Origin of the sequence: Paenibacillus sp. FSL W8-1187 (genome assembly GCF_037965485.1) — a bacterium.
GTDB lineage: Bacteria > Bacillota > Bacilli > Paenibacillales > Paenibacillaceae > Paenibacillus_O > Paenibacillus_O pasadenensis.
The window spans coordinates 71,559-120,000 of record NZ_CP150181.1 but is presented as its reverse complement, the minus strand read 5'-3'; the positions used below and the strand labels follow the sequence as shown (position 1 = coordinate 120,000).

The following is a 48,442-nucleotide window of genomic DNA, read 5'->3' as shown; positions in this document are numbered from 1 at the left end:
GGCAAATGCCGCCTTGCCCATGCCGCGCTTCTGCATGATGCGGCCCGCCAAGCTCACCTGAATCGCCTTCTCCTCCAGCTCCTCCTTGCTCAGATCGCCGTAGGCGGAGGCGATTCCGCCCGCGGTCGCGCTGCGCTCGAACTTCGCGCCGAACGGATCGACCCCCAGATCGCGCAGCTCGTCGAGCTTCGCGCGCCGAATGCGCAGCAGCTCGCTGAGGTCCTGCTCCTGTGTTTCCACCGTGCCGTTTTCCTGATTCAATTCCATTCATCTCCTTGTCGTTGCCCTTATCCATAAAAAAGCTCCCTAACATTTAGGAAGCTTGTGCTTGCCGATCGGTTGTAGGAGCCGCTTATTTCTTGATGTCTACGATACGGTACTGAATGGCGCCAGCAGGAACGCTTACTTCCACGGTCGTACCCTTCTTCTTGCCGAGAATCGCCCTGCCGAGCGGGCTCTCGTTGGAGATCTTGTTCTGAAGCGGATCGGACTCGGCCGTGCCGACGATCGTGTACTCCATCGTGTCGCCGAGCTCCAGGTCCTCGACCGTCACGATCGAGCCGACGCTCACCGTGTCGACGCCGATATCCTCATTGTTGATGATGCGCGCGTTGCGAAGCATCTTTTCCAGCGTAATAATGCGGCCTTCAATGAAAGCTTGCTCGTTTTTGGCATCTTCATACTCGGAGTTCTCGCTGATATCGCCATATCCAATCGCGACTTTGATCCGCTCGGCCACTTCACGGCGTTTGACCGATTTGAGATTCTCCAGTTCCTCTTCAAGCCTCTTGAGTCCGTCCTGAGTCAGAATCACTTCTTTGTCGCTCATTGCCGATTCTCCTGTCGTGGCGTATTTGCTTGGCACCCTGCTGATGGATCACGCAGATCATGAAAGAGGTAGCCGGGCCGCAAACGCGCGCCGGACGGCCCCAAGAACAGTCGGTGCAGGATTATATTGCAAGATTATATGCAATTGCTCCCGGCGTGTCAATGCGAGCGCATGGCGTCCTTGCCCTGCGCCTGTCCAAGCAAAAAGCACCCGTGGCGCCTCTGAAGCTCGGAGGACTGGCGGATGCCGGAACGGACTCCGAGTCCGAAGCGGCGGCGCTAGACCGCCGCCGCCGCTTCTTCCTGACGGAGAGATTCGATATAGCTCTCGAGGATCCGGACCATGACGTCCCGGCTCGTTTCTTCCATGATGTGGTCCTTGATGCGGGCCGCGCCCTTGAGACCCTTGAGGTACCAGGCCAGATGCTTGCGCATCTCGCGGACGGCGACCGCTTCGCCCTTGAGCGCAATGAGCCTGTCCATATGAAGAATGGCGATCTCCATCTTCTCCTGGGCGTTGGGCTCTGGAAGCAGCTCGTCATGCGTGAGGTAATGGATCGTACGATACAGCATCCACGGGTTGCCGAGCGCCGCGCGTCCGATCATGACGCCGTCGCAGCCGGTCTCGGCGATCATGCGCTTGGCATCCTCCGGCGAGTTCACGTCGCCGTTGCCGATGACCGGGATGCCGACCGCTTCCTTGACCTGGCGGATATAGCTCCAGTCCGCATGTCCGGTGTAGAGCTGCTCGCGCGTCCGGCCGTGAACGCTGACCGCCTTGCCGCCTGCACGCTCGACCGCGAGCGCGTTGTCCACGACGAAGATATGCTCGCTGTCCCAGCCGATGCGCATCTTGACCGTGACCGGCTTCTGGACGGCGTCGACGACGGCGCTGACCATGTCGTAGATCTTGTTCGGATCGAGCAGCCAGCGCGCGCCGGCGTCGCATTTGGTCACTTTAGGGACCGGGCAGCCCATGTTGATGTCGATGATGTCGGCGTTGGTCTCCTTGTCGACGACTTTGGCTGCTTGCACGAGCGAGTCGCGGTCGCCTCCGAAAATCTGCAGGCTGAGCGGCTTTTCGCGCTCATCCACGAACAGCATCTCGCGCGTGCGCTTGTTGCCGTGCACGATCGCCTTGTCGCTCACCATCTCCGCGCAGACGAGCCCGGTTCCGAACTCCTTGGCGATCAGGCGGAACGCCGGATTGCAGACGCCGGCCATCGGCGCGAGCACGACATTGTTCTTCATTTGGATATCGCCTATCTTAAGCATGTTGCCTACCTCTTTTCTATCGCAGACCGCCGCTGGCCGCGGCCGTCAACTCTTCATAATCGATGCCGAGCGTGTCGGCGATGCGCGCCAGCAGCTTCGGCTCCGGCCTGCGCGTGCCGCGCTCGAGCGAGCCGAGCACGGCGACCGAGACGTCCAGCTTGTCGGCGAGCTCCTGCTGCGTGTAGCCTTTCAGCTTCCGGAAGGCGCGGACCCGCTGCGCCAGTTGATCGTGTTCCATCGGGCAATGCCTTCCTTTCCTTCCCGTAATGCCGCCTCGGCCATCGCCTCGGCCCGTTCCAGAAGGGGATGATCCTTCTCCAGCACGTCCGCCAGCGGCGTCATCACGAACGCCCGCTCCAGCATCCGCGGATGAGGCAGCTCGAGCTCCGGCGTATCGATGCGGGCATCGGCGTGCAGCAGCAGGTCGAGGTCGATGACGCGCGGGCCGTTGCGGAACTCCCGCACCCGTCCGAGCGCCAGCTCCAGCTCCAGCATCCGCCGCAGCAGCGCCAGCGGATCGAGCGTCGTCGACAGGCGGGCCGCCATGTTGAGAAACGCCGGCTGATCGGCATATCCGACCGGGTCGGTCTCGTAGGCGCAGGAAACGTCGGCGACGGAAATGCCGTCCGAGGCGTCGAGCAGCTGCAGCGCGCGCGCCAGCATCCCGCTACGGTCTCCGAGATTGGAGCCGAGCGCGATGTAGGCGGAGCAAGCCGCTGCGCGCGGAGCTTCGGCGGCCGGCCCGCTAGGCGGGAACGATTTGTCCATGCTCATCCCGCTTTCGGACCAGTTCGACGACGACTCCGTCGAAGAAGATCTCGAACGGAGGATTAGGCTTGGTGACGCGAACGGTCAATTCGTTAATGCCAGTATAAGTGTCCAGCAGCACCGTTGCAATACGCCCGGCCAGCGCCTCGATCAGCTTGAACGGCGGCCCTTCCACGATCTGCTTGGTCCGCGCATGCAGCTCGGCGTAGTTGATCGAGTGCTCCAGCTCGTCGGTGCGGGCGGCCATTTCCAGGTCCAGCTTGAGGCTGAGATCGACGCGGAACTGCTGGCCGAGCTTGTTCTCCTCCGGGAAAACGCCGTGATAGCCGTAGAAGCGCATGCCAGTAAGTGTCATTGTATCCATTCGATTACCGTCCCATCCTTTCGTAGACCATGGCGTCCATCATTGCGGCCGTGCGCTTGATCGCGCCGACATCATGCACGCGCATGATCTGGCAGCCCTGGGCGATGCCGAGCGCGACCGTCGCCGCCGTGCCTTCGGCAAGCTCGTCCACAGGCAGGCCGAGCGTATCGCGGATGAACCGCTTGCGCGACGTGCCGAGCAGCACCGGATAGCCGAGCTCCGACAGCTCCGACAGCCGGCCCATAAGCTCGAGGTTGTCTTCATGCGTCTTGGCGAAGCCGATGCCCGGATCGAGCCAGATGTCCCGCTCCCGCACGCCTGCGGCCAGCGCGATCTCCACGCTGCGCTGCAGATCGGCGATGACGTCCGGCACCAGGTCGCGGTAGTCGCGCGCCGCGCGGTTGTGGCTGAGGATGACCGGACAGCCGAACTCGGCCGCCACCCGCGCCATTTCGGGATCGTCGCGCAGCCCCCAGATGTCGTTGATGATATGGGCGCCGGCCTCGAGCGCGGCGCGCGCCGTCGCCGGCTTGTACGTATCGATCGAGAGGGGCAGCTCCGGCAGCTCCGTCCGCAGGCGCCGGATGAGCGGCACGACGCGGCGGATCTCCTCCTCGAGCGGCACCGGCGTGAAGCCCGGCCGCGTCGACTCGCCGCCGACGTCGATTAGGTCCGCGCCCTGCTCCGCCATGAGCCGGGCATGCTCCAGCGCCGCGTCTCCCTCGTGATGCCGGCCGCCGTCCGAGAACGAATCCGGCGTCGCGTTGAGGATGCCCATGACGAGCGTCCGCCTCCCGACGGCAAGCTTCGTCCCGTCCGCCCATTCGTAGCTCCGTTCAGGAACGGCATGCTCCGGTTGTCTTCTATACATAGGCTTGCCTCCTCGCCGCCGACGGCGGCTTCATTTGCAGCTCTTTCAGGTGTCCGCAGAGGGCCGCGAGCCGGCGTCCTCCCGATACTGCGCCAGCAGCTCGCGGACGACCGGACCGGCGGCGCGGCCGGCGCGCGGATGTGCGGGCTCTCCGTCCAATCCGGCCAGCGTCGTGACCGGCACGAGCTCCTGCACCGAGTTCGTCGTCCACACCTCGTCGGCTTCCAGCAGCGCCTCCCAGCTCCAGCGTCCCTCGCGGACGGGATGACCGGCGGCTTGCGCCAGCTCGAGCACCCGCTCCCGCGTGATGCCGGGCAGGATGCCCGTGTCGAGCGATGGCGTGCGGACTTCGCCGTCTGCGACAAAAAACAGATTGCTGACGATTCCTTCCGCGAGCCGGCCGTCCGCGGTCAGCATCAGGCCCTCGGCTCCCGGAGCCGCATCCGTATCCGCCAGCTCCCGCTTGGCGGCGATGCAATTCATATAATGAAGCGACTTCAGCCGCGTGGCGAGCTCCGGCGTATTGCGCGGAGTCCGCAGCAGGCGCAGCTCCCGGCCCCGCTCGTACAAGCCGGGAGCGGCCGCCGGCAGCGGCTTGACCATAACGAGCTCCTGCGGCTCCTCGTAATCCCCCGCCGGCAGGCCGAGGCCGCCGTCTCCGGCGGAGACGGTCAGCCGCACGTACGCGTCGCCTGGCAGCCCGTTCGCCTCCGCCGTCCGGCGGATCAGCGCCTCCAGCCGCTCCGCGTCCGGCTCGTACCGGATGCGCAGCTCCCGGCAGCCTTCGGCGAGCCGCCGCAGATGCCGCTCCAGCAAATACGGCCTGCCGCCGTAGGTGCGGAACGTCTCGAACAGGCCCATGCCATACAAAAAGCCGTGGTCGAATGCCGAGATGCGGGCATCTCCGGCGCTCACCACGGCTCCGTTATAGGCGATCTTCATTTCGAAGCCGGGGCCTTTTCCGCCAGGAAGCTACGCAGCATGGAGAGGCCGTTCTCGGTGATGATCGACTCGGGATGGAACTGCACGCCCTCCACCGGGTAGCGCTTGTGGCGCAGCCCCATGATCTCTCCCTCGGCCGTCTCGGCCGTAATCTCCAGCTCGTCCGGCAGCGTCTCGCGGCGCACGATGAGGGAGTGGTAGCGGGTCGCCGTGAACGGGGACGGCAGGCCTTGGAACACGCCCCGGCCCGTATGGTGGATCGGAGAGGTCTTGCCGTGCATGAGCCGCTCCGCGCGCACGACCTCGCCGCCGAATGCCTGTCCGATCGCCTGATGGCCGAGGCAGACGCCGAGGATCGGAATCTCGCCCTTGAAGCGCTCGATCAGCGCGAGGCTGATGCCCGCCTCGTTGGGAGAGCACGGCCCCGGAGAGATGAGGATGTGGTCCGGAGCGAGCTGGGCGATCTCGTCCAGCGTGATCTCGTCGTTGCGCTTGACGAGGATGTCTTGCTTGAGCTCTCCCAGATACTGCACCAGATTGTACGTAAAGGAGTCGTAGTTGTCGATGACCAGGATCATGCGTCCATCCCCCTGTCGATTGATGCCGAGCCGTGCAGCCCGGCGTAGTGGAAGGCGCGCCAGAGCGCCCTTGCCTTGCTGATCGATTCGCGGTATTCCCGCTCGGGATCGGAATCGATCACGATGCCGGCGCCCGCCTGGATGTGCGCGACGCGGTCCTTGACCGCCATCGTGCGGATAATAATATTAAATTCCATATCCCCGCTATAGTCAATCCAGCCCATCGAGCCCGTATACGGCCCCCGGCGCACCGGCTCGAGCTCCTCGATGATCTCCATCGTGCGGATTTTGGGCGCTCCGGTGATCGTGCCCCCGGGGAAGACGGCGCGCATGACGTCGAACGCGTCCCGGCCCGGCATGAGCTCCCCGTTCACCTGCGAGACGAGATGCATCACATGCGAGTAGCGCTCCACGACCATCAGCTCCTCGACGCGCACGGTGCCGTAGCGGGACACCCGGCCGAGATCGTTGCGCTCCAGGTCGACCAGCATGATATGCTCGGCCGTCTCCTTTTCGTTCGTGCGCAGCTCGAGCTCCAGCTCGGCGTCCTCCTCCGGCGTGCGGCCGCGGCGGCGGGTGCCGGCGATCGGCCGCGTGTACAGCTTCCCGTCCGCGAGCTCGACGAGCAGCTCCGGCGAAGCGGAGACGAGCTGGAATTCCGGCGTCCGCAGCAGGCCCATGTACGGCGACGGATTGATGAGGCGCAGCCATTCGTACAGTTCCTCCGGCGAGGCTTCCATGGCTTTTTGCTGCCGCAGCGAAAGGTTCACCTGGAATACGTCGCCTGCCGCGATGTAGCGCTGGATGGCGCGCACGGCGTCCTTGTACCGCTCGCGGGGAAAAGGACTGGTCGCATCCGCGGGAACGTCCGGGAAAGGAAGCTCGGCGCCCGCTTCCGTCCGCTCCAGCAGCTCCCGGCGGGAGCCGGCATGATGCAGCGAAGCCGGCGACGAAGCCCAGGCGGCCCATTGCTCCAGCAACTCGAGCGCGCGGGCGGCAGCCGCGTCGTAGGCTAATCTGAGGGCCGCCTCGCCGGCGGCGGCCTCCGAGCCTTCGCCCGCCAGGGCGGCCAGGGGAGCCTGCACGGCGGCATAAACGCAGCGCTGCTCGCGGTCATGGATCCACAGCTCGTCCAGCTGCAGGAACAGCGCCTCGGGCAGCTCCAGGTCATCGGCCGCCAGATCCGGCAGCCGCTCGATGGCGCGCGCCACGTCGTAGCTCCAGTAGCCGGCGATGCCGCCTGCGAACTTCGGACCGCCCGGCAGGCGCGGCGCCTTGCGCCCGTCCATCCAGCGGCGCACCGCCTCGAGCGGATCGGCGGCGATGGCCTGCGACGGCTCGTAGCCGCCGGCAGCGCTGCGCGTCCATACCTGCGCCTCGCCGCCCTTGGCCCGCAGCACGGCCGCCGGTTGCCGGCCCAGATACGTATAGCGGCCCGTCTTGCCGCTTTCGAGCAGGATCGAATACGGCTCCTGCTCGTGCCATGCCGCCTCCCATGAAGCCGGCAGCGCTTCTCCGTACGGCAGGTCCATTCGCGCCAGCACCGGCAGCGACGCGTAGCTCGTTCCGTCTCGCAGCCATTCCTGCCACTGCTCCCATGAGATGCAGATGTTCCCCTTCATTCGTTGCGCCTACCTCGCCTTCCGTGCTCGCTCTCTGTCTATCGCCTGATCGTATCGTGTCGTCGGTGCAAAATCAAGAGTAGAACACAACCGATTCCCGCTTCGCGGACGGGAACTCGTTCCGATCTCCCTGGAGCCCAGATTCCTGTGAATGTATTCTCCCAGAAAGGAAGGAATCCGGCCTCCAAGGGAACCGCTGCCGCTTCTCCACGAGCCCCCGTCCGCTTCGCTCTTCGGTTTCAACTATTGCCTATGGGCTGGCTTCCAGAAGGATCGGAGAAAGGCTCGGCTTGCGCAGCGAAATGGCTTGTCTGCAGGACGTCTTCTTTTCAATGAAAAAACCGCCGGTCCCCTCCCGAAGGAAAGGCCGGCGGCCGGAAATGAAGGATTAGTTCTCGAAGTTGAACAGCGCGGTGCTCAGGTAGCGCTCGCCGTTGGAAGGAACGACCGCGATGACGCGCTTGCCCGGTCCGAGCTTGGCTGCGACCTGCAGCGCGGCGGAGATGGCGGCGCCGGAGCTGATGCCGACGAGCAGGCCCTCTTCCTTGGCGGCGCGGCGAGCGTAGTCGAACGCTTCTTCATTTTCGACGGTGATGACTTCGTCGTAGATGTCGCGGTTCAGGATATCCGGGATGAAGTTGGCGCCGATGCCCTGGATCTTGTGGCCGCCCGGCTTGCCGCCCGACAGCAGCGGAGATGCCGAAGGCTCGACCGCGACGATCTTGATGTCCGGGAAGCTCTGGCGGAGCACTTCGCCGGTGCCGCTGATCGTGCCGCCCGTGCCGATGCCGGCGACGAACGCATCGAGCTTGCCGTCCAGCGAGTTGATCGCTTCCACGATCTCAGGTCCTGTCGTCTCGCGGTGAATTTTGACGTTCGCCGGGTTTTTGAACTGCTGCGGCAGGAAGTAGTCTTCGTTCTCGGCCGCGAGCTGCTCGGCCTTCTTGACCGCGCCGTTCATGCCCTCGGCTCCCGGCGTCAGCACGAGCTCCGCGCCATAGGCGCGCAGCAGGTTGCGCCGCTCAAGGCTCATCGTCTCCGGCATGACGAGGACGGCACGATAGCCCTTGGCCGCTGCGACCATGGCCAGGCCGATGCCCGTGTTGCCGCTCGTCGGCTCGACGATCGTCGAGACGCCCGGCTTGATCAGGCCTTGCTCCTCGGCGACGTTGATCATGCTGATTGCGATGCGGTCCTTGACGCTGGATCCCGGATTCTGATACTCAAGCTTCACATATACTTCCGCGCTGCCTTCCGGCACCAAGCGGTTCAAGCGGACAAGCGGAGTATCTCCGATCAGTTCGGTCACATTCTGCACAATTCTGGCCATCGTCCAACTGCCTCCTCATCTATATTCCGACTAAAATAGTAGGTTATTAGCTGTTTCTATCTTAACAAGGCCTTTCGGCCCTTGTCAAGCCTGCGATGAAGAGACCTTTGGCCAATGTCAAAGTCTAACGCAAAACCGCTATCCGCTGGCCGATGGGGCCGGCTGCGGGGAGGCGTCGGCGCCCGTCCGAGCGCCGTATTGACGCAGCAGCCGCTGCTCGCCTTCCTTCAGCGAGCCCGCCTCGTCGAGAGCGATGAGGCGCCGCACCTTGGAGCGCAGCACCTGCTCGTCCAGCGCCGGCGGCGACTCGCGCTCCAGCAGCTGCACGAGGGCGAATCCGCCCTCTACCTCCGCCGGCCCGCCGAGCTCGCCCTCCGCCAGCTCCGCCGCCGCGGCCGCCGCGCCCGGATCGAGGAACGGGTCGCCTTCCTCGACGACGCCGAGATCGCCGCCGAGCTCCGCCGTCGCTTCGTCGAGCGAGTGCCGGCGGGCCAGCTCGGCGAAATCCTCGCCGGCCTCCAGCCGGCCGAGCAGCGCCTCGGCTTCCGCGCGGGAAGCGCTGACGATCCAGCGCAGATGGGCGCGCGGAGCCGGCCGCAGCTCCGCTTCATGCTCCTGCAGATACGCATCGACCTGCGCGTCGCTGACGACGATGCCTTGGGTCATCCACTTTTCCATCAGGAGGCGGTACATCGCTTCCTCATATACCTCGTCCCGGTCCAGGCCGAACTGGCTCTCCATCTCGCGGTAGAAGCCCTCTTCGTCGCCGTAGCCTTCCATCTGCGCCTGCAGCTCCGCCTCGATCTCGGCTTCCGTCACGGCCAGGCCGGCCTTGGCGCTCTCCTGATCGAGCGCGGAGCGGATCATCATCGTCTGCAGCACGCTCTCCCCGTACTGATCGCGCAGCCGCGCCGCCAGCTCCGACTCCGCGATCACATCGCTGCCGACGACAGCGGCCGTACCGTCGCCTCCGTCCTCTCCGTTCTCCCCGACCTGCGCTCCGACAGGCACGAGGACCGGCTCGCCGCGCAGCTGCCCCGCCAGCACGAACGCGGCCAGCACGATCATGCAGGCCGCCTGAAGGCCGATGATCGTTTTCAACGCCTTGTCTCTGCCCATGCTCCGCTTCCCTCTATTTCCCGCTTTCCGAAGTCGCTTCCTGCAGCAGCCTCTCCAGCTTGGTGCGATCGAACACATACGCTTCATTGCAGAAATGACACTGAACCTCCGCCTCGCCGTCCTCCTCGATCAGCTGGCGCAGCTCGGCCTCGCCGAGGCTGACGAGCGTCTGCTCCACGCGCTCCTCGCTGCACGGGCAGGCAAAGCCGACCGGCAGCGTCTCATGCACCGTCAGCTCGTCGCCGACGACCCAGCGCAAAATCTCTTCCGGCGTCTCGCCCTGGTCCAGCAGCGCCGTCACATGCGGCAGATGGCCGAGCGCATGCTCGAGACGGGTGATCTCCGCGTCGCTGAGGCCCGGCAGCAGCTGGATGATGAAGCCGCCGGCATGCAGCACGCTGCCGTCCACGTCCACGAGCACGCCGACGCCGACCGCCGAGGGCGTCTGCTCCGAGGAGGCGAAGTAATAGGTGAAATCCTCGCCGAGCTCCCCCGAGATGATCGGCACGCTGCCGCGGTACGGCTCCTTGAGCCCGAGATCCTTGGTCACATGCACATAGCCGGTCGTGCCGACGACGCCGGCGACATCCAGCTTGCCCTGCGCGTTCGGAGGCAGATGCGCCTGCGGGTTGTCGACGTAGCCGCGAACTTCGCCGCGGGCGTTGGCGTCGACGACGATCGCGCCGATCGGTCCGTCGCCCTTGACCTGCAGCGTCAGCTTCTCCTCGCCTTTGAGCATGATGCCCATCATCGCGCCGATGGCCGCCGTGCGGCCGAGCGCGGCCGATGCGGTCGGAAGCGTGCCGTGGCGGCGCTGCAGCTCGCGCGTAAGCTCCGTCGTGCGCGCGGCGAAGACGCGGATCTTGCCGCCCCACGCCGTCCCGCGCACCAGATAGTCCTTCGTCGTGTCGCTCATGCGATCCCTCCTGTCCGGATTCGTCCCGGTAAAATGAATCGGCGCCCCGTCCAAGCCGGACAGGGGCGTCGATGGATGAAGTCAGTCCTGATTGCGCTCGTAGATGAGGCGCAGCCCCTCGAGCGTCAGCAAATGGTCGACCCGCTCGATCGTCTCCGACTCCGCGGCGATCAGATCGGCGAGCCCGCCGGTTGCGACGACGCGGGGATGGTTGTCGAACTCCTTGCGGATGCGCCGCACGATGCCGTCGACCTGGCCCGCATAGCCGAAAATGATGCCCGCCTGCATCGAGGTGACCGGATTGCGGCCGATGACGCTGCGCGGCTTGACGAGCTCGATGCGCGGCAGCTTCGCCGCCTTTTGGTACAGCGCCTCGGTCGAGATGCCGATGCCGGGGACGATCGCTCCGCCAAGGTACGCTCCGCTCTCGTCGATGTAGTCGAACGTCGTCGCCGTACCGAAGTCGACGACGATGAGCGGGGCGCCGTACTTCTCTATGCCGGCGACGGAATTGACGATGCGGTCGGCGCCGACCTCGCGCGGATTCTCGTAGCGGATGTTCAGCCCGGTCTTGATGCCGGGGCCGATGACGAGCGGCGCATGCTTGAGATAGGTCGTGGACAGCTGCTCGAGCGTCCGCATGAGCGGCGGCACGACCGACGAGACGACGACGCCGCGGATCTCGTCCAGCGAGATGCCCGCATAGTGGAACAGGTTGTACACCATCATTCCGTATTCGTCGCTCGTCGCCGAGCGGTTCGTGCTCATCCGCCAGTGATGGAGCAGTTCGCTGCCGCGATAGATGCCGAGCACGATGTTCGTGTTGCCTACGTCAATGACGACGATCACCGCTTACGCCCTCCCTTTTTTGCCGCCGAGGTCGAGGCTGATGTCGAGCGAGCGGAACGAGTAGGTGAGCCCGCCGACGGAAATGACGTCCACGCCCGTCTCCGCGATGCCTCGCACCGTCTCCAGCGAGACCCCGCCGGACGCCTCGACGATGACATGAGGGGCGCGGCCGCGAATAAGGGCGACCGCCTCGCGCATGAGCTCCGGCTCCATATTGTCGAGCATGATGATGTCCGCTCCGCTGTCGAGCGCCTGGCCGACCTCGCCCAGCGATTCGGTCTCGACCTCGATCTTCATCGTATGGGGAATCGCCGCCCGCGCGGCCGCCACGGCCGCCTCGATGCCTCCGGCTCCCTTGATATGGTTGTCCTTGATCATGACGGCGTCGTACAGGCCGAACCGGTGGTTCGAGCCGCCCCCGACGCGCACCGCGTACTTCTCCAGGCGGCGATGGCCCGGCGTCGTCTTGCGCGTGTCGACGAGGCGCGTCGGAAGGCCGCCGAGCGCATCGATGAACTGCCTCGTCTTCGTCGCGATGCCGGACAGCCGCTGCATCAGGTTGAGCGCCAGGCGCTCACCCGTCAGGATGCTGTGCGTGCGGCCCGAGACCTCGGCGATGACCGTGCCCTTGGCTACGGCATCGCCGTCGCGTACGAGCGCGGTGAAGACGAGCTCCGGATCGACGACGCCGAACACCGCCTGCGCGACCGGCAGTCCGGCGACGATGCCGTCTTCCTTGACGTGGATGACAGCCTTCATCACGCTGTCCGCCGGAATCGTCGAGCGCGTCGTGATGTCGCCGGTGCCGATGTCCTCGGCCAGCCAGGCGCGGATGCTCTCGCGCAGTCCCGTATCGTATCCTTCCAAGCCGAGTCCGTGCTCAGCGGATCGCTGCATCATCGATCTTCTCCTCCGTCTGGCCCTGCACTCGATGCAGCACCGTATGCTTGCGCCAACGCCCGTCGTCCCGCTGCGGGAAGTCCACGCGGTAGTGCGCGCCGCGGCTTTCCTCGCGCGCCGCGGCGGATTCCGCCGTCAGCAAGGCGTTCGTCAGCAGATTGGCAAACTCGAAATCTTCGCGCTTCGTCATCTCCGTCGTGAAAAACGGCAGCTGCCGCTTCAGCTCGCCCAGTCCTTTGGCGAGACTGTCCGCGCTGCGGCGCAGGCCGATGTAGCGGACCATCACCTTCTGCAGCTTGAGCCGCTTCTCGACGACGGCCTGCCGCGACACGGCGTCATGGCCCGCGCGCTCCTCGCGCACGCGAACCTCGCCCTCCAGCGGAGGCAGCTCGTGGATGCGGTGGATGATGCGGCGGCCGAACACGATCGCCTCGGACAGCGAGTTGCTGGCCAGCCGGTTCGCGCCGTGCACGCCGGTCGAAGACACCTCGCCGCAGGCGAACAGGCGGCGGATGTTCGTTTCCCCGTTCAGATCGGTGCGTACGCCGCCCATCGTATAATGCGCGGCCGGAGCGACCGGGATCCAGTCCGTCGTCAGGTCGAGCCCGTACTGCAGGCAGGTCTCGTAGATCGTCGGGAAGCGATGGCGCACCATCTCCTCGGATTCATGCGTGACGTCGAGATAGACAAATGTCGCGCCGGTCTGCTCCAGCTCGCTGACGATCGCGTTGGCGACGACGTCGCGCGGCGCGAGCTCCAGCTGCGGGTGGTACCGCTCCATGAAGCGCTCTCCGTGGATGTTGCGCAGCACCGCTCCCTCGCCGCGCACCGCCTCGGAGATGAGGAAGCGCGGCGCGCCCGGATAACAGAGCGTCGTCGGGTGGAACTGGATGAACTCCATGTCCCGGATGTAGGCGCCGGCCCGGTAGGCCATCGCCACGCCGTCGCCGGTCGCCACCTCGGGATTGGTCGTATAGCGGTACATCTGCCCGGTGCCGCCGGTGCAAAGGATCGTCGCCTTGCCGCGCACGAACACCCGGCTTCCGTCCGGCTTCTGCACGAGCGCGCCGCAGCATTCGCCGTCCCGCGTGATGAGGTCGATCGCGAAATGGTCGTCCCATACCTCGATGTCCTCGTTCGCCAGCGCGCGCTCGGACAGCGCGCGCACGATCTCGTAGCCGGTCGCGTCGCCGTTGGCGTGCAGGATGCGGCGCTGGCTGTGCGCGCCTTCCTTGGTCAGGGCGAACTCGCCGTTCTCGCGGTCGAACTGCGTGCCCATGTTGATGAGCGTGCGGATGCCTTTCGGCCCTTCATGGACGAGCACCCCGACGGCGTCCTCGTCGCATAGCCCGGCTCCGGCGACGAGCGTATCCTGAAGATGGAACTCCGGCTTGTCCTCGTCGGAGATGACGGCCGCGATGCCGCCCTGGGCGTAGCGGGTATTGCTGTCGAGGAGCGATTTTTTGGTGATCATGAGCACCGAGCCGCGCTCGCTCGCCCGCAGGGCGGTGAAAAGGCCGGCGATGCCGGCCCCGATGACGATGACGTCCTTCTCGACGACAGGCAGGGCGTCCAGGTCGAGCTCCACCAGATATCTAGGAATCATAGGTCGGTTCTCCTCCGAACATGGGAGTAGCGCATGGCTACTTGACCAGCAGCATGCGCTCCAGGGACAGACGGGCTTTGTCGGCAACCTGCGGCGGCACGTAGATCTGCGGAGACATGTTCTCCAGGCAGCGCACGAGCTTCTTCAGGTTGTTGACCTTCATGTTCGGGCAGACGAGATACTTCGTGGCGAAATGGAACGTCTTGTCCGGGCTGTCCAGGCGAAGCTGGTAGCCGGTGCCGTCCTCGGTGCCGACGATGAATTCCTTGTTCGGCGATTCCTTGCAGTATTTGATGATCGCAGTCGTGCTGCCGACAAAATCTCCGAGCGCGACGACTTCCGGACGGCATTCGGGATGGACGACAAACTCCGCGTTCGGATATTTGGCCTTCATCTCCTCGACGTCCTTGACAGTCAGCATGTCATGCGTATTGCAGTAGCCTTCCCAGATGATCATCTTTTTGTCCGTCTTCTGCTGGACGTAGTGGCCGAGGTTTTTGTCCGGCACCCAGATGATCTCGTCGCCTTCGACCGAGTTGACGACCTTGACGGCGTTCGCCGACGTGCAGCAGATGTCGGTCTCCGCCTTGATTTCGGCCGAGGAGTTGATGTACGTGACGACCTTGGCGTTCGGATGCTGGGCCTTCAGTTTGCGGAGCCCGTCGACGTTGACCATGTCGGCCATCGGGCAGCCGGCGCGCTCGTCGGGAATGATGACCGTCTTGTTCGGAGCGAGAATCTTGGCGCTCTCCCCCATGAAGTGCACGCCGCAGAATACGATCGTGTCCGCATCCGTCTCAGCGGCCTTTTGGGCGAGCAAAAAGGAATCCCCCCGGAAATCGGCCACTTCCTGAATTTCGTCCCGCTGGTAATAGTGGGCGAGAATGATCGCGTTGCGCTCCTTCTTGAGCTGCAGCAGCCTCTCCCGCAATTCCCGGTTTTGCTCTGCCTTGCGTTCCAGAGCCAGTGCTTCCACGGCGCTTCCTCTCCTTCGGTCCATCGAGTCGCCAGCCGATTGTCACGCCGAGCCGACCCGTATAGTATGCGGCATTCGTCCCCGTCTCAATAGGGAACGGAAGCCGTTTCAAGCAAGTGAAATGATTCACATGTTACAAAGAAGTGACGAATCAGTACACCTAATTTACACTTCGCCGGGTACACTGTCAACCGACGGTTCAAGCGATTTCAAGACCATTTCCCAGGAAATTGAAACGGAAAGAAAAAAGCTCCCCGCAAGTGCGGGAAGCTGGGGAAAATCAGCGCTTGCTGGGATCGTAAGGCTCGCCGACTGCGGCCGGAGCCCGGCTCTTGCCTGCGGCGATCGCCAGCACGAGCAAAGTCAGCACGTACGGCAGCATGTACAGGAACTCGTTCGGAATCGACTTCGACCAGTCGAACAGGCCCGCCTGGAAGCGGAGCGCTTGCGTGAACCCGAAGAACAGCGCCGCTGCGGCCGCGCCGATCGGATGCCAGCGGCCGAAGATGACCGCCGCAATCGCGATGAAGCCTTGGCCGCTGATCGTCGTGTGCGAGAAGTCGTACGTCGTCGTCAGCGAGATCGTCGCGCCGCCGAGGCCGGAGAGCGCGCCGCTCAGCAGGACGCCGATGTAGCGGTACTTGGTGACGCTGATGCCGACCGTGTCGGCCGCGCCCGGATGCTCGCCGACCGAGCGCAGGCGCAGGCCGAAGCGCGTGCGGTAAAGCGCGTACCAGCTGACGAAGACGAGCAGGTAGCACAGGTACGTCGTCGGGTACGCCTTGAACAGCGCGTCGCCGATCAGCGGGATGTCCGACAGGAACGGCACGTTGTACTTGGTGAACGCGATGCCGGACAGGTTCTCCGTCTGGCCCGAGCCATTGAACAAGCTCTTGACGAGGTAGACCGTCAGGCCGAGCGCCAGGATGTTGATGACGACGCCGATGATGACCTGATTGGCCTTGAACGTGATCGTCGCGACCGCATGCAGCAGCGAGAACGCCGCTCCGAGCACGATCGACATCAGCACGCCGAACCAGGCCGACGCGCCGCCGAGGCCCCACTCATGGCCGTAATAGGTGAAGACGGCGGAGCTGAAGGCGCCGATGATCATGAGGCCCTCGAGGCCGATGTTGACGACGCCCGAGCGCTCCGAGAAGATGCCGCCGAGCGCGACCAGAATGAGAGCGGTCGAGAAGACCAGCGTCGTATTGAGCAGAAGACCGATTGTATCCATCTAGGCCGCCTCCTTCCTTTCTTCGCGCCGTTTGCGGAAGAACGGCTTGAGGAACCATTTGACGATGCCGTGGCTGGCGACGAAGAAGATGACCGCCCCGATGACGATGCGGATGATCTCGTTCGGCACGTCGGCCTCGAAGCTCATGCCGGTGGAGCCGTAGCTGAGGAAGCCGAACAGCAAGCCGCCAAAGATGATTCCGAACGGATTGTTGCCGCCGAGCAGCGAGACGGCGATGCCGTCGAAGCCGTAGCCTGGCAAGGCGTTCATGACCGCCATCGACTTGAACACGCCGAGCGATTCGAACGCGCCGCCCAGGCCGGCGAGCGCGCCGGAGATCATCATCGCCTTGACGATGCTGCCCTTGACGTTGATGCCGGCATAGTGGGCCGCGTCCGGATTGAAGCCGGAGGCGCGCAGCTCATAGCCTTGGCGGGTGCGCCACAGGATATAGTAGAAGACGAACGCGCACAGCACCGCGACCAGCGTGCCCCAATGGACGCGGGCGTTGTCGAGGATGCTGACGAGCCAGTCCATCGAGGCCGAGGCCGTCTCCTGGATGTCCTTGGAGCGGTTCTGTCCCGACTCGACCATGACGACGCGCACCATGTAGTTGGCGAGGTAGTAGGCGATCCAGTTGAGCATGATCGTCGAGATGACCTCGTTGACGCCGCGCGAAGCCTTCAGCCAGCCGGCGATGCCGGCCCAGAGCGCGCCGGCGATGCCGCCGACGATGACGGCGAGCGGCATGTGGATGAACCACGGCAGGTCGAGGTTGATGCCGATCCACGTGGCGGCCGTCATGCCGGTGATGAACTGGCCCTCGGCGCCGATGTTGAACAGGCCGGCACGGAACGCGAAGGCGACCGCGAGACCGGTGAAGATGAGCGGCGTGACCTGGCGGATCGCTTCGCCGAAATCGTACTTCGAGCCGAAGATCTTGTTGAGCATCGCTCCGTACGCTTCCCATGGGTTGTAGCCGCCGAGCCACATGACGATGGCGCCGACGAGCAGGCCGAGCACGATCGCGACGAACGGCACATAGGTCTCCTGCTTGGTGAAGATCTTGTTGAACGCTTGCACTTAGCTTTCCCCCTGTCTAAGGGCGGTATCGGACGCGGCGCTGCCGAGGGCGTTGCCCGCCATCATGAGGCCGATCTGCTCTTCGTTCTTCTCGTCGGCATCCATCTGGCCCATGATGCGGCCCTCGTAGATGACGGCGAGACGGTCGGAGAGGCCGTACAGCTCCTCGAGCTCGAACGAGACGAGCAGCACCGCCTTGCCGGCGTTGCGGGCTTCGATCAGCTGCTTGTGCACGAACTCGATCGCGCCGACATCAAGGCCGCGGGTCGGCTGCACGGCGATGATCAGCTCCGGATCGCGCGTCAGCTCGCGGGCGATGATCGCCTTCTGCTGATTGCCTCCGGACAGCGACCGCGCCTCCGTATGGATGCTCGACATGCGCACGTCGAATTCAGCCGCGAGCTTCGTCGCGTTTTCGTCCATCGCCTTGTAGTTCAAAATGCCGCTGCGCGTGTAGGGAGCCCGGTAATAATTGCCCAGGACCATGTTCTCGCTCACGGAGAAATCGAGCACGAGGCCATGCTTGTGGCGATCCTCCGGGATATGCGAGACGCCTGCCTCGGTCACCTGGCGCACCGACGAGCCGAGCAGCTCCTGCCCGTGGACGCGTACCGAGCCGCCGCTTGCCTGGCGCATGCCGGTGATCGCTTCGACAAGCTGCGTCTGGCCGTTGCCGTCGACGCCTGCGATGCCATAGATCTCGCCGGCGCGGATCTGGAAGCTGACGTTGTCGACGACTGCCTTGCCGTGCTCGCCTTGGACCGTAAGGCCGTTCACCTCGAGAATCGCCTTGCCCGGCTTGGACTTCTCCTTGTTCACTTGGAAGTTGACCGAGCGTCCGACCATCATTTCGGCCAGCTGGCGCTCGCTCGAGTCCTTGACCGCGACCGAGCCGACGACCTTGCCGCGGCGAATGACCGTGCAGGTGTCGGCGATCGCCATGATCTCCTTGAGCTTATGGGTAATAAGGATGATTGACTTGCCCTCGCGAGCGAGGGCGCGCAGAATCTCGATCAGTTCCTCGATCTCCTGCACGGTCAGCACCGCCGTCGGCTCGTCGAAGATCAGGATGTCGGCGCCCCGGTACAGCGTCTTGAGAATCTCGACGCGCTGCTGCATGCCGACGGTGATGTCCTCGATGCGTACGTGCGGATCGACCTTCAGGCCGTACTGGTCCGACAGCTGACGCACGCGTTCGCCCGCGCCCTTGATGTCGACCTTGATGCCCTTGGTCGGCTCGTTGCCGAGGATGATGTTCTCCGCGACCGTGAACGGCTTGACCAGCTTGAAGTGCTGATGGACCATCCCGATGCGCAGCTCGATGGCCTTGCCGGCGCCGTCAATGACGACCGGCTTGCCGTCGATCTCGATATGGCCCTCGTCCGGCTGGTACAGGCCGAACAGGATATTCATCAGCGTCGACTTGCCCGCTCCGTTCTCGCCGAGCAGCGCATGGATTTCCCCTTTGCGCAGCTGGAGGCTGATGTTGTCATTCGCGACGATGCCCGGGAACCGCTTTGTAATCCCTTTCAACTCTGCCACGATAGGCTGCTGTCCCATGCCTCTCTCTCCTTTCCTTGCCCTCAAGCCCTTTACGCGAAAAAGAACAAGGCCGGCTCTGGGGCTGGCCTTGTCTGATTCCATTTGAAGCGTGTCTTATTTCGCAGGAACGGTGATTTCTCCGTTCACGATTTTCGTCTCGTATTCCTTGACTTTAGCCATGATGTCTTCGGATACGTTCGGGTTGTTCTCCGGCAGGCCGACAGCGCCGTCCTTCAGCGTCAGCGTACGTGTCGTGCCGCCTTTGAAGTTGCCGTCGATCAGTTCCTGGGATACGATTTGCACCGCTTGGTCGACGCGCTTGACCATCGACGTCAGCGTGATGTCGTTGCCGAACTCGATCGATTGGTCTTTGTCGACGCCGATGACCCATACTTTTTCGCCTTTGGAGACGCGGTCTTTGGCTTCCGTGAAGACGCCGTTGCCGCTGCCGCCTGCAGCATGGTAGATGATGTCGTTGCCGTCGTTGTAGAGCGTCGCAGCGGATGCTTTGCCAAGGTCAGGCTTGGTGAAGTCGCCGACGTATTGGACCGTTACTTTGGCATCCGGGTTGACGGCTGCGACGCCTGCCACGAAGCCCGCTTCGAACTTCTTGATCAGATCGCCTTCTACGCCGCCGACGAAGCCGACTTTGTTCGTCTTGGTCGTCAGGCCTGCGACGACGCCGACGAGGAAGGAGCCTTCGTTCTCAGCGAACATGACGGACTCGACGTTAGGAGCGCTCACTTCGCTGTCGATGCTCGCCAGCTTTGCTTCCGGGTTTTGCGTCGCGACCGTCGTGATCGCTTTGTTCATCATGAAGCCGATGCCCCACGTCAGGTTATAGCCCGCTTTGACCATCTGGTTCAGGTTCGGTTCGAAATCGCTCTCGCCCTTGCTCTCCAGATACTTGATCTCGGCGCCGGTGTCCTTTTCGAGCTGCTGCAGGCCTTCCCATGCGGATTGGTTGAACGATTTGTCGTTCACGCCGCCGCCGTCGGTAACCATGCCGATCTTGAAGTCCTTGCCGGCATCGCTGCCTGCGCCTGCATTTTCGGTGTTCGCTGCCGCGCCGCCATTGTTTGTCTCGGAGTTGTTGCTCTTCGAGCCGCAGCCGCTAACGACGAGCATCAGTGCCAGAGCGGAAACGCTGAGTACATGGAACGGTTTGCTTGTCCATTTCATCTTTGTCTTTCTCCCCTGTTCTTCACCATAGGTTATTGGTTGGATATAGATAGTATAGCCTATATTCATCAAGAGTCAACGAGAAAATGTAACTAATCCTGACATAATGAAAGCCATTACAAAATAAAATTCCGAATATAATGTCGGTTTATGACAGCAATTCGGATGATCATGCATATTCGAGCATAAATATCTAACATCAACGTTACATATTTGTGCGCAATGCATGGTTTGGCTTCCATCAAGTTGATCTCATTATTCCCTGACCCTCGCTTATTATACCCGAACGCCTTGAACAGAAGCAACAGCCCCCATGCACAAATGTGCATGGGGGCTGCGCCGAATAGTTCGATTGTCACGCCTTGTCTGTCGGGCCCGGCTCGCCGCCGGCGTCCGAATCGGCAGGCGCGGCATCGGAGCCTTCGCGGATGCCTTCGCCGCCTGGGGCATCGCCCGGCTCGCGGCCTTGAATGCGGACCTTGACGCCGCCGATGGAGTCGATCGTCGGCTCGCCGCCTGGCTCGGAGCCTTCGCCGCCCTCGCCGCCTACGCCGTTGCCTTCGACCGATCCGGTCTCCAGCAGGTTGCGGATCTGCTCGAGATCGAGCGTCTCCTGCTGCAGCAGCGTCTGTGCGATGAGGTGGACTTCCTTGCTCCGCTCGGTGAGCAGGTTTTTGGCCCGCTCGTAGCATTCGTTGATGAACGTCTGCATCTCCTGGTCGATCTCATAGGCGATCTTGTCGGAGTAGTTCTGCTCGTGGCCGATGTCGCGGCCGAGGAACACCTGTCCCTGCGAGCTGCCGAACTGCATCGGGCCGAGCTTGTCGCTCATGCCGTATTCCATGACCATGCTGCGCACGATGCTCGTCGCCTGCTTGAAGTCGCTGTAGGCGCCGGTGCCGATCTCGCCGATGAACAGCTCCTCGGCGACGCGGCCGCCGAGCAGGCCGGTAATCTTGTCGAGCATCTCTTGCTTGGTGATCAGCATGCGGTCTTCCTTCGGCAGCATGATGACGTAGCCGCCGGCGCGTCCGCGCGGGATGATCGTCACTTTATGCACCATGTCGGCGTTCTCGAGGAAGTAGCCGATGATCGTATGGCCGGCCTCATGGTAAGCGACGATCCGCTTCTCGCGGTCGCTGATGACGCGGCTTTTCTTCTCTGTGCCGACGATGACGCGGTCGACCGCCTCGTCGATCTCGATCATGGCGATGTCCTTCTTGTTGCGGCGCGCCGCGAGCAGCGCGGCCTCGTTGAGCAGGTTCTCCAGATCGGCGCCGGTGAAGCCGGTCGTCCGCTTGGCGACGACGTCGAGCTTGACGTCCTTGTTGAGCGGCTTGTTGCGGGCATGCACCTTGAGCACGGCCTCGCGGCCCTTGACGTCGGGACGGTCGACCGTGATCTGGCGGTCGAAGCGGCCCGGACGGAGCAGCGCCGGATCGAGGATGTCGGGACGGTTCGTCGCGGCGACGATGATGATGCCCTCGTTGGCGCCGAAGCCGTCCATCTCGACGAGCAGCTGGTTGAGCGTCTGCTCGCGCTCGTCGTGGCCGCCGCCAAGGCCGGCGCCGCGCTGGCGTCCGACGGCGTCGATCTCATCGATGAAGATGATGCACGGCGCGTTTTTCTTGGCGTTCTCGAACAGGTCGCGGACACGGGAAGCGCCGACGCCGACGAACATCTCGACGAAGTCGGAGCCCGAGATGCTGAAGAACGGCACGCCTGCTTCGCCGGCGACCGCGCGGGCAAGCAGCGTCTTGCCTGTGCCCGGAGGTCCGTTCAGCAGGACGCCCTTCGGAATGCGGGCGCCTACGGCGGCGAACTTGCGCGGATCCTTGAGGAACTCGACGACCTCGACGAGCTCCTGCTTCTCCTCGTCGGCGCCGGCGACGTCCTCGAACGTCACGCGCTTTTTCTCTTCATTATACAAACGAGCCTTGCTCTTGCCGAAGTTCATGACTTTCCCGCCGCCGCCTTGAGCCTGATTGATCAGGAAGAAGAACAGGATGAAGATGATCACGAACGGAATGATGGAGGTCAGGAACGTGAGCCAGATGCTTTGACCTTTCATCGGCTTGTAATCGTAGTCGAATCCGTTCTGCTTCGCGGCGTCGTCGATCTCTTTGGCCGCGAACTCCTCGGCACTCGTGTAGGTGTAGAACTTCAGTGATTCGCTTTCAGCCCCCGCTGGCGCTTTTCTGTATTCACCGGTCACCAGATACGTGTAACTGTCGAATTGCACGGTCAGCTTGCTGATGTTGTCCGCCTGGAGCTCCTGGCGGAATTCGCTGTAGAAGATCTTTTCGGTGTTATCGTCCTGACCGCTGATGAACTGCACAATTCCGACGGTTACCAGGAAAATAAGCAGGTAAAATCCAGTGTTCCGGATGATTCGATTCATCCCCTACCTCCTCTCAAGACGCTTCAAATATTTTACCATAGCCGCTCCGGCGATCTCAACAGAACCCAAGCGGGCTCAGAGCCTCGCGGACTCTAGCTTATTTGCGGTAGACTTCCGGCTTGAGGATGCCGATGTACGGTAGGTTGCGGTAGTACTCGGCATAGTCCAGTCCATAGCCTACGACAAAAGCATGAGGAAGGGTGAATCCGGTATAGTCGGCGTTGAGGTCGACCGAGCGTCCGGACGGCTTGTCGAACAGCGTGACGACCGTCACCGACTTCGCGTTGCGGCGCTCCAGCACGTCGATCAGATAGCTGAGCGTCAGGCCGCTGTCGATGATGTCCTCGACGATGAGCACGTCCCGGCCTTCGACGGAGACGTCGAGATCCTTGATGATCTTGACGACGCCGGAGGATTTGGTGGAGGCTCCGTAGCTGGAGACGGCCATGAAGTCCATTTCCAGCGGCACGCGTATTTCTTTAACCAGATCGGCCATGAAAATAAACGCGCCCTTGAGGACGCAGATGACGAGCGGATTGCGGCCCTCGAAGTCCCGGGTCAGAATCTCTCCGAGCTCCTTGACCTTGTCGCGGATCTCCTCTTCGCTGTGCAGAATTTCTTGAATGTCATTATGCAATGATGGTTCCTCCCGAATCGTCTAATCCTATTCTTATGAGCGGAATAAGTCCGGTTATTCGCCGGCGGGCTCACTCGACCCGCCGGCCGGCCGAACCTCGGCGCGCAGCATCAGCCGCGTGCCCTCGTCCGCGAGCGCATGGCTCGAGCGGCGGAGGCCCGGAATCCAAAGGATGCGTCCGCCGCCGTCGCACAGCAGCGGAAGGAAGGGCCTCCTGGAAGGAGGCAGCTTCCCGTCAACGAACATATCTTGCACCTTTTTGGTGCCGTTTAGTCCCAGCGGACGCATCCGGTCGCCGCTGCGCCGAGGACGGAGAAGCAGCGGGAGCTCCAGCTTGTCCCAATCAAAAAAAGCGGTCCGCGCGTCCGCGTCCGAAGCCGCGAAGCGCGCCGTACCGTCCCTCGTGTGGCGATGGGCGCTGAACCGGATCTCCAGCCCCGCCTCCGCGATCGTCCAGACGCCATCCGGCTCCGGGATCTCGACCGCGTAGGGCAGCGGCTCCTCGTCCGCGCGGCGGGTCCAGGCAAGCCGGCCGTATTCCCGTCGGAACCGCAGTCCTCTCGACAGGTCGACCCGCCAGCTCGCAGGCGTGCCGGACAGCGCGCCGACACGGATCCGCTCCACTTCGTCAAAGCTGGAGGGCGCCATTTCCAGAGCAAGATAATCTAATATTAGTTTAATCAATCTTCTTTGTAAAGCGACGTGGAGGGCCGCAAAAGCCGCGCCGGACATCGTCAAACCGCCTCTTTCGGACACGACGCTCGAGGCGAAAACCTCCTTGGTCCTGGCATCGAGGTAGTCCGACTCGGCCGACGCCGATTCGGCCGTCCGGCAGAGCGATTCGGCGAGCCGTCCGTTGAACGTCTCCAGATAGGGCATCGCCTCCAGCCGAATCGCATTGCGCGTGTAGTCGGCCGAGCGATTGCTGGCGTCCTCCTCGTACGGAACGCCATGCCGCTCGCAGTAGGCCAGCAGGTCCGGCTTATGTATACGCAGCAGGGGGCGGATCAGTTCCGCCTTTCCTTCCTGCCGCCGCAGCGGAATGCCGGACAGCCCTGCCGACGAGCTGCCGCGCAGCAGCCGCATGAGCACCGTCTCCGCCTGATCGTCCGCATGATGGGCGAGCGCGATGCGCGTCGCCCCCGCCCGCTCGGCGGCCTCCAGCAGGAAGCGGTAGCGCAGCCTCCGGGCCTCCGCCTGCTTGTTGCCTCCATGCTCTGCCAGATGCGCGGGCACGTCCAGCTCGGCCGTCTCGCAGGGCACGCCGAGCCGGGCGCAGAAGCCGCGCACCGTCTCGGCCTCGCGCGCGGAGGCTTGCGGGCGGAACCCGTGATCGGCATGCGCCGCGGCCACGGACACGCCGAGCTGCGGCGCCGCGGCATGCAGCGCATGCAGCAGCGCCATCGAGTCGGGCCCGCCGCTCACGGCGACGAGCACCGTGTCGCCCGGCTCCCAGAGCCGCTCGTCCGCGCCCATCCGCAGCAGCTCCCGATGCACGCGGTCCGGATCGCCGGCGCTTGCCGGCGGCCTCAGCGGCTCCAGGCGCGTACGGTCCGGCTGGCCGGAATCGGTTGATGCCATGACGCTTCCTCCTTGTCGTCGAATCCTCTCGCTCTAGCCGAGCCCGCCGCCCAGCCAGAACGCCGAAGCCGCCAGCCCTGCGGCGGCGGCAAGAAACAGCGCTTTGGTCCACCAAGGCACCGGCTTCGCGGGACGGGAGACGCGGTGCATGACGGCTTTCCAGGCATGGGACGCCTCCGCCGCGTCGGCGAAGCCGCCCGCGAGCGCGCGCGCCAGCCAGCCGGAGAACGGCCGCAGCTGCGGCGCGTCCTGGGCGAGCTTCAGCACGTCGCCCGCGCTGCGGTTTTGCGGGAGCGTGCCGGAGGCGGCCCGATGCAGCTCCTTTTCGGCGAACAGCTGCACGCACAGCACCGCGAACGAGAACAGGTCGTATCCGGCATCCGAAGCGCGGGTGCCGGCGTTCCAATAGCCGCGATCGTAGATCTCGGTGAACTGGCGGATGCCCTTGCCGAAGGCGGTCACGCCGCCGTAATCGATCAGCTCGACGCGCCCGTACTCGGCCGCGAGCACGTTGTCGATCTTGAGATCGCCGAATGCCCAGCCGGAGGCATGAAGCTCGGCGAGCCGCAGCAGCAGATTGTATCCGGCCAGCGGGAACCATTCGTCGCCGCTCGCGGCCAGAAAAGCCGGCAGCTTGGCCCCGCGCACGTAGCGCATGACGTAGAACGGGTACTCCTTGCCGGAGACGAGCTTCAGGTCGTCCACGTCCAGCAGGTACGGGCTCGCCCCGCCGCCGCGCGGCTGCTGCTTCTCCAGCGCCTTGAGCACGTTGATCTCCGACTGCAGGTCCGCCGTGTCCATCCCGACCTTGAGCGCGAGCAGCCGGCCCTCTTGCTGGACCAGGTACACCTTGCCGTTGGCGCCTTCTCCGAGCATCCGCTCGACGCGGTACCGGCGGCGGCGCCACTTGCCCGTAATGACCATGCCCCGGTCCAGATCAAGCTTAGCCGACGTAGCCACTCCTCATCTCGTCCTCCTCGCCGCCCCTTCGCCGGTCGCCGGCGCTGTCGCGATAGTACTGGATCACCTGGCGAAGCGCCGGTCCCGTCGGCGTCGTGCCCCGCATCTGCAGCTTGGGAAACAGCGCCTGCACGCCGCTCAGGTCGCTCGTCCACTCGCGGTCGAGCGCCGCGTCGTCGCCGTGCCGGTCGCCCGGGAAATGGAATACCGCCAGCTCGCTTTCGCCCTGACGCGACTGCAGGCTCAGCATGAGGTCGCGGATCGCTTCCTCGACGGCGGCGATTTTGGGCTTCATGCTGGCGCTGGCGTCGATCAGCAGGGCGACGCGCAGCCGGCTCGTCTCGCCGAGCTCGTCGATGACGCGCACGACTTCCCCGCGCCGCTCCGGCGGCAGGTCCTCGAGCGCGCCGGTGCCGCCGAGCACCGACTTGAGCTCCTTCTGCACCGCCTGCTGGATCGTCTGCACGACCGTCTTGCGCGTCATCATCTGCACCGTCTGCGACAGCTGCCGCGTGCTGACCATGCGGCTCATGCCGCCGCCCGCATGGGCGATCTCCTGGATCTCCTTGGCCCCGTACTCGCCGAGGTCGCCTCCGTCGAGCACGCCGACCACGTTCACCGTTATTCCTTCCGCAAAGGCTTCCGCCGACGCCACGACCGGATTCAAGCCGACGTTCGAGCAGCCGTCCGTAATGAGCAGAATCTGCTTCATCGCAATCCCTCCCGCTGATAGATTGAACTCTATCATTCAGTGTTGCCCCATCGGGAGAGATCTAGACCTGCGGCGCGGCGGATCGGGGCCAGCGGGAGCGCCCGGGGCGGCCGTCCGGCCGGGCGCTACTTCAGCGGGTAGCCGCGCTTGTAGGCCGGCTGCTCGGTGCGCAGCCCCTCGGTCCTGAGAAGCGCGTCGACCGCCCAGTACGGATTCCGCAGCAGCGCGCGCCCGATTCCGGCAAGATCGGCGTCGCCGCTTTGCACGACCGATTGCGCGAGCTCCGGCTCGTCCAGCATGCCGACCGCGATGACCGGGATGCCGGCCGCCTCGCGCACGGCGCGGGCCATCGGCACCTGGTAGCCCGGATAGTTGCCGGGCTGGCGCTTGCCGTTTGGCGGCGCCTCGCCGCCGCTCGACACATGCAGGATGTCGGCGCCGGCTTCCTTGTAGCGGCGGGCGATTTCCAGGCCGTAGTCGAGCTCGTAGCCGCCTTCGATGTATTCGGTCGCCGAGAAGCGCAGGATGAGCGGCATGTCCGCCGGCATGACCTCGCGCACAGCCGCGATCACCTCGCATCCGAAGCGGAGCTTGTCCTGGCCGTACTCGTCCGTGCGGCGGTTCAGCGACGGCGAATGGAACTGATGGATGAGGTAGCCGTGCGCTCCGTGCAGCTCGATCGTGTCGAATCCGGCCTCGACCGCGCGCCGGGCCGCCTCGCGGAACAGGCCGACCTGACCGCGCACCTCCGCGGTCGTCAGCTCGCGCGGCGTCTTCCAGCCGGTCGGCTCGACCGGGATCGGCGAGCTGCTGACCGGCTGCTCGGCGTCGGTCGCCTTGCGCCCGGCATGGGCGATCTGCACGCCGACGCGCGCGCCGTAGCGCTGGCATTCCCGCACGATCCGGGCATAGGCCGGAATCTGCGCGTCGTCCCACAGGCCGAGGCAGCGGCTGGTGATGCGGCCGTCCGGCTCGACGTTGGTCATTTCCATGATGATGAGGCCGGTGCCGCCGACCGCGCGCGAGACATAATGGACGAAATGCCAGTCGTTCGGCGTGCCGTCCTGCTCCTCGACGGAATATTGGCACATCGGCGCCATGACGATCCGGTTTTTCAGCTCCAGCCCTTTCAGGCGGAACGGTTCCGACAGCTTGGCCATGCTCTTTCGCGCTCCTTCCGGCGGGAGCCTGCGGGCTCCTCGTCGTTTCTTTTCCTCTATTATAAGCGAACCCGGTAGGGAAAAGAAAAACCGGGCTCGCTTATGCTTAGCGAACCCGGTGGAGAAAAGAAAAACCGCTCCCCGAAGGAAGCGGCAAAGGGAGGTCAGGCTCTCGCCGACGAGCGGCGCAGCATGAGCCAGGACAGCGTCGCGAACAGGACGGCCAGCGCGAGCAGCAGCAGGCAGACTCCCTGCAGGCTGATCTGGAGGCCGGAGATCCAGTCGAAGATCGGAACCCACCAGCCGCGCAGCGAGGCGATCGTGGTGAACGCGCCGCCGAGGATGAACGCGCCGCCGTACAAGAGGAAGTTGCCCCGCTTGCCGTAGCGCCGGCTCAAGCTGCCGGACACGAAGCCGCCGTAGCCCGCGAAGAGCAGCGCCGTGAAATAGACCGCGAACGTCTGCCAGAACGGACCGTCCGTCGTGTAGGGAATGACGAAGAAGTGCATGCCGAACCAGCCGCCGATCGCCTGCTCGATCGAGGTCGCGACCGTCAGCAGCGCGCCGTGGAACACTGACATCGCGAGAAAGGCGATGCCGCTCCCCGTAAAGTAGTCGCGCCGGCTGATGCACAGGCTGAGCGCGAAGTTGAAGGTCCAGTAGACGGAAATCATGCCGACGATAAACATGTAGATGATGATCGACAGCAGTCCTCCGGTCGTGAACGACTGCTCGCCGCCGCCGCGGTTTATGGAGAAGGCGACGACCAGATTCACCGTGAAGCTGGAGAGCAGGATGAGCCAAGGCAGCAGCAGCCAGTTGAATTTGTCTCTCCGATACATCGTAAGGATGCTTTTCAGTCCTCGATTCATGCCGATTCCTCCTTGCCGCGGGCCGCATGGGCCGTCAGGTCGACAATCAGCTGCTGCAGCGGCAGCGGCTCCGCCTCCAGCCCGGCCTCACGCGCCCGGCCGATGCCGTTCTCGCCCGGCTCGCCGGCCAGCACCGAGGCGACAGCCGAGCCGCCGATCGTCTCGCGGCGCAGCACTCTCCGGCCCGCCGTGACGGCGTCGACCTTGGCGGCCGAGCCGCTCACCCGGTAGGCGCGGGAACGCAGCGACTCCGCATCCTCGCTCAGGAGCAGCCGGCCGCCGTCGATGACATGGATCGCCTCCAGCAGCCGGCTCACCTCGTCGATCAGATGGGTCGACAGCACGACCGTGCGCGGATGCTCGGCGTAATCCTCGATCAGGCGGTCATAGAACAGCGAGCGCGCGACGGCGTCGAGGCCGAGGTACGGCTCGTCGAACAGCGTCAGCTCCGCCCGGCTCGACAGCCCGACGACGATGCCGACCGAGGAGAGCATGCCGCGCGAGAAGCCTTTGATCTTCTTGCGGCGGGGAAGGCGGAACGACTCCACGAGCTCGCCGGCGAGCGCCTCGTCCCAGTTCGGATACAGCGCGCGGGCCGTCGCCAGCACGTCCTCGACATGGAACATATCCGGGTATCTCTGGCTTTCCTTGATGAAGCAGATCTTGCTGAGCGCCTCGCGGTTCTCGTACGGCTGCTGCCCGAAGATGCGGACCTCGCCGGACGTGGCGAACAGCTGCGCGGTCGCGATGCTCATGAGCGTCGTCTTGCCCGCGCCGTTGCGCCCGAGCAGGCCGTGGATGAGGCCGGCCTCCAGCTTCAGGCTCACGCCGTCCAGCGCCTTCTGGGCGCCGTAGCTCTTGGTCAGCCGGTCGGCCTCCAGCGCGTAGGCGGCCTGCGTCCGGTCCTTGACGGTCATCATATGCTCAGCCCCTCCCTTTCTCCTGAATGATGGCCGCCAGCCGGCCGCTGTCGATGCCGAGCTTCTCCGCCTCGCGCAGCAGCGGCACGACGTACTGCTCGTAGAACTGCTCCCTGCGTCTTTCCATCAAGCGCTCCCGCGCCCCTTCCGCCACGAACATGCCGATCCCTCTCTTCTTGTAGAGAATGCCTTGATCCACCAAAAGATTGACGCCCTTGGCCGCAGTCGCCGGATTGATGCCGTAGAACTGGGCGAAATGCGTCGTCGAAGGCGCCTGCCCTTCCTCCGGGAGCGATCCGTCTACGATGTCGTCCTCGATCTTCTCCGCGATCTGCTGAAAGATCGGCCTCCCGTCATCCTTGAGAAAGCTCAACTTGCCTCACCACCACATTGGTTAATTACTCATGTAACTAACCATATAACCTATGCGGGAGAATGTCAAGGGATGCGGGCGCAACATTCATACAAGGAAATCAAAATCAGATTAGTTTGTAATATTTGGATCTGCATGATATTTTCAATTCACATGCATAGAGGAGGTAAGAGATGACGATTTTAAAGGAAGACGCTCATTGGCATAGCATTTTAAAGGAGAGAATCGCTGATTTAGAACGTACCATTGAAAATATGGGACTAAAACGAGGAAAAATATTTTTGGAATGGATGGAAACTCAAAACAAGTACCTAAAGTGGGAAACAGGTTTTGAACCATCGAAGCTCCGAAAATATAATCGTGGAGAGATCATCTTTGTCAATTTTGGGTTTAATCCAGGATCGGAAATCGGGGGACTTCATTATGCAGTCGTAGTGGATGAAAATGAGAAATCAAATCCGGTCGTAAATGTCGTGCCTCTCGGATCTCTTGAGAATAGCCAACCTAGGAGTATCTTACATAAGCATGAAATATATATAGGAGTTTTGGAAGATCTTAATGGAAAAGAGGCTTTTGCTATTCCAAACCAATTACAACCGATTAGCAAACTACGGATCTACAAGCCAAGAAGAGCTGCTGATAAAGTGTTTAAATTGCCCGCACCATTTTTAGATTTAATCGATAATAAAATTTTGGAACTGTTTACACCCAGATATTCGTCGGCTATCAAACTAATGGAGCAGGCAACTAATACAGCAGCTGCAAGCCGAGAAAATGACTCACAATAAACTATTGCATTTATCTAAAGATATATGCTATAATGTCTGGAGCGCCTTAAACAATGCCCTTTGGACTTTGTCCACTGCGGTCCTAAAAAGATTAAACGTACTTTAAAAGAGAAGACCGTCCCCTAAGGGGACGGTCTTCTTCGTCCTAAATTCCGAAAAGTAGTTCTCATTAACTGTTAATAATTTTACCTGTTGGATAATGGAGTCATCGGGAAGTCCCTTCCTCTAGATTGTCTTCCATCACCTAAAAGATGCAGCTGCCTCCATTTCAGCACATGTGGATCAAAGGAAACTCTCATTGAACGCAATAAAACGAACCGCTCTTCGGAAAAATCCCGAGGAGCGGTTCGTTTTTACAGGGATGTCTATTCGAACGAAGCTTGGGCCAGCAGGCGCTGCAGGAGCGCGGCGCTCTCGGCGCGAGTCGCGCCGGCGAGCGGCTGGAAGCGGCCCTGGTCGTCGCCTTGGATGAGGCCGTAGCGGCTAAGCTCCGCCGCTGCTGCCTGGGCCCACGAGGCGATGCGGCCGCTGTCGGCGAAGGCGACGGCTTCCGCTTGCGGAGCGGAGGCCTGGCGCCCGGCCAGCTGCACGGCGCGCAGCGTCATGACCGCCATCTCTTGGCGGGTGATGCGCTGCTGCGGACGGAAGCTGCCGTCCTCGTAGCCGCCGATCAGGCCCGCCTCGGCAGCGGCGGCGATGCCGTCCGCGTACCAGGCTCCCGCCGCGATGTCGGTGAACGATGCGGCGGAGCCGGCGGTCAGGCCGAGCGTGCGGGCCAGCAGCACCGCGAACTCGGCGCGCGTCACGGCATCGCCCGGAGCGAACGCCGAAGCGGTCTTGCCGGCGACGATGCGCTTGCCGGCCAGCTCTTGCACCGCCGCGGCGGCCCAGTGGCCGCGCATGTCGGCGAAGGCGGCGGCTGCGCCGCCCAGGGCGACATAGCTGCTGTTGCCGCGGCTGAAGAAGACGATCTGGCCGTCCTGCACGATGAACGGGACCGGCACGTAGGCCAGCTGGCCGGAGGCGTCGGAGCTGAGGCGCACGATCGCCGTCACGGCTGCAGTGTCAGCGAGGCTGAGCGAGCGCGGAACGTAGGAGCCGAAGCGGTTCGGCTCGGACGTCTTGCCGTCGACCGTCAGCGCAAGCTCGTACTCGGCAGCGCCGATTGCCGGCAGTCCCGCAGCCTTGGCGAGGTCGAGGCCTGCCTGGCCGCTGCCGATCTTGACGGTCAGCGCGGCGTCGGCGGCACCTTTGGCCAGCGACTCCAGCAGCGCGCGGGTAAGGACGTAGCTGCCCTGCGGCGAGGATACGGCTGCCTCGCGGAAGCTCGGCGCGCCCAGCAGGGCGGCGACCGTGCCGGAAGCGAGCGTCACCTCGGTCCGGTCGAAGGAACCGGCTGCGGATGCAGCGATGGTCAGCTTGCCGTCGGCTGCGGCTTGCAGCGCGGCAAGCGCCTGCTCCGCTCCGACGGTCACGGTTCCGACGGTCAGGCCCGCCTGTTCGCTCAGCTGCAGCGGGGCGGCGATCTCCCCTGGCTTGGCTGTAGGCGCAGGCGTTGTCGAAGCCGTCGGCTGCGGCGTCGCCGTGCCTGTCGGTGTTGCTGTCGGCGTTGGCGTCGGCGTTGTTGTCGATGTCGGCGTTGGCGTCGGATCGACCGGCAGCGGGCTGCCTTTCAGGTCGATGATGCGGCCCGCCGGAGCCGTGCTCTCATCGATCGTTTTCTTTTCCTTCAGATAGGTTTCCATCACTTCATAGTCCGGCAGATAGAGCGGCACGACTCGGCCTTCGTTGTAGGCCTTGGCCAGAGAGTCGTAGAAGTCGCCGCCGCGCGCGGTGAAGGCGTTGGTCGCGAGCTCGTAGGTCGCGTCCTCCTTCATAGCGATGTAGCTGCCGTCCGGCTGCAGCGTCTCAATCTTGACGACGCGCGAGCCGGCAGGCTTGAGCGAGTCGTAGTAGAAGCGCATGCCCGCCACATGCGGGAAGCGTCCATCGGAGGCCGGAAGCTTGGAAACGCCGTTTTCGAGCGCCTCGCGGATTTCCTTGCCGGTCAGCTTAACGGTGACGAGATCGTTGTTGAACGGAAGCACCGTCAGCACCTGGCCGAGCGTAATCGTGCCGGCCTCGATCGAGGCGCGGATGCCGCCGCCGTTCTGCAGCGCGAGCGTCGCGTTCGCGCCCGCTTTGCGGGCTGCGCTCAGCATGCCGTCGGCGATCAGGCGGCCGAGGTTCGTCTCCTTGGTGCGGACGTCATCGCGGACGCCGTTCAGCACGACGGTCGACTTCGCGACTTCCTCGCGTCCGAGCGCGTCGATGCCCGGCTTGTAGTCCTGCTTCAGCAGCGCCTCCGCTTCGGGATCGTTCGCCAGTACATAGGCGCTGCCGTTTTTCTCCTCGATGGAGATGAGCTTGTCGGCGTATTCGGAGATGACCCCTTCCTTGTCGAAGGCGACATCGAGGCGGCCGAGGAACTGGCCCTTCTCTCCCGTCTGCACGATCAGCGTCGGCGCTGCGAACGTGCGGTCCACGACCGCTTGCTCGAGCTTGGTGTGCGAGTGGCCGCCGACGATGACGTCGATGCCTGCCACCGCTTGCGCCAGCTCAATGTCCTCCTCGTAGCCGAGATGGGACAGGGCGATGATCTTGTCGATGCCTTGCTCCTGCAGCTGCTTGACGGCGGCTGCGGCGCTAACGGCCGGATCGGCGAACGTCACCGCTCCCGGAGACGCGATGTTGGCCGTGTCCGGCGTCGTCAGGCCGATCAGGCCGATCTGCTCGCCGCCGATTTCCTTGATCATCGTCGGATAGATCTTGCCTGCTGCCGCTTGTCCGGCTCCCGCCGCCGGGCGGACGAACGCCTGCAGCGCCGCTTCGCCAGAGAAGTCCACGTTGGACGAGACGAACGGGAACGCCGCGCCCTGCACGAAACGGGCCAGCACATCGGCGTTTTTGTCGAACTCATGGTTGCCGAACGTCATGGCGTCGTATTTCATCAGGTTCATGAACGCCAGATCGGCCATGCCTTCGTACTTGTTGAAATACAGCGTGCCGGAGAACACGTCTCCCGCATCGACGAGCAGCGGATTGACCGCGCTCGCGCGCTGCTCCTTGACCGCCGTCACGCGGCGGGCGACGGACGACGGCGCGCTCGTCGTGTCGAGGTTGGCATGCGTATCGTTCGTATGCAGCAGCGTCATGCGGAAGTCCGGCTTCGGCGCCGGCGTCAGATCGATCTGCGCGAGCACCGGATCATGGTCGGAGACGCGTCCTCGCGATTCCGGGAAGTCGGCGTTCAGGTGAACGACGTCGACCTTGGAGCCGACCAGCAGGTTGCGGCTGACGAGGATGTGGTCGAGCACCTGCGAGTTGCCGTCGTACGTGTACGTGTACTGCTGCTCGGCCGGCAGCGTGTCGATCAGGTTCGCCAGCTCGCCGCCTTTGAGGACCTTTGCCGTCTTGGTGAACTGGAAGTCGTTGAGGTCGCCGGTGACGACGACGTTCGCTTCCGGATTCGCCTGGACGATGGTCTTCACAAAGCCGTTCACGACGGCGGCGATTTTGTGGCGCTGGGTCTCGCTGGACAGGATCGGCGGCTGCGCCGCGCCGAACGGCCCCTGGTCGCCGCCCTTGGAGTTGAAATGGTTCGCGATGACAATCACCTTGCGGCCCTGGAACACGAACTGCGCGGCCAATGGCTTGCGCGAGGCTTTGAACGCGTCGTTCGCCGGGTCGACGCGGCCCGGGTTGAGCGTCAGCGAGTCGGAAGCGGCATCGTAGGCCGTCGCTTCCGTTGAGCCGCCTTTGCGGCCCTGCACGCTGTCCGCCAGCTGTACGCGCTCGGCGTTGTACAGGAAGCCGACGCGGATGTTGCCGTGCGGCGCGCCGCCGTCCATGTCGTAGACCGGAGCGACATCGACGTATGTGTACGTCGGTCCGCCCTTGGCAGCGATCGCTTCGATCAGCTTCGTCGCGTCCGCTTCGACGATGTCTCCCTCGCCTTCGCCGTTGCGGTCCTGCATCTCGATGACGGTGATGATGTCAGGCGCCTTGAGGTTATGGGCGATGGAGTCGCCGAGCTTCTCGATCTTCTCCGCCTTGACGCCCGGGTAGAAGTTCTCGATGTTGTAGCTGGCGACGAGCAGCTTGTCGCCCTCCGGCTGCAGCGTCGTCGTCTCCTGGGCAAAGGAGCTCGTCTCGATCGCAGGCAGGCTGCCCGGCGCCGGGATCAGCTTGAAGTTGCCGGCATGGTAGCCGAGCGCGCCTACGACGTCGCCGGCGAAGCGGTCGCCGGTGCCGACCTCGAAGCCCGGATTGGACGAGAGGATCAGGACGCGCTGCGGGTTGTAGTCCTTGTACGCGCCAAGCGCCAGGCCGCCGGCCGGCGTCACGAGATCGGCGCCGCCGTTGTCGATGCGCGTCGCGATCGTGTACAGGCCGCTGCTGATCCAGTACGGGCTCGTGATGACCGGAGCCGGAGCTTGGACGCGCATGCCCTCGAGCGACTCGAAGAAGTCGATCGCATCGTTCTCCGGATCAAAGACGGTCATATTGTCATCGTCGATCGTCGGCGTCGGAATGACGCGCCCTCCGGCGCCGAGCACGACCGGAGCCGGCAGCTCATGGCCGCTCTCCAGCACGGAGATGCTGGCCAGCGCGAGCTGCGTCGTCGTCAGGTTCGCCGGCAGCCCTTCGTTGTACTCGTCGATCTTGCCGCTGACTTCGACGACATCGCCGACAGCCGGCTTTTTGGACGCATCCGTGCTGTATACGAACAGTCCCTCAGAGGTGGCCGGGTCATTGTCCGGCTCCAGCGTCTGGATGTAGAAGCCCTTGTAGGACGGGGTCGCGCTCGCCAGATTGTAGCCGAGCTGCGTGACGACGCCCTTCACGCCCTGGATCGTCTGGCCGACGAACGGGGAAGCGTGGCCCTTGCCTTGAATGTCGCGGATGCCGACCTCTCCCGCCAGCTGGTAGGAGAAGGAAAGCGTCTCGGTGCGCTGCTCGCCGTCCGTGGCGAACGCCCGGATCGTCATCGCCCGGTCGACGAGGATCGACTCCTCGTAAAGGGGGCTGGATGCGGTCGGCTCGGAGCCGTCGGTCGTGTAGCGGATCGGCAGGTCGCCGGCCGGCACGCTCAGAGCCACGCGGGTTCCAGGAGCGACGATGCCGCCGGCTGGGCTCGCGAGCACGGTGAACAGCTGGTCGACCAGCATGCCGTCATGCAGCGGCACGAGCTGGTAGATGCCCTGGTACTGCTTGACGACGCCGATGACGCGGTCAAAGGCTGCATTTTCCTTGACCTTGGCCGAGCTGGAGAAGATGGCGAAGCTGGTGTCGGAGCCGGCCTGCTTGGCCGACCAGGTGCTGCCGGACTTCGCTCCGATCGTCACATTGTCGATGGAGATGAACTGCGCTTCCAGCGCCTCGCCGGCCGGAGCGGCCAGCTGCTCCGGCGTGACGGCGCGGATCGCCGGCACCGGCTGGTCGCGCTCCAGGATCTCGAGGCTCAGTCCGGCTGCAGGCTTCAGCTCCTGCAGGTTGTTGTAGTGGACCATCTCGCCCTGCACGCTGACCCGGTCGCCCGCGCGGAGCTGGTCCGGATAGTCATACAGCACGATGGCGGCGGTATTGTCTTGGAGATAGACTTCCCTGCCGTTAACGGCGGTAACGACGCCCTCCGTCCAGACGTTGCGTCCGACCGGAGCGAGGCGGGCGTCGGCGACCGACTGCTTGGCCAGCACATCATAGGCCAGGTCGCGGGAGATGCTTCCTTCTGCGCCTTCTTTGGCGGCATAGGTGTGGAAGGTGACGGACTCCGTCAGCACGATCGGGCTGGTGAAAGCGCGATACGTGGAATCGGCGGACGTCGAGTAGTAGACGGACGCGCCAGCCGTCGCCGTCGACAGCGTCACCGCCGTGCCGGCCGGCCATGCGTTCGGAGCCGGGCTGCCCGTCACGGGCTGGACCGTCACGACCGACGGCACGTCGGACGGGGAGGCGCTGTTGCGCGGAGCCGGAGATCCGACTTCAAAGTCGGTTGCGTTGTTGTCCGTATCCTGGCCGCGGTCGTTGCCGCCCGCGACGGATGCCTTGCGGATCGCCGCGGTCGTGTTGGACAGATTGCCCGTCGGGCCTGCGCCTTCGAACAGATTCGCCGCCGTGCCGTAACCAACCAGATCGACGACGGCGCCAGTGGCGTTGGACAGGCGGACCTTGCCGCTAGCGGCGGCCAGGTTCAGCGTTCCGGTCGCATCCGGCGTCGGCAGCGCCGCTCCGTTCGCTCCTCCGGAATGCTTGGTCAGGAAGTAGCCTCCGGGAGGAATGGAGCCCGAAAGCGTGAGAACATTGCTGTTCGGGGTGGTCGCGGGGAAAATGCCCGTGGAACTGGCATAGTCGAGCTTCCAGTCCGCAAGGCTCACCGTCTCGCTTGTAGGATTGTACAACTCGATGAAGTCGGCGTTGTACAATGCGCCGCCGTTGCCGCCAGCTCCGAAGATCTGGCTGATGACGACATGGCCGGCCGCCGCGGCGCGGACGGTCGTCGCCATGCCGGCTGGCAGCAGCAGCGTCGCCAGCAAGGCGAGCACCGTGAACAGGCTGATGTTTCGTTTGGAGCGAATCAAGAAGGATACGGGGTGAGAAGGCAAATTCGTCAGCTCCTTGAGGATAATAGAGGATATTGCGTTTATTATAGCGGAAAATTTTAGCTTGCATAGATGAATATTCATCATGAATATCATTAGTTTTTTGTAAATGAGATGCAAATTGATTCAAAGATGAATGAAAATAGATGCAGAATGTTTTCAAATTCATATGAATTCAGGCTTCCGATGGTGAAATGTCAGGTTTTCAGCGGCCACTTCATTTTGAACTAAAATTTTGGCGAGGGCCGGGTTGTTCGCTTCGCGCAAGGGGCAACGGGATGCAAAGGCCGTCTTGTCCTTCGTTGAACCCTAGGTCCCGAACGGCAGCGGACAGCCCGTTTGAGCGCTCGCCGCCCCTCTCCGTCCGACGCCTGACAGGAGAAGGCAATGAAAAAAACCGGCAGCCCGAATGGGGGCTGCCGGTCGGCAAGGTCTGGCGCGTCGCCGCATGAGGCGCCGGCCAGGATGCTGGCTCTATGCGCCTTAAAAGGCGCTCGCTCGATGAGCGCTGGCTCGGGGCGCCGCATAAGGCGCCCGCTCGGTAGGGCGGACTCGGCGCCGGATGAGGCGCCGAGCGAGATATGGAATCGCGGAGCCTTGGCGCGGCGGGCGGACGGCTGACCGCTCCGGACCCGGCGAGGCTCGGCGTCGAATGGATAAGTTCGGGAAGCTATTCGGTTGTCGCTCCCGGCTCCGGCGCCGGGCTCAGCGGGGCTTGCCGCCGCGCGCCTCCTTTCCCGGAGGTCGCCCCGGCCTCACGAGCCGCAGGCGTCCTTCCTCGCCGCCGCATGGGCTGCGCACCGGTCCGCGCCGCCTTCGGAGCGCCTGGGCGGCGCGGCTTCGTCGCCGCCCGCTCCCCGCCGCCGCAAGCACGTCGGCGGCGAGCCGCTCCAGCTGGCCGGCAGACGCCCGGCCCAGCGGCAAGGCTCCCGGCGCGGCATCCCCCTGCCGCGCCTCCGCCGCGCCGCCCGTGCCCGGCGGCGCCATGCCTCCGGCGGCGCGGCCGCGCCCGCCGCCGTGCGGCTGCGCCGGCGGCTTCGCCACGAGCTCCAGCTGCGCGCGGGAGCTCGTCCGCTCCGCCGCCGCCGTCCTCGCGCCGCCCGCTCCGCCCGGGCGGCGCCCGCCGGCTGCGGCTGCCGCGGGCATCCAGCCCTCGGCATAGCCGGAGCGCTCGGCCTCGCGCTCCGCCTGCGCGGCCGCCGCCGTCTCCATGAGCGCCGCGGCGAACGCGCGCTGCGCCATCCGCTCCTCCGCGGTCCACAGCCGCTTGCCGCGCTTCTTGTCCGCCGCGAGCCGCATCCGTTCCATCTCGCGCATCAGCAGCTCCTCGAGGCGCAGCTCCTCGAGCCGGGCCTCCGCCTCGCGGCGCTTTTCCCGCTCCTGCTCCCGGCGGCGGCGCGCCGCCTCCAGCTGCTGCTGCTCCTGCAGACGCAGCTGCTCCTCGAGCCTCTGCTGCTGCTTCTGCTGCAGGCTTTCGCGCTTCTTGCGGGAACGGGCGCTGCCCGGGTTTCTGCGGATAAGAGTGGTCATGATCGAATTCCTCCTTTGATTGGTCGAGCGGTTGATCTATGCTCAAGGTTCCGGCGGACCGCCCTCTGCGGCTCTGCCGTACGCGATTCGCGCCATGCGGCCCGGCGCCGCCATGTCCGTCCCTAACGCCCGTCATCCACCAGATGTCCGTCCGTCCTTGCCTTGCATCGCCGATTACATGTCCGTCCCTAACGTCCGTCATCCCTCGGATGCCGGCCCTTCCCTGCCTCGCATCGGCCATCGCGGACCCGTCCCTGCCGGTCGTCCTCCACCAGATGTCCGTCCCTGCCGGCCGATGCCGCGGGCGCTCCGTCCTGTCTCCGCTCTGCCTCGCCGCCTGCCTGCCGCCCTAGCTCACCGTGCGCGGCCGCTCCAGCTTGCTGAGGCCCGGCCAGCGGAACGTCGCCCACTCCGGCAGATGCTTGTCCACCTGGGCCACGACGACCGTCATGTCGTCCACGATCTCGCCCTTATACTGCCGCACGACGCGCTCGAGCAGCATGTCCGCGATCAGCTGCGGGTCGTCCGTCGCCATCTCCTGGATGATGCGCTTCATCCACAGCTCCTTGTTGACCGCATGGCCCGGGGCGTCGTAAATGCCGTCCGTCATCATGATGAGCGTGTCGCCCGGCTGCAGCTGCATGCGGATGAGGTCGACGTCGATGTCCTGCAGGATGCCGATCGGCAAGTTGTTGGCGGCCACCGGGATGACCTCGCTGCCGCGCTTGATGAAGCTCGGCGTCGAGCCGATCTTCATGAATGTCGTCTGCGCCGTGTACAGGTCGATCAGCGCCACGTCCACCGTGGCGAACATCTCGTCGGGCGAGCGCAGCATCAGCACCGAGTTGACCGACTTGATCGCGAGCTGCTCGTCCATGCCCGACTGCAGCAGCTGCTGCAGGATGCTGAGCGCCGTGCTGCTCTCCAGCCGCGCCCTTTCCCCGTTGCCCATGCCGTCGCTGATCGCGACCGCGAACTTGCCGTTGCCGAGCTCGACCGTGCTGAAGCTGTCTCCCGACAGCAGCCCGCCGCCCTTCGCCGCGCCGGCGATGCCGGTCGCGACCTCGTACTCCTTGGCCGAGCCGAAGCGCAGCAGCCGGGGCTCGCCGTTTTTCAGCGGCTCCCGCTCCGCCTTCACCGCCACATGCTCGCCCAGAATGTCGCTGAGCAGCGGCGCAATAATTTTGCGGCCCTCGTCGTGTCCCTGCGGGAAAGTATGATAAACCTCAATCTCCACATTCCCTTCCTCGAGGCTGATGATGTCGATGCCGTGGATGGACAGCCCGAGCGCCTCCAGCGCGTCGCGGATCTGCTCCTCCTGCAGATGCAGCTGCTGCCCCTCGCGCTGGATCTCCCTCGCCAGATCCTCCATGATCTGCGAGACGCCGGCCAGCTGGTCAGCGACCAGTTGACGCGATTCGAAGATTTGCCGCTTCCAGTGCAGATCGTGCTTGTAGCGCTCATGCTGCTGCTGCAGGGCGTTCATGACCGGATGCGTCTTGCTGCAATGGCTCGTCCACGTCCTCGGCATGTCTTTTTTGCCGGTATACTCCCCCTCGTCGATCGTCGTCATCATCTCGGTCATCATCTTGTAGGTGTCCATGAACTTCGAGCTCCAGCACATGTCCTTGCGGTGGCAGCTGGCGCATACTTTGGAGGAGGCGGCATTCATGAAATGCTCGAGCTCCTCCTCGGCCGGCTTTTGCGGAGCGGCCGTATTGAGCTGCCCGAAGCTGCTCGCCAGCTGGCGGAACACTTCCGAGAACTGCGTCACCCGCTGCGCCGTCACTTCCCGAACGCGTTTCGCATACTCATGCTGCGACTTCACATGCTCGCTCGTGCCCGGCACGTAGCGGGAGATCGTCTTCACGACGAGCTTCGGCGTGAGCAGGAACAGCGCGGCGGCGACGACCGATTCCCAGGTGCTCGCCATGACGTCCATCCCTCCGCCTACATATAAGGAAAGGATCGACGTGCCGAGCAGCATGCCGAACGCGACGGCCATCCTTCCGCCTTCCTTCAGCAGCCCCGCAAGCAGTCCCGAGAAAGCCAGCAGGCTCATCTGCACGACCGCGTTCAGATTGGCGAGGCTGAGGATGAGGCCGGCGACGACGCCGACCGACGCCCCGAGCGGCGCGCCTCCCGCAAAGGCGAACAGCAGCAGCATGTAGCGGGAGAGGATATGCTCGAGCGACAGCCCTTGGATGCTCCACCCGACCGCCCCCGTCATGACCGACGCCATCAGGATCATGAGGCAGATGATCTCCTCGTTCTTGAGCGAGTTGCTCTTGCGCGTCATCGTCAGCACCGGGATCGCCTGCACGAACACCAGCGTCAGGACGAACGCGAGCGCCGACTCTACGCCGACCATCATCAGGTCGTACCAGCCGAGCGTCCCGTGCACGAACGCCCCGAACAGCTTCACGACGAGCGTCGCCAGGAACACGAGGATCGGCGCCTGCGACAGCTCCGCCTTCTCGTACACCTCCAGTCCCTTCAGGAGCAGGAACAGCACCGCGATCTCCATCGCGATCGGAATCGCGCTCGGCGTCGCCGCCAGCAGGCTGCCGGCGACGAGCGACACGGCCGTCAGCTTGTACATGTCCCTGCGCAGGAAGTAGATGACCGCGAAGTACGCGGGAGCGAACGGCATCAGGTTTTCCAGGATGACCGCCCGACCGAGCAGGAAGCCGACGACAGCGAGCAGGATCGTCCAGCGCTTCGCGGCGATCAGCTGGAATACTCTCCACTGGGCCGCCCTTTCCCTCCCTCTGCGCAGCGCCTCCGCCGCGCGGCTTGTCCGAGGCTGGCCGGGGAACAAAACAACGTTGGCCTTTTCCTTCATTTCGGCACCACCATTTCCGCCTTAGTGTAGGTCTGATTATAGGGGCCGGTTTTTATGAAGTTTGTCAGAACAAGGCTTCTGCCCGAAAGTTTTTTCCGACACGCGGCGCGTCCGGGTCGAGCCGCCCGCGCCGCGCTGTCGGCTGGGGGCGCGAGCCCTTGCCCCGCAAGCGCTCCGGGTCGTTCGGAGAGCGGCCTGGCAGCCGCGGCGAAGCTCCCCTCGCGCGGATGATGCGGTGCTTCACCCCGTTTAGCTTCACTCGGGACGCGTCGAATCGCAGTGGGTTCGTGTCGGGATTGATGGGACGGAGGGGAAAAGTTTTTGGCATACGCGGGTATAAGGCGAATCGGGGGACGGCGGAGTCGAAGCCTCGGGGGCGGATGCTGTCCGCGCACGACGCCGGGCCGGGGCGGGCCAGCCGCGAGAAGCTCGAGGGCATGAGGCTTTGGGGGGCAAAAAGAAAACCCCCAAGGCGGATGCCTTGGGGGTTTTTCGCTCGAACGAGCTCGTTTGAAATCATGTTTCGTTTTCCCGAACGGGAGCTATGTAGAACATTCGTATCCTATGATAGCGCGTCGGCTGTAGGCTGTCAATGCTTATGAAAGCTGTCCGACCGCCGCTTCGGCGGCCATCTGTCCGGTCTGCTTCAAGGCGAGGATGGCTTCCGCCTCAGCCTGCTGGAGCGGATCGCGCGAGATCAGGCCGCGGACGAGCCTCCTCCGCTCCCCGAACGGCATCTCGATCGCCTGGAGCGGAATCGCCTTCATCGTCTTGCTCCAGGGGAGCTGGTAGAGGAGCAGGCTGTGGTGCAGGCCGTAGGCGACCGGGACTTCCAGATCGGAGCGGTTGTCGTCGCTGAGGCCGAACGGGATATGGCTGCCCAGCTCCTTTTCGATGACGCTTCTCAGCGTCGGCTGCTTCAGCAGCGTCTCATGGAACAAGGCCAGCACCTGCCGCTGCTGCCGGACGGTCAGCGACACGTTGACGAGCCGGCCCGCAGCGTTGCGCTTCTTGACCGGCTCGATGAGGCTCCGGCGCGACACGGTCGTCAGCTGGTTGATCATGATCGCCGTATCCTCGGCCGGCAGCGTGTCGACCGGACCGATGGCGAACTTCGGATGCTTCACCTTGCTGCTCAGGGGAAAAACGCTCAGGTTCGAGCTGTGCGCCGGCGCGTCCCACACGACGGCATAATGGGGCTCGTTCATGAGATGGCCGATGCCGATGAAGCTGACGAGCACGATATCGAATCGGTCGAGCAATGGCTTGTAGACGGTCTTGCCGCGTTCATCCGTTCCTTGGGACAGCACTTTGGCTTCGGCGTTGATGAGGCGTTCGAACTGATCGACGAGCTTGTCCTGCAGCTCGCGGTCGAGGCGGCCGAATGTCTCATGGCCGTTCAGGCATTCATGCACGTTGGGGTCTCTCCTCCGGGGACTTAATCGGGCCGCTTGCTCAAGAGCCGATTAGATCCACTATTTTTGTAAAGACGAATCTCTCTTCCCTCCTTACCCGCTTTCGTCCGCGCGACGCGAAAAAAGCCCTCCGGCAAGGCGCGCTTCGCATCGAAGCGCTTCTTGCCGGAGGGCGGGAGAGGAGAATCATCGAGCCGCGCTCAGGAGCGCGGCGGAGGCGAAGCGACGGAGGACTCCGCATAAGGCAGCAGCGGCGTCTCGACCCGGTCGCGGTACGTCGGCTGGAAATAGGCGGCGAACGTCAGCGGCACGGTCAGCTCCTGCTCGCTGCCGCAGCCGCAGGAGCTGCGGCTCAGCTCCAGCGACTCCAGCGTCGTCAGGCGGGTCAGTCCGTGCAGGCTTTGCACGTACTTCAGCACGGCGTCGTACGTTCCCTTGACGACGGCCGACACCTGCAGGCGCAGCGGCCCTGCGGCCGCCGCTCCCGCCGGCTGCGGCTCCGAGGACGGGGAGCCGCCGGCCGCCAGGCCCAGCTCGTCGACGGCCGGGGCGGCATCGCCTTCGGCCGCGGGGGCGCCTTCTCCGGGAGCGGCGGAACGCTCGGCGGACGGATCGGAGCGGAGCGGACGGGAGGCGGCCAGATCGCCGCTGAAGGCGATCGACACATGCTCCACGCCATTTTCGGCGCCGAGCTGCTCGAGATCGAGCACGAGCTGCTCTGTGTTGTCCCAGTACGGCAGCTCCGCCTGGACGCCTTCCACGGGGCGAATCTCCGCCTCCTCCCGGCGTTCCTGGAGCTTGGCGATCAGGATGTCGTTCAGCTTCTGCTGCGTGCCGAGCTCCGCCTCGAGCGAGGCGGCCTTTTCCTCCGCCGGCTTCAGCCCGTAGAGGAAGAACAGCAGCAGGCCGAGGAAGAGGATCGCGGACAGCAGCAAAATCCAGGAATTGCGTCTAGCTGCCATCGGCGGTCCCCTCCTTCGCAGGCTCGGTCGGCTTCAGGACGATCGTATAGGCCGCTGCATACGTCGGCGTCGCGTCGTTCTCGGCCCCTGTCTGCTCCTGCTTGATCGAAGTCAGCGTCGCCTGGTCCAGCCACTCGATCCGCCGGATATCGAACAGATAGCGGGAGGAATCCTTCATGCCGCCCAGCCGGACCGATACGCTCAGCTGCCCTCCGCTGCTGTAGGCGATGCTCTGCAGCTCCGCCCCCGTCGGCAAATAAAACTCGAGATCGCGCACGTAGCCGGCCGCATCCCGCCGCTGGGCCCGAATCTGCTCGGCCTGCTCGTACGGATCGGCTTCCGCTCCGCTGGCCTGCCGGTTCAGCCCGTCGAGCTGGCGCTGCAGCGCCAGCTGCTGCTGGCTCGCGTCCAGCAGCCGCTCCTGCGCGTCGGACGCCGCTTGCCGCTCGCCGGCATAGCTGTAGCCGAGCAGCGCCGCGCAGGCGATCCAGGCGACCGCGAGCAGTGCCGCCGCCAGCGGCGCCAGCCGCTGCTCGCGGTCGACGCGCGGCAGCAGGTTAAGCCGGAGGATGCCAGATCCGCGGACGAGCAGCCCGGCCGGCACGACGTACGGCTCCGCGCGGCCGTCCAGGCTCTCGGCCGCAAGGCTGCCAGGCTCGGCGCCGCGGAACTCCACCTCCGGCAAAGCGGCGGCCAGCGACTGCCTCAGCGCCTCCGCCTGCTTGCCGGCACCGGTGATGACCGCCTGCCGGATGCGGGAGCGGCCTTCCTGCAAGCCGAATTCATAGAAGCTGAGCATGCGGGTGATCTCGGCGGTAAGCTCCCCGATGCGCAGGCCGCCCAGCTCCTGGTCCACGCCGTCCGCCTCGATCGAGCGTACGAACACCGGGTTGCCTTCGTGGAACATCGCGATTTCCGCCGCGGCTCCGCTTAGATGGACATGCATCCGCTCGCAGGGAGGCTCGTCGCCGAAGCCCGCCGCTCCTTGCAGCGCCGTCGCCACGATGCCGGTGCCGACGACGCGGATGCGCGCCTCCCGCAGCATCGCGACCAGCGGCTCGATCCAGCTGCGGGGCGCCGCGTAGACGAGCGCCTGCGCGCTTTCCCCGCCTTGCTCGAGCAGGACATAGTCATAGACCGGATGCTCGAACGGCAGATGCATGACCGTCTCGACTTCCAGATGGATCAGCTGGCGCAGCTCGCGGTCGCTCGCCGCCGGCAGCGCCATCCTGCGCACGATGACCTGGGAGGTCGGCACCGCCAGCACGGCGACCGCGCCTTGCAGCTTGCGCTCCCGCGCCCACTCCCGGATCGAGAGCCGCAGGCTTTCTTCGTTGACGATGGCGTCCTGCGCGATCAGTCCCGGAGGGAACGGAAAAAATCCGGCCTGCTCCGGATCCAGTCCCTTCTTGCCGAGCGGAGCGTAACGGATTCCGGCGGCGTCGATCGCGATGCCGATCCGCTTTCTGCCTAGTGCGGGCATCCTTATCACATCCTGCCTACTTGAATAATTGAAGGTAGCTGCCGATCAGCGCATCCCCGTACCCGTACGCGATCAGCGCGCCGAGCATGAGGAAAGGGCCGAACGGCATCGGCTGGCGCAGCTTGCTCCTCCGCCGCAGCAGCAGGACGAGTCCTGCCGCCGTTCCGGCGAAGCTGCCGAGGAGCAGCGTCAGAAGCGCGCCTTTCCAGCCGAGCGCGAGTCCGAGCAGCGCCAGCAGCTTGACGTCGCCCATCCCCATGCCTCCCCGGCTCAGCAGCGCGATCAGCAGCAGCACGCCGCCTCCGGCAATCGCCCCGAGCGCGTACTCCGCATAGGAGCGTCCGTCAGGCTCGAGCAGGCGCAGGAGCAGCAGCGGCGGCAAGAACGCCAGCAACACCGCGTTCGGAATCCGCATGTAGCGGATGTCCGATACGGTCACGATGACGGCCAGGCTGGCGAGCAGCAGGCCGATCAGGCCCTGCGCCGTCAGGCCGAACCGCAGGTACGCCCAGACGAACAGCAGCGCGGCGGCCAGCTCGCCTGCCGGGTACAGCGGCGAGACTGGCGCCGCGCAGCTGCGGCAGCGCCCCCGGCTGAGCGCGTAGCTCAGCACGGGGACGAGCTCGCGCGCCGCGAGCCGATGCCCGCAGTGCGGGCAGGCGGACGGCGGCCGCACGACCGATTGGCCGAGCGGCACGCGCAGCGCCACGACGTTGAAGAACGAGCCGCAGGCGAGTCCGAGCGCGAACAGGTAGAGGGAGATGAGGAGGGTCATGGGTTAGGGGTTACTGGCTAGCTTCGTTCGCGCTATTTACAGCCGTACCTTCACCTGCGAGAATTTCATTGCCCTTATAGAATTTGGTTGCTTCAGTTGTGGTCAGAGACACGTATTGGAGCTGACCGGTGGCTGTAAATACTACTGTTCCCCCGGTTATTTCTTTCTTGGAACTAGGGAGAGAAATCTTTTTATCTAAATAGCCTTTTTCTTGCAAAGAACCCAATGTTGTAGCTGGCCCTACGGTAATGGTCAGGCCACCTGTTTTTTGGAATTCACCATTTAATTCATTTGTTACGTAGAGCCGAGCTGCATCATATACCTGCCTTGCTGTCTGGAAGTCAGATTTTGTGCGGCTATTGTTCATTACATTCCCAATGAGCGGAATCGCAATCGCCGCAATAATCCCCAAAATAACGATAACGGCCAGAAGCTCGATCAGAGTGAAGCCTTTCTCGTCCTTCTTCATCTTCTTCAAAATCGCTGTCATGTTTATTCCTCCTAAATGAATGATGACTTAAACCTCAGGGCATCCAGGGTTCACTGCATGCCCTGCAATAGAGATCGGGCTCGTACCGGTAACCCGATTTTTTCGGGTTACAGCCTCTTTCCCGTGACTTCGGGCACCTATAACCCGATTTTCTCGGGTTGCAGCCTCTAATCCGTGACTTCGGGCACCTATAACCCGATTTTCTCGGGTTGCAGCCTCTAATCCGTGACTTCGAGCACCTGTAACCCGATTTTTTCGGGTTGCAGCTTCTTTCCCACCGCTCCGGACACCTGTAACCCGATTTTTTCGGGTTGCAGCTCTGGTGGCGAGCCTCCAACTATCCCGTTACTCGGTTTTTCCGCGCAACTGCCACTCCGACGCACTTCCAACTACCGAGTTACTCGGTTTTTCCGCGCAACTGCCACTCCGACGCGCCTCCTACCACCGAGTTACTCGATTTTTCCGCGCAACCGCCACTCCGACGCGCTTCCCACCACCGAGTTACTCGGTTTTTCCGCGTAACTGCCACTCCGACGGCCTTCCAACTACCCCGTTACTCGGTTTTTCCGCGCAACTGCCTCGCCGTCGCACTTCCAACTAACCAGTTACTCGGTTTTTCCGCGTAGCTGCCACGCCGGCGCGCCTCCAACTAAGTTTTCCGCGCAACCGCCGCGCCGTCGCGCCTCAAAAGCCGCCTACCCCATCTGCCCGTACAGGCTGAACATCGGCAGCATGATCGCCGCGACGATGAGGCCGACGACGCCGGCGAGGAAGACGATGAGCAGCGGCTCGATGAGCGACTTCAGCCGGTCGACGGTGTTGTCGACGTCCATCTCGTAGAAGTCCGCGACCTTGGCCAGCATCTCGTCGAGCGCGCCCGTCTCCTCGCCGACCGCGATCATCTGCGTGACGAGCGGCGGGAATACCCACGACTGCTTGAGCGGCTCCGACAGCGGATTGCCCCGCCGCAGCGAGTCGGCGCTCAGCCGCAAGTAGCGGGCGATGACGCGGTTGCCGACCGCCTCCTCGACGATCTGCAGCGACTGCAGCATCGGCACGGCGCTCGCATACAGCGAAGACAGCGTGCGCGACACCTGGGCGATCGCGCCCTTTTGCTGCAGCTTGCCGAACACCGGCAGCTTCAGCTTCACGTAGTCGAGCGCATACGCGCCGCGCTGCGTCCGCTTGAACCCGAGCAGCAGCGCCAGCAGCAGCACCGCCGCTCCGAGCCACAGGTACCATTCGTTCTCGATGCTGGCGCTGAGCGCCATGACGACCTTGGTGATCGCCGGCAGCTCCGCGTTCATCGACTCGAACATGCTGACGAACTGCGGCACGATCGCCTTGAGCAGGTAGATGACGGCCGCGACGGCGAGCAGCCCGACGATGACCGGATAGGTGAGCGCCGACTTGATCTTCTCCCGCGTCACATGCCCCTTCTCGAAAAACGTCGCCAGCCGCTCGAGCGTCCCCTCCAGGTCGCCCGACTCCTCGCCCGCCCGGATCATGCTCGTGAACATGACGGGGAAGATGCGCCGATGCTCCATCGCCGCCTGCGAGAAGCTGCTGCCGCGCAGCAGCGAGGCATGGACGTCGCGCAGCGCCTTGCGCAGCGGCTTGCTCTCTGTCTGCTGGGAGAGGATGTCGGTCGCCTGCACGATCGGCACGCCGGCCCGGACGAGCGTGGCGAACTGCCGGCAGTAGACGATGAAGTGGGCCGGCTTGACGGGATTGCCGATGTAGATGTCCATCTGCAGCAGCGAGCTGCGATGCTCCTCCAGCGCCAGGACGACGAGCCCGCGGCGCCGCAGCTCCTCGACCGCCGACGACTTGTCCATCGCCGTCAGCATGCCCTTCAGCTGCTTGCCGGCGGAGCTTTTGACATGATAGTGAAACTGCGCCACGCGCT

41 protein-coding genes (2 of these 41 only partly in view) are annotated in these 48,442 nt (G+C 64.0%); 1 reads left to right on the top strand and 40 read right to left on the bottom strand.

The window, feature by feature from the left end:
• The 30 genes from lysS to NYE40_RS00390 all read right to left on the bottom strand — a co-directional run.
• Positions 1-267: the 5' end (the start) of a lysine--tRNA ligase gene (gene lysS, locus NYE40_RS00535; protein WP_339279154.1), read on the bottom strand. 1,251 nt of this gene lie to the left of the window's left edge; the window shows 267 of its 1,518 coding nt (coding positions 1-267); its start codon is at positions 265-267; its stop codon lies off the left edge, out of view.
• An 85-nt stretch (positions 268-352) separates the two neighbouring features.
• Positions 353-829 carry a transcription elongation factor GreA gene (greA, locus tag NYE40_RS00530; RefSeq protein ID WP_028598315.1) on the bottom strand — a complete coding sequence of 159 codons (477 nt, stop codon included), beginning with the start codon at positions 827-829 and terminating at the stop codon, positions 353-355.
• Positions 830-1,107: 278 nt separating this feature from the next.
• Positions 1,108-2,103 carry a tRNA dihydrouridine synthase DusB gene (gene dusB / locus NYE40_RS00525; protein ID WP_339279153.1) on the bottom strand — a complete coding sequence of 332 codons (996 nt, stop codon included), beginning with the start codon at positions 2,101-2,103 and terminating at the stop codon, positions 1,108-1,110.
• Between the two features lie 16 nt (positions 2,104-2,119).
• The gene (locus tag NYE40_RS00520) at positions 2,120-2,341 is read right to left on the bottom strand and encodes a helix-turn-helix transcriptional regulator (protein ID WP_028598313.1); all 222 of its coding nucleotides are present in this window, start codon (positions 2,339-2,341) and stop codon (positions 2,120-2,122) included.
• On the bottom strand, positions 2,293-2,871 hold the full coding sequence (gene folK, locus NYE40_RS00515) for a 2-amino-4-hydroxy-6-hydroxymethyldihydropteridine diphosphokinase (RefSeq protein ID WP_028598312.1): 579 nt from the start codon (positions 2,869-2,871) through the stop codon (positions 2,293-2,295). The genes NYE40_RS00520 and folK overlap by 49 nt, the downstream gene beginning before the upstream one ends.
• Positions 2,849-3,235, bottom strand: a complete 387-nt coding sequence (gene folB, locus NYE40_RS00510) for a dihydroneopterin aldolase (RefSeq protein ID WP_028598311.1) — start codon at positions 3,233-3,235, stop codon at positions 2,849-2,851. Before folB ends, folK begins: the two co-directional genes overlap by 23 nt.
• Positions 3,236-3,239: 4 nt before the next feature.
• A complete protein-coding gene (gene folP, locus NYE40_RS00505; RefSeq protein WP_339279152.1) occupies positions 3,240-4,106 on the bottom strand; it encodes a dihydropteroate synthase in 867 nt (288 codons plus the stop codon).
• A gap of 45 nt (positions 4,107-4,151) precedes the next feature.
• The gene (locus NYE40_RS00500; RefSeq protein ID WP_028598309.1) at positions 4,152-5,048 is read right to left on the bottom strand and encodes an aminotransferase class IV; all 897 of its coding nucleotides are present in this window, start codon (positions 5,046-5,048) and stop codon (positions 4,152-4,154) included.
• Positions 5,045-5,626 (bottom strand): aminodeoxychorismate/anthranilate synthase component II, encoded by a 582-nt coding sequence (gene pabA, locus NYE40_RS00495; protein ID WP_028598308.1) that lies wholly within the window; start codon positions 5,624-5,626, stop codon positions 5,045-5,047. The genes NYE40_RS00500 and pabA overlap by 4 nt, the downstream gene beginning before the upstream one ends.
• Complete coding sequence (locus NYE40_RS00490) at positions 5,623-7,248, bottom strand: anthranilate synthase component I family protein (RefSeq protein ID WP_339279151.1); 1,626 nt, start codon at positions 7,246-7,248, stop codon at positions 5,623-5,625. The genes pabA and NYE40_RS00490 overlap by 4 nt, the downstream gene beginning before the upstream one ends.
• 388 nt (positions 7,249-7,636) lie before the next feature.
• Positions 7,637-8,578 carry a cysteine synthase A gene (gene cysK / locus NYE40_RS00485; protein ID WP_028598307.1) on the bottom strand — a complete coding sequence of 314 codons (942 nt, stop codon included), beginning with the start codon at positions 8,576-8,578 and terminating at the stop codon, positions 7,637-7,639.
• Positions 8,579-8,716: 138 nt separating this feature from the next.
• Positions 8,717-9,697 (bottom strand): peptidylprolyl isomerase, encoded by a 981-nt coding sequence (locus NYE40_RS00480; RefSeq protein WP_052333095.1) that lies wholly within the window; start codon positions 9,695-9,697, stop codon positions 8,717-8,719.
• Between the two features lie 13 nt (positions 9,698-9,710).
• Complete coding sequence (hslO, locus tag NYE40_RS00475) at positions 9,711-10,613, bottom strand: Hsp33 family molecular chaperone HslO (protein ID WP_028598306.1); 903 nt, start codon at positions 10,611-10,613, stop codon at positions 9,711-9,713.
• Between the two features lie 81 nt (positions 10,614-10,694).
• Positions 10,695-11,462 (bottom strand): type III pantothenate kinase, encoded by a 768-nt coding sequence (locus tag NYE40_RS00470; protein ID WP_028598305.1) that lies wholly within the window; start codon positions 11,460-11,462, stop codon positions 10,695-10,697.
• Between the two features lie 3 nt (positions 11,463-11,465).
• Positions 11,466-12,362, bottom strand: a complete 897-nt coding sequence (nadC, locus tag NYE40_RS00465) for a carboxylating nicotinate-nucleotide diphosphorylase (protein ID WP_240478984.1) — start codon at positions 12,360-12,362, stop codon at positions 11,466-11,468.
• Positions 12,343-13,968 carry an L-aspartate oxidase gene (gene nadB / locus NYE40_RS00460; protein WP_028598303.1) on the bottom strand — a complete coding sequence of 542 codons (1,626 nt, stop codon included), beginning with the start codon at positions 13,966-13,968 and terminating at the stop codon, positions 12,343-12,345. The genes nadC and nadB overlap by 20 nt, the downstream gene beginning before the upstream one ends.
• A 37-nt stretch (positions 13,969-14,005) precedes the next feature.
• The gene (nadA, locus tag NYE40_RS00455; protein WP_028598302.1) at positions 14,006-14,944 is read right to left on the bottom strand and encodes a quinolinate synthase NadA; all 939 of its coding nucleotides are present in this window, start codon (positions 14,942-14,944) and stop codon (positions 14,006-14,008) included.
• A gap of 280 nt (positions 14,945-15,224) precedes the next feature.
• Positions 15,225-16,181 (bottom strand): ABC transporter permease, encoded by a 957-nt coding sequence (locus NYE40_RS00450; RefSeq protein WP_028598301.1) that lies wholly within the window; start codon positions 16,179-16,181, stop codon positions 15,225-15,227.
• Positions 16,182-17,264: an ABC transporter permease gene (locus tag NYE40_RS00445; RefSeq protein ID WP_052333094.1), complete on the bottom strand. Its 1,083-nt coding sequence runs from the start codon at positions 17,262-17,264 to the stop codon at positions 16,182-16,184.
• Positions 17,265-18,824, bottom strand: coding sequence for an ABC transporter ATP-binding protein (locus NYE40_RS00440; protein ID WP_028598299.1), 1,560 nt, complete (start codon positions 18,822-18,824; stop codon positions 17,265-17,267).
• Between the two features lie 96 nt (positions 18,825-18,920).
• Positions 18,921-19,988: a BMP family ABC transporter substrate-binding protein gene (locus tag NYE40_RS00435; RefSeq protein ID WP_028598298.1), complete on the bottom strand. Its 1,068-nt coding sequence runs from the start codon at positions 19,986-19,988 to the stop codon at positions 18,921-18,923.
• Between the two features lie 355 nt (positions 19,989-20,343).
• A complete protein-coding gene (ftsH, locus tag NYE40_RS00430) occupies positions 20,344-22,389 on the bottom strand; it encodes an ATP-dependent zinc metalloprotease FtsH (protein ID WP_028598297.1) in 2,046 nt (681 codons plus the stop codon).
• A gap of 97 nt (positions 22,390-22,486) precedes the next feature.
• Positions 22,487-23,026, bottom strand: a complete 540-nt coding sequence (gene hpt / locus NYE40_RS00425; protein WP_028598296.1) for a hypoxanthine phosphoribosyltransferase — start codon at positions 23,024-23,026, stop codon at positions 22,487-22,489.
• Positions 23,027-23,080: 54 nt separating this feature from the next.
• Positions 23,081-24,607: a tRNA lysidine(34) synthetase TilS gene (gene tilS / locus NYE40_RS00420; protein ID WP_052333093.1), complete on the bottom strand. Its 1,527-nt coding sequence runs from the start codon at positions 24,605-24,607 to the stop codon at positions 23,081-23,083.
• A 33-nt stretch (positions 24,608-24,640) separates the two neighbouring features.
• Positions 24,641-25,567, bottom strand: a complete 927-nt coding sequence (locus NYE40_RS00415) for a serine/threonine protein kinase (RefSeq protein WP_028598295.1) — start codon at positions 25,565-25,567, stop codon at positions 24,641-24,643.
• Entirely contained in the window at positions 25,551-26,279 is a 729-nt protein-coding gene (locus NYE40_RS00410; RefSeq protein WP_028598294.1) for a hypothetical protein, read from the bottom strand. The genes NYE40_RS00415 and NYE40_RS00410 overlap by 17 nt, the downstream gene beginning before the upstream one ends.
• A gap of 125 nt (positions 26,280-26,404) precedes the next feature.
• Complete coding sequence (locus NYE40_RS00405; RefSeq protein ID WP_028598293.1) at positions 26,405-27,439, bottom strand: NADH:flavin oxidoreductase/NADH oxidase; 1,035 nt, start codon at positions 27,437-27,439, stop codon at positions 26,405-26,407.
• A gap of 164 nt (positions 27,440-27,603) precedes the next feature.
• On the bottom strand, positions 27,604-28,311 hold the full coding sequence (locus NYE40_RS00400; protein ID WP_028598292.1) for a hypothetical protein: 708 nt from the start codon (positions 28,309-28,311) through the stop codon (positions 27,604-27,606).
• On the bottom strand, positions 28,308-29,231 hold the full coding sequence (locus NYE40_RS00395; protein ID WP_240478982.1) for an ABC transporter ATP-binding protein: 924 nt from the start codon (positions 29,229-29,231) through the stop codon (positions 28,308-28,310). Before NYE40_RS00395 ends, NYE40_RS00400 begins: the two co-directional genes overlap by 4 nt.
• Positions 29,232-29,235: 4 nt before the next feature.
• Positions 29,236-29,604 carry a GntR family transcriptional regulator gene (locus tag NYE40_RS00390; protein WP_028598290.1) on the bottom strand — a complete coding sequence of 123 codons (369 nt, stop codon included), beginning with the start codon at positions 29,602-29,604 and terminating at the stop codon, positions 29,236-29,238.
• A 173-nt stretch (positions 29,605-29,777) separates the two neighbouring features.
• Between NYE40_RS00390 and NYE40_RS00385 the strand changes: the two genes are divergently transcribed.
• Positions 29,778-30,392: a type II toxin-antitoxin system PemK/MazF family toxin gene (locus tag NYE40_RS00385; RefSeq protein WP_127464516.1), complete on the top strand. Its 615-nt coding sequence runs from the start codon at positions 29,778-29,780 to the stop codon at positions 30,390-30,392.
• 365 nt (positions 30,393-30,757) lie between these two features.
• Here NYE40_RS00385 and NYE40_RS00380 read toward each other — a convergent pair whose 3' ends face one another.
• The 10 genes from NYE40_RS00380 to NYE40_RS00335 all read right to left on the bottom strand — a co-directional run.
• Entirely contained in the window at positions 30,758-37,036 is a 6,279-nt protein-coding gene (locus NYE40_RS00380) for a 5'-nucleotidase C-terminal domain-containing protein (protein WP_339279150.1), read from the bottom strand.
• Positions 37,037-37,738: 702 nt separating this feature from the next.
• A complete protein-coding gene (locus tag NYE40_RS00375) occupies positions 37,739-38,563 on the bottom strand; it encodes a hypothetical protein (protein WP_153782525.1) in 825 nt (274 codons plus the stop codon).
• 349 nt (positions 38,564-38,912) lie between these two features.
• A complete protein-coding gene (spoIIE, locus tag NYE40_RS00370; RefSeq protein ID WP_028598288.1) occupies positions 38,913-41,408 on the bottom strand; it encodes a stage II sporulation protein E in 2,496 nt (831 codons plus the stop codon).
• Positions 41,409-42,004: 596 nt separating this feature from the next.
• Entirely contained in the window at positions 42,005-42,823 is an 819-nt protein-coding gene (locus NYE40_RS00365) for a type II toxin-antitoxin system PemK/MazF family toxin (RefSeq protein WP_043111135.1), read from the bottom strand.
• 200 nt (positions 42,824-43,023) lie between these two features.
• Positions 43,024-43,785, bottom strand: coding sequence for a hypothetical protein (locus NYE40_RS00360; protein WP_153782524.1), 762 nt, complete (start codon positions 43,783-43,785; stop codon positions 43,024-43,026).
• Positions 43,775-45,268: a pilus assembly protein PilM gene (pilM, locus tag NYE40_RS00355; RefSeq protein ID WP_339279149.1), complete on the bottom strand. Its 1,494-nt coding sequence runs from the start codon at positions 45,266-45,268 to the stop codon at positions 43,775-43,777. Before pilM ends, NYE40_RS00360 begins: the two co-directional genes overlap by 11 nt.
• Positions 45,269-45,284: 16 nt before the next feature.
• Complete coding sequence (locus tag NYE40_RS00350) at positions 45,285-46,043, bottom strand: prepilin peptidase (RefSeq protein ID WP_339279148.1); 759 nt, start codon at positions 46,041-46,043, stop codon at positions 45,285-45,287.
• Between the two features lie 10 nt (positions 46,044-46,053).
• Positions 46,054-46,533 (bottom strand): prepilin-type N-terminal cleavage/methylation domain-containing protein, encoded by a 480-nt coding sequence (locus NYE40_RS00345; RefSeq protein ID WP_339279147.1) that lies wholly within the window; start codon positions 46,531-46,533, stop codon positions 46,054-46,056.
• 695 nt (positions 46,534-47,228) lie between these two features.
• Complete coding sequence (locus NYE40_RS00340) at positions 47,229-48,437, bottom strand: type II secretion system F family protein (RefSeq protein ID WP_028598235.1); 1,209 nt, start codon at positions 48,435-48,437, stop codon at positions 47,229-47,231.
• Positions 48,438-48,440: 3 nt separating this feature from the next.
• On the bottom strand, positions 48,441-48,442 hold a 2-nt sliver of the coding sequence (locus NYE40_RS00335; RefSeq protein ID WP_028598236.1) for a PilT/PilU family type 4a pilus ATPase. The gene runs 1,048 nt beyond the window's last position; just 2 of its 1,050 coding nucleotides fall inside the window; its start codon lies off the right edge, out of view; the stop codon is cut by the window's right edge — 2 of its three bases fall inside, at positions 48,441-48,442.

Coding starts and splice junctions, on each gene's coding strand:
- greA (WP_028598315.1), bottom strand. CDS start 829: ATGAGCGACAAAGAAGTGATTCTGACTCAGGACGGACTCAAGAGGCTT.
- dusB (WP_339279153.1), bottom strand. CDS start 2,103: ATGCTTAAGATAGGCGATATCCAAATGAAGAACAATGTCGTGCTCGCG.
- NYE40_RS00520 (WP_028598313.1), bottom strand. CDS start 2,341: ATGGAACACGATCAACTGGCGCAGCGGGTCCGCGCCTTCCGGAAGCTG.
- folK (WP_028598312.1), bottom strand. CDS start 2,871: ATGGACAAATCGTTCCCGCCTAGCGGGCCGGCCGCCGAAGCTCCGCGC.
- folB (WP_028598311.1), bottom strand. CDS start 3,235: ATGGATACAATGACACTTACTGGCATGCGCTTCTACGGCTATCACGGC.
- folP (WP_339279152.1), bottom strand. CDS start 4,106: ATGTATAGAAGACAACCGGAGCATGCCGTTCCTGAACGGAGCTACGAA.
- NYE40_RS00500 (WP_028598309.1), bottom strand. CDS start 5,048: ATGAAGATCGCCTATAACGGAGCCGTGGTGAGCGCCGGAGATGCCCGC.
- pabA (WP_028598308.1), bottom strand. CDS start 5,626: ATGATCCTGGTCATCGACAACTACGACTCCTTTACGTACAATCTGGTG.
- NYE40_RS00490 (WP_339279151.1), bottom strand. CDS start 7,248: ATGAAGGGGAACATCTGCATCTCATGGGAGCAGTGGCAGGAATGGCTG.
- cysK (WP_028598307.1), bottom strand. CDS start 8,578: ATGGCCAGAATTGTGCAGAATGTGACCGAACTGATCGGAGATACTCCG.
- NYE40_RS00480 (WP_052333095.1), bottom strand. CDS start 9,697: ATGGGCAGAGACAAGGCGTTGAAAACGATCATCGGCCTTCAGGCGGCC.
- hslO (WP_028598306.1), bottom strand. CDS start 10,613: ATGAGCGACACGACGAAGGACTATCTGGTGCGCGGGACGGCGTGGGGC.
- nadC (WP_240478984.1), bottom strand. CDS start 12,362: ATGATGCAGCGATCCGCTGAGCACGGACTCGGCTTGGAAGGATACGAT.
- nadB (WP_028598303.1), bottom strand. CDS start 13,968: ATGATTCCTAGATATCTGGTGGAGCTCGACCTGGACGCCCTGCCTGTC.
- NYE40_RS00450 (WP_028598301.1), bottom strand. CDS start 16,181: ATGGATACAATCGGTCTTCTGCTCAATACGACGCTGGTCTTCTCGACC.
- NYE40_RS00440 (WP_028598299.1), bottom strand. CDS start 18,824: ATGGGACAGCAGCCTATCGTGGCAGAGTTGAAAGGGATTACAAAGCGG.
- NYE40_RS00435 (WP_028598298.1), bottom strand. CDS start 19,988: ATGAAATGGACAAGCAAACCGTTCCATGTACTCAGCGTTTCCGCTCTG.
- ftsH (WP_028598297.1), bottom strand. CDS start 22,389: ATGAATCGAATCATCCGGAACACTGGATTTTACCTGCTTATTTTCCTG.
- tilS (WP_052333093.1), bottom strand. CDS start 24,607: ATGGCATCAACCGATTCCGGCCAGCCGGACCGTACGCGCCTGGAGCCG.
- NYE40_RS00410 (WP_028598294.1), bottom strand. CDS start 26,279: ATGAAGCAGATTCTGCTCATTACGGACGGCTGCTCGAACGTCGGCTTG.
- NYE40_RS00405 (WP_028598293.1), bottom strand. CDS start 27,439: ATGGCCAAGCTGTCGGAACCGTTCCGCCTGAAAGGGCTGGAGCTGAAA.
- NYE40_RS00400 (WP_028598292.1), bottom strand. CDS start 28,311: ATGAATCGAGGACTGAAAAGCATCCTTACGATGTATCGGAGAGACAAA.
- NYE40_RS00395 (WP_240478982.1), bottom strand. CDS start 29,231: ATGATGACCGTCAAGGACCGGACGCAGGCCGCCTACGCGCTGGAGGCC.
- NYE40_RS00385 (WP_127464516.1), top strand. CDS start 29,778: ATGACGATTTTAAAGGAAGACGCTCATTGGCATAGCATTTTAAAGGAG.
- NYE40_RS00375 (WP_153782525.1), bottom strand. CDS start 38,563: ATGACCACTCTTATCCGCAGAAACCCGGGCAGCGCCCGTTCCCGCAAG.
- spoIIE (WP_028598288.1), bottom strand. CDS start 41,408: ATGAAGGAAAAGGCCAACGTTGTTTTGTTCCCCGGCCAGCCTCGGACA.
- NYE40_RS00360 (WP_153782524.1), bottom strand. CDS start 43,785: ATGGCAGCTAGACGCAATTCCTGGATTTTGCTGCTGTCCGCGATCCTC.
- pilM (WP_339279149.1), bottom strand. CDS start 45,268: ATGCCCGCACTAGGCAGAAAGCGGATCGGCATCGCGATCGACGCCGCC.
- NYE40_RS00350 (WP_339279148.1), bottom strand. CDS start 46,043: ATGACCCTCCTCATCTCCCTCTACCTGTTCGCGCTCGGACTCGCCTGC.
- NYE40_RS00345 (WP_339279147.1), bottom strand. CDS start 46,533: ATGACAGCGATTTTGAAGAAGATGAAGAAGGACGAGAAAGGCTTCACT.